This is a genomic window from Corynebacterium sp. HMSC066C02 (assembly GCF_001814945.1).
Classification (GTDB): domain Bacteria; phylum Actinomycetota; class Actinomycetes; order Mycobacteriales; family Mycobacteriaceae; genus Corynebacterium; species Corynebacterium aurimucosum.
In genome coordinates this window covers 1-52,404 of record NZ_KV818439.1, presented here as the reverse complement: position 1 = coordinate 52,404, position 52,404 = coordinate 1, and the positions used below count along the sequence as shown (strand labels likewise).

The 52,404-nt window shown below is 60.0% G+C and carries 69 protein-coding genes, 3 tRNA genes and 1 pseudogene (1 of these 73 only partly in view); 57 read left to right on the top strand and 16 right to left on the bottom strand.

The window, feature by feature from the left end; genetic code table 11:
• A protein-coding gene (locus HMPREF2996_RS02710) for an alpha/beta fold hydrolase (RefSeq protein ID WP_070729999.1) crosses the window boundary here: on the top strand, nt 1-898 show its 3' portion. The gene continues 353 nt to the left of window position 1, outside the view; 898 of the gene's 1,251 nt are visible here — the last part of the coding sequence; its start codon lies beyond the left edge, outside the window; it ends in the stop codon at nt 896-898.
• A gap of 106 nt (nt 899-1,004) precedes the next feature.
• Nucleotides 1,005-2,204, top strand: a complete 1,200-nt coding sequence (locus HMPREF2996_RS02705; protein WP_070719317.1) for an SPFH domain-containing protein — start codon at nt 1,005-1,007, stop codon at nt 2,202-2,204.
• Between the two features lie 60 nt (nt 2,205-2,264).
• On the opposite strand, the pseudogene HMPREF2996_RS12410 reads toward HMPREF2996_RS02705, so the two are convergent.
• Together HMPREF2996_RS12410 and HMPREF2996_RS02695 are read right to left on the bottom strand one after the other, a co-directional pair.
• A pseudogene (locus HMPREF2996_RS12410) lies at nt 2,265-2,420 on the bottom strand (ABC transporter permease subunit); the annotation flags it as partial.
• A 128-nt stretch (nt 2,421-2,548) separates the two neighbouring features.
• Nucleotides 2,549-3,316 carry an HNH endonuclease family protein gene (locus tag HMPREF2996_RS02695; RefSeq protein ID WP_070729995.1) on the bottom strand — a complete coding sequence of 256 codons (768 nt, stop codon included), beginning with the start codon at nt 3,314-3,316 and terminating at the stop codon, nt 2,549-2,551.
• A gap of 37 nt (nt 3,317-3,353) precedes the next feature.
• On the opposite strand from HMPREF2996_RS02695, the gene HMPREF2996_RS12805 reads away from it, so the two are divergent.
• The 6 genes from HMPREF2996_RS12805 (at nt 3,354) to HMPREF2996_RS02670 (ending at nt 15,819) form a co-directional block, all read left to right on the top strand.
• A complete protein-coding gene (locus tag HMPREF2996_RS12805; protein ID WP_168163690.1) occupies nt 3,354-3,524 on the top strand; it encodes a hypothetical protein in 171 nt (56 codons plus the stop codon).
• 5 nt (nt 3,525-3,529) lie between these two features.
• Nucleotides 3,530-12,454 carry a type I polyketide synthase gene (locus tag HMPREF2996_RS02690; RefSeq protein ID WP_083313772.1) on the top strand — a complete coding sequence of 2,975 codons (8,925 nt, stop codon included), beginning with the start codon at nt 3,530-3,532 and terminating at the stop codon, nt 12,452-12,454.
• Nucleotides 12,455-12,551: 97 nt separating this feature from the next.
• On the top strand, nt 12,552-13,547 hold the full coding sequence (locus HMPREF2996_RS02685; RefSeq protein ID WP_070729990.1) for a substrate-binding domain-containing protein: 996 nt from the start codon (nt 12,552-12,554) through the stop codon (nt 13,545-13,547).
• Nucleotides 13,544-14,602, top strand: coding sequence for an ABC transporter permease (locus HMPREF2996_RS02680; protein ID WP_070729988.1), 1,059 nt, complete (start codon nt 13,544-13,546; stop codon nt 14,600-14,602). Before HMPREF2996_RS02685 ends, HMPREF2996_RS02680 begins: the two co-directional genes overlap by 4 nt.
• A 2-nt stretch (nt 14,603-14,604) precedes the next feature.
• On the top strand, nt 14,605-15,357 hold the full coding sequence (locus tag HMPREF2996_RS02675) for an ATP-binding cassette domain-containing protein (RefSeq protein WP_070443408.1): 753 nt from the start codon (nt 14,605-14,607) through the stop codon (nt 15,355-15,357).
• Nucleotides 15,358-15,393: 36 nt separating this feature from the next.
• On the top strand, nt 15,394-15,819 hold the full coding sequence (locus HMPREF2996_RS02670; protein WP_070730030.1) for a holo-ACP synthase AcpS: 426 nt from the start codon (nt 15,394-15,396) through the stop codon (nt 15,817-15,819).
• Between the two features lie 13 nt (nt 15,820-15,832).
• Here HMPREF2996_RS02670 and HMPREF2996_RS02665 read toward each other — a convergent pair whose 3' ends face one another.
• Both HMPREF2996_RS02665 and bcp read right to left on the bottom strand, forming a co-directional pair.
• Nucleotides 15,833-16,471: a TetR family transcriptional regulator gene (locus HMPREF2996_RS02665; RefSeq protein WP_070729986.1), complete on the bottom strand. Its 639-nt coding sequence runs from the start codon at nt 16,469-16,471 to the stop codon at nt 15,833-15,835.
• Nucleotides 16,472-16,474: 3 nt separating this feature from the next.
• Nucleotides 16,475-16,945 carry a thioredoxin-dependent thiol peroxidase gene (gene bcp, locus HMPREF2996_RS02660; RefSeq protein ID WP_070530010.1) on the bottom strand — a complete coding sequence of 157 codons (471 nt, stop codon included), beginning with the start codon at nt 16,943-16,945 and terminating at the stop codon, nt 16,475-16,477.
• 198 nt (nt 16,946-17,143) lie between these two features.
• On the opposite strand from bcp, the gene HMPREF2996_RS02655 reads away from it, so the two are divergent.
• The 5 genes from HMPREF2996_RS02655 (at nt 17,144) to HMPREF2996_RS02635 (ending at nt 21,223) form a co-directional block, all read left to right on the top strand.
• Nucleotides 17,144-17,422 carry a DUF3618 domain-containing protein gene (locus HMPREF2996_RS02655; RefSeq protein ID WP_010191207.1) on the top strand — a complete coding sequence of 93 codons (279 nt, stop codon included), beginning with the start codon at nt 17,144-17,146 and terminating at the stop codon, nt 17,420-17,422.
• Between the two features lie 267 nt (nt 17,423-17,689).
• Entirely contained in the window at nt 17,690-18,826 is a 1,137-nt protein-coding gene (locus HMPREF2996_RS02650) for an ABC transporter substrate-binding protein (protein ID WP_070443414.1), read from the top strand.
• 2 nt (nt 18,827-18,828) lie between these two features.
• Nucleotides 18,829-19,944: a FecCD family ABC transporter permease gene (locus tag HMPREF2996_RS02645; RefSeq protein ID WP_246822975.1), complete on the top strand. Its 1,116-nt coding sequence runs from the start codon at nt 18,829-18,831 to the stop codon at nt 19,942-19,944.
• The gene (locus HMPREF2996_RS02640) at nt 19,935-20,696 is read left to right on the top strand and encodes an ABC transporter ATP-binding protein (protein WP_070443416.1); all 762 of its coding nucleotides are present in this window, start codon (nt 19,935-19,937) and stop codon (nt 20,694-20,696) included. The genes HMPREF2996_RS02645 and HMPREF2996_RS02640 overlap by 10 nt, the downstream gene beginning before the upstream one ends.
• A gap of 11 nt (nt 20,697-20,707) precedes the next feature.
• The gene (locus HMPREF2996_RS02635) at nt 20,708-21,223 is read left to right on the top strand and encodes a 2'-5' RNA ligase family protein (RefSeq protein ID WP_070645951.1); all 516 of its coding nucleotides are present in this window, start codon (nt 20,708-20,710) and stop codon (nt 21,221-21,223) included.
• A 39-nt stretch (nt 21,224-21,262) separates the two neighbouring features.
• Here the strand turns inward: HMPREF2996_RS02635 and HMPREF2996_RS02630 are convergent.
• Nucleotides 21,263-21,335: transfer RNA gene (locus tag HMPREF2996_RS02630), tRNA-Lys, on the bottom strand.
• A gap of 289 nt (nt 21,336-21,624) precedes the next feature.
• Here HMPREF2996_RS02630 and HMPREF2996_RS02625 point away from each other — a divergent pair.
• The 3 genes from HMPREF2996_RS02625 (at nt 21,625) to sucD (ending at nt 25,132) form a co-directional block, all read left to right on the top strand.
• Nucleotides 21,625-22,854 (top strand): L,D-transpeptidase, encoded by a 1,230-nt coding sequence (locus tag HMPREF2996_RS02625; protein WP_070729985.1) that lies wholly within the window; start codon nt 21,625-21,627, stop codon nt 22,852-22,854.
• Between the two features lie 218 nt (nt 22,855-23,072).
• Nucleotides 23,073-24,245: an ADP-forming succinate--CoA ligase subunit beta gene (sucC, locus tag HMPREF2996_RS02620; RefSeq protein WP_210398889.1), complete on the top strand. Its 1,173-nt coding sequence runs from the start codon at nt 23,073-23,075 to the stop codon at nt 24,243-24,245.
• A gap of 8 nt (nt 24,246-24,253) precedes the next feature.
• Complete coding sequence (gene sucD, locus HMPREF2996_RS02615; RefSeq protein WP_070729980.1) at nt 24,254-25,132, top strand: succinate--CoA ligase subunit alpha; 879 nt, start codon at nt 24,254-24,256, stop codon at nt 25,130-25,132.
• Between the two features lie 42 nt (nt 25,133-25,174).
• Here sucD and HMPREF2996_RS02610 read toward each other — a convergent pair whose 3' ends face one another.
• The 4 genes from HMPREF2996_RS02610 to orn all read right to left on the bottom strand — a co-directional run bounded on the left by HMPREF2996_RS02610 (nt 25,175) and on the right by orn (nt 27,537).
• Entirely contained in the window at nt 25,175-25,720 is a 546-nt protein-coding gene (locus HMPREF2996_RS02610; RefSeq protein ID WP_070719336.1) for a DNA-3-methyladenine glycosylase, read from the bottom strand.
• A gap of 27 nt (nt 25,721-25,747) precedes the next feature.
• Nucleotides 25,748-26,608 (bottom strand): siderophore-interacting protein, encoded by an 861-nt coding sequence (locus tag HMPREF2996_RS02605; RefSeq protein ID WP_070729978.1) that lies wholly within the window; start codon nt 26,606-26,608, stop codon nt 25,748-25,750.
• A 175-nt stretch (nt 26,609-26,783) separates the two neighbouring features.
• Nucleotides 26,784-26,856: transfer RNA gene (locus HMPREF2996_RS02600), tRNA-His, on the bottom strand.
• Between the two features lie 48 nt (nt 26,857-26,904).
• On the bottom strand, nt 26,905-27,537 hold the full coding sequence (gene orn / locus HMPREF2996_RS02595; protein ID WP_246821778.1) for an oligoribonuclease: 633 nt from the start codon (nt 27,535-27,537) through the stop codon (nt 26,905-26,907).
• Between the two features lie 269 nt (nt 27,538-27,806).
• Here orn and HMPREF2996_RS02590 point away from each other — a divergent pair, with 269 nt between their 5' ends.
• On the top strand, nt 27,807-29,351 hold the full coding sequence (locus HMPREF2996_RS02590; protein WP_070443432.1) for an alanine/glycine:cation symporter family protein: 1,545 nt from the start codon (nt 27,807-27,809) through the stop codon (nt 29,349-29,351).
• Nucleotides 29,352-29,398: 47 nt separating this feature from the next.
• Here the strand turns inward: HMPREF2996_RS02590 and cmrA are convergent, their stop codons facing one another.
• Nucleotides 29,399-30,211, bottom strand: coding sequence for a mycolate reductase (cmrA, locus tag HMPREF2996_RS02585; RefSeq protein WP_070644644.1), 813 nt, complete (start codon nt 30,209-30,211; stop codon nt 29,399-29,401).
• A 127-nt stretch (nt 30,212-30,338) separates the two neighbouring features.
• Here cmrA and HMPREF2996_RS02580 point away from each other — a divergent pair, with 127 nt between their 5' ends.
• Complete coding sequence (locus HMPREF2996_RS02580) at nt 30,339-30,524, top strand: PspC domain-containing protein (RefSeq protein ID WP_070443435.1); 186 nt, start codon at nt 30,339-30,341, stop codon at nt 30,522-30,524.
• On the opposite strand, the gene HMPREF2996_RS02575 is transcribed toward HMPREF2996_RS02580, so the two are convergent.
• The 5 genes from HMPREF2996_RS02575 to HMPREF2996_RS02555 form a co-directional block, all read right to left on the bottom strand.
• Nucleotides 30,525-31,157: an alkaline phosphatase family protein gene (locus HMPREF2996_RS02575; RefSeq protein WP_070443437.1), complete on the bottom strand. Its 633-nt coding sequence runs from the start codon at nt 31,155-31,157 to the stop codon at nt 30,525-30,527.
• Nucleotides 31,158-31,293: 136 nt separating this feature from the next.
• Nucleotides 31,294-32,394, bottom strand: coding sequence for a tyrosine-type recombinase/integrase (locus HMPREF2996_RS02570; RefSeq protein ID WP_070729976.1), 1,101 nt, complete (start codon nt 32,392-32,394; stop codon nt 31,294-31,296).
• Between the two features lie 145 nt (nt 32,395-32,539).
• Entirely contained in the window at nt 32,540-33,010 is a 471-nt protein-coding gene (locus tag HMPREF2996_RS02565; protein ID WP_070729974.1) for a hypothetical protein, read from the bottom strand.
• A 72-nt stretch (nt 33,011-33,082) separates the two neighbouring features.
• Nucleotides 33,083-33,430 (bottom strand): ImmA/IrrE family metallo-endopeptidase, encoded by a 348-nt coding sequence (locus HMPREF2996_RS12945; protein ID WP_256380901.1) that lies wholly within the window; start codon nt 33,428-33,430, stop codon nt 33,083-33,085.
• Between the two features lie 31 nt (nt 33,431-33,461).
• Nucleotides 33,462-33,920, bottom strand: a complete 459-nt coding sequence (locus tag HMPREF2996_RS02555) for a hypothetical protein (protein ID WP_070729971.1) — start codon at nt 33,918-33,920, stop codon at nt 33,462-33,464.
• A gap of 139 nt (nt 33,921-34,059) precedes the next feature.
• Here HMPREF2996_RS02555 and HMPREF2996_RS12800 point away from each other — a divergent pair, with 139 nt between their 5' ends.
• From HMPREF2996_RS12800 to HMPREF2996_RS02535, 6 genes are all read left to right on the top strand, one after another.
• On the top strand, nt 34,060-34,224 hold the full coding sequence (locus HMPREF2996_RS12800; RefSeq protein ID WP_168166673.1) for a hypothetical protein: 165 nt from the start codon (nt 34,060-34,062) through the stop codon (nt 34,222-34,224).
• A gap of 189 nt (nt 34,225-34,413) precedes the next feature.
• A complete protein-coding gene (locus HMPREF2996_RS02550; RefSeq protein ID WP_070729969.1) occupies nt 34,414-34,638 on the top strand; it encodes a hypothetical protein in 225 nt (74 codons plus the stop codon).
• Between the two features lie 54 nt (nt 34,639-34,692).
• A complete protein-coding gene (locus HMPREF2996_RS13055; RefSeq protein ID WP_256380900.1) occupies nt 34,693-34,818 on the top strand; it encodes a hypothetical protein in 126 nt (41 codons plus the stop codon).
• Complete coding sequence (locus HMPREF2996_RS02545; protein WP_070729967.1) at nt 34,811-35,107, top strand: hypothetical protein; 297 nt, start codon at nt 34,811-34,813, stop codon at nt 35,105-35,107. Before HMPREF2996_RS13055 ends, HMPREF2996_RS02545 begins: the two co-directional genes overlap by 8 nt.
• 235 nt (nt 35,108-35,342) lie before the next feature.
• Nucleotides 35,343-35,426 (top strand) — tRNA-Leu (locus HMPREF2996_RS02540).
• Nucleotides 35,427-35,462: 36 nt separating this feature from the next.
• The gene (locus HMPREF2996_RS02535; protein ID WP_070729965.1) at nt 35,463-35,648 is read left to right on the top strand and encodes a hypothetical protein; all 186 of its coding nucleotides are present in this window, start codon (nt 35,463-35,465) and stop codon (nt 35,646-35,648) included.
• On the opposite strand, the gene HMPREF2996_RS12645 is transcribed toward HMPREF2996_RS02535, so the two are convergent.
• Nucleotides 35,612-36,454, bottom strand: coding sequence for a hypothetical protein (locus tag HMPREF2996_RS12645; protein ID WP_141757473.1), 843 nt, complete (start codon nt 36,452-36,454; stop codon nt 35,612-35,614). The genes HMPREF2996_RS02535 and HMPREF2996_RS12645 overlap by 37 nt on opposite strands.
• A gap of 145 nt (nt 36,455-36,599) precedes the next feature.
• Here HMPREF2996_RS12645 and HMPREF2996_RS12405 point away from each other — a divergent pair, with 145 nt between their 5' ends.
• The 33 genes from HMPREF2996_RS12405 (at nt 36,600) to HMPREF2996_RS02385 (ending at nt 52,395) form a co-directional block, all read left to right on the top strand.
• A complete protein-coding gene (locus tag HMPREF2996_RS12405; RefSeq protein ID WP_083313769.1) occupies nt 36,600-36,776 on the top strand; it encodes a helix-turn-helix domain-containing protein in 177 nt (58 codons plus the stop codon).
• Nucleotides 36,777-36,852: 76 nt separating this feature from the next.
• Nucleotides 36,853-37,041, top strand: coding sequence for a hypothetical protein (locus HMPREF2996_RS02525; protein ID WP_070729960.1), 189 nt, complete (start codon nt 36,853-36,855; stop codon nt 37,039-37,041).
• Nucleotides 37,031-37,198: a hypothetical protein gene (locus HMPREF2996_RS12795; protein ID WP_168166672.1), complete on the top strand. Its 168-nt coding sequence runs from the start codon at nt 37,031-37,033 to the stop codon at nt 37,196-37,198. The genes HMPREF2996_RS02525 and HMPREF2996_RS12795 overlap by 11 nt, the downstream gene beginning before the upstream one ends.
• A gap of 56 nt (nt 37,199-37,254) precedes the next feature.
• Complete coding sequence (locus HMPREF2996_RS02520; protein ID WP_141757472.1) at nt 37,255-37,479, top strand: hypothetical protein; 225 nt, start codon at nt 37,255-37,257, stop codon at nt 37,477-37,479.
• Nucleotides 37,480-37,711: 232 nt separating this feature from the next.
• Complete coding sequence (locus HMPREF2996_RS02510) at nt 37,712-37,900, top strand: hypothetical protein (protein ID WP_070729955.1); 189 nt, start codon at nt 37,712-37,714, stop codon at nt 37,898-37,900.
• Nucleotides 37,897-38,790, top strand: coding sequence for a YqaJ viral recombinase family protein (locus tag HMPREF2996_RS02505; protein ID WP_083313768.1), 894 nt, complete (start codon nt 37,897-37,899; stop codon nt 38,788-38,790). The genes HMPREF2996_RS02510 and HMPREF2996_RS02505 overlap by 4 nt, the downstream gene beginning before the upstream one ends.
• The gene (locus HMPREF2996_RS12790; protein ID WP_168166671.1) at nt 38,791-38,958 is read left to right on the top strand and encodes a hypothetical protein; all 168 of its coding nucleotides are present in this window, start codon (nt 38,791-38,793) and stop codon (nt 38,956-38,958) included. It abuts the gene before it with no gap.
• 2 nt (nt 38,959-38,960) lie between these two features.
• The gene (locus tag HMPREF2996_RS12870; RefSeq protein WP_070729951.1) at nt 38,961-39,752 is read left to right on the top strand and encodes a hypothetical protein; all 792 of its coding nucleotides are present in this window, start codon (nt 38,961-38,963) and stop codon (nt 39,750-39,752) included.
• Entirely contained in the window at nt 39,753-40,223 is a 471-nt protein-coding gene (locus HMPREF2996_RS02495) for a single-stranded DNA-binding protein (protein WP_070729949.1), read from the top strand.
• 9 nt (nt 40,224-40,232) lie between these two features.
• Nucleotides 40,233-40,427 carry a hypothetical protein gene (locus tag HMPREF2996_RS02490; RefSeq protein ID WP_070729947.1) on the top strand — a complete coding sequence of 65 codons (195 nt, stop codon included), beginning with the start codon at nt 40,233-40,235 and terminating at the stop codon, nt 40,425-40,427.
• Between the two features lie 225 nt (nt 40,428-40,652).
• The gene (locus tag HMPREF2996_RS02485; protein ID WP_168166670.1) at nt 40,653-41,135 is read left to right on the top strand and encodes a hypothetical protein; all 483 of its coding nucleotides are present in this window, start codon (nt 40,653-40,655) and stop codon (nt 41,133-41,135) included.
• On the top strand, nt 41,087-41,701 hold the full coding sequence (locus HMPREF2996_RS02480; RefSeq protein ID WP_141757471.1) for a hypothetical protein: 615 nt from the start codon (nt 41,087-41,089) through the stop codon (nt 41,699-41,701). Before HMPREF2996_RS02485 ends, HMPREF2996_RS02480 begins: the two co-directional genes overlap by 49 nt.
• A 7-nt stretch (nt 41,702-41,708) precedes the next feature.
• Complete coding sequence (gene dut, locus HMPREF2996_RS02475; protein ID WP_070729942.1) at nt 41,709-42,143, top strand: dUTP diphosphatase; 435 nt, start codon at nt 41,709-41,711, stop codon at nt 42,141-42,143.
• Nucleotides 42,127-42,888 carry a DNA-methyltransferase gene (locus tag HMPREF2996_RS02470; protein ID WP_070729940.1) on the top strand — a complete coding sequence of 254 codons (762 nt, stop codon included), beginning with the start codon at nt 42,127-42,129 and terminating at the stop codon, nt 42,886-42,888. Before dut ends, HMPREF2996_RS02470 begins: the two co-directional genes overlap by 17 nt.
• Before the next feature lie 126 nt (nt 42,889-43,014).
• Nucleotides 43,015-43,842, top strand: coding sequence for a hypothetical protein (locus HMPREF2996_RS02465; protein WP_070729938.1), 828 nt, complete (start codon nt 43,015-43,017; stop codon nt 43,840-43,842).
• On the top strand, nt 43,839-44,240 hold the full coding sequence (locus HMPREF2996_RS02460) for a RusA family crossover junction endodeoxyribonuclease (RefSeq protein ID WP_210398887.1): 402 nt from the start codon (nt 43,839-43,841) through the stop codon (nt 44,238-44,240). Before HMPREF2996_RS02465 ends, HMPREF2996_RS02460 begins: the two co-directional genes overlap by 4 nt.
• Nucleotides 44,237-44,386 (top strand): hypothetical protein, encoded by a 150-nt coding sequence (locus HMPREF2996_RS12785; RefSeq protein ID WP_168166669.1) that lies wholly within the window; start codon nt 44,237-44,239, stop codon nt 44,384-44,386. The genes HMPREF2996_RS02460 and HMPREF2996_RS12785 overlap by 4 nt, the downstream gene beginning before the upstream one ends.
• Nucleotides 44,383-44,781 (top strand): hypothetical protein, encoded by a 399-nt coding sequence (locus tag HMPREF2996_RS02455; protein WP_070729934.1) that lies wholly within the window; start codon nt 44,383-44,385, stop codon nt 44,779-44,781. The genes HMPREF2996_RS12785 and HMPREF2996_RS02455 overlap by 4 nt, the downstream gene beginning before the upstream one ends.
• Nucleotides 44,778-45,497 (top strand): hypothetical protein, encoded by a 720-nt coding sequence (locus HMPREF2996_RS02450; RefSeq protein ID WP_070729932.1) that lies wholly within the window; start codon nt 44,778-44,780, stop codon nt 45,495-45,497. The genes HMPREF2996_RS02455 and HMPREF2996_RS02450 overlap by 4 nt, the downstream gene beginning before the upstream one ends.
• Nucleotides 45,494-45,721 (top strand): hypothetical protein, encoded by a 228-nt coding sequence (locus HMPREF2996_RS02445; protein WP_070729930.1) that lies wholly within the window; start codon nt 45,494-45,496, stop codon nt 45,719-45,721. Before HMPREF2996_RS02450 ends, HMPREF2996_RS02445 begins: the two co-directional genes overlap by 4 nt.
• Nucleotides 45,714-46,052 (top strand): hypothetical protein, encoded by a 339-nt coding sequence (locus tag HMPREF2996_RS02440; protein ID WP_070729928.1) that lies wholly within the window; start codon nt 45,714-45,716, stop codon nt 46,050-46,052. The genes HMPREF2996_RS02445 and HMPREF2996_RS02440 overlap by 8 nt, the downstream gene beginning before the upstream one ends.
• Nucleotides 46,045-46,422 (top strand): hypothetical protein, encoded by a 378-nt coding sequence (locus HMPREF2996_RS02435; RefSeq protein WP_070729927.1) that lies wholly within the window; start codon nt 46,045-46,047, stop codon nt 46,420-46,422. Before HMPREF2996_RS02440 ends, HMPREF2996_RS02435 begins: the two co-directional genes overlap by 8 nt.
• Nucleotides 46,415-46,765 carry a hypothetical protein gene (locus HMPREF2996_RS02430; RefSeq protein WP_070729926.1) on the top strand — a complete coding sequence of 117 codons (351 nt, stop codon included), beginning with the start codon at nt 46,415-46,417 and terminating at the stop codon, nt 46,763-46,765. Before HMPREF2996_RS02435 ends, HMPREF2996_RS02430 begins: the two co-directional genes overlap by 8 nt.
• Nucleotides 46,758-47,105, top strand: coding sequence for a hypothetical protein (locus tag HMPREF2996_RS02425; RefSeq protein WP_070729924.1), 348 nt, complete (start codon nt 46,758-46,760; stop codon nt 47,103-47,105). Before HMPREF2996_RS02430 ends, HMPREF2996_RS02425 begins: the two co-directional genes overlap by 8 nt.
• On the top strand, nt 47,102-47,263 hold the full coding sequence (locus tag HMPREF2996_RS12780) for a hypothetical protein (RefSeq protein WP_168166668.1): 162 nt from the start codon (nt 47,102-47,104) through the stop codon (nt 47,261-47,263). The genes HMPREF2996_RS02425 and HMPREF2996_RS12780 overlap by 4 nt, the downstream gene beginning before the upstream one ends.
• Nucleotides 47,260-47,706 carry a hypothetical protein gene (locus HMPREF2996_RS02420; RefSeq protein ID WP_083313766.1) on the top strand — a complete coding sequence of 149 codons (447 nt, stop codon included), beginning with the start codon at nt 47,260-47,262 and terminating at the stop codon, nt 47,704-47,706. Before HMPREF2996_RS12780 ends, HMPREF2996_RS02420 begins: the two co-directional genes overlap by 4 nt.
• Entirely contained in the window at nt 47,703-48,011 is a 309-nt protein-coding gene (locus HMPREF2996_RS02415) for a hypothetical protein (protein WP_070729921.1), read from the top strand. Before HMPREF2996_RS02420 ends, HMPREF2996_RS02415 begins: the two co-directional genes overlap by 4 nt.
• 100 nt (nt 48,012-48,111) lie before the next feature.
• Nucleotides 48,112-48,588 (top strand): hypothetical protein, encoded by a 477-nt coding sequence (locus HMPREF2996_RS12635; protein WP_141757470.1) that lies wholly within the window; start codon nt 48,112-48,114, stop codon nt 48,586-48,588.
• The gene (locus tag HMPREF2996_RS02405; RefSeq protein WP_070729916.1) at nt 48,585-48,902 is read left to right on the top strand and encodes a hypothetical protein; all 318 of its coding nucleotides are present in this window, start codon (nt 48,585-48,587) and stop codon (nt 48,900-48,902) included. The genes HMPREF2996_RS12635 and HMPREF2996_RS02405 overlap by 4 nt, the downstream gene beginning before the upstream one ends.
• A gap of 245 nt (nt 48,903-49,147) precedes the next feature.
• Nucleotides 49,148-49,876 (top strand): AAA family ATPase, encoded by a 729-nt coding sequence (locus HMPREF2996_RS02400; RefSeq protein ID WP_246822973.1) that lies wholly within the window; start codon nt 49,148-49,150, stop codon nt 49,874-49,876.
• Between the two features lie 123 nt (nt 49,877-49,999).
• The gene (locus HMPREF2996_RS12775; protein WP_083313764.1) at nt 50,000-50,371 is read left to right on the top strand and encodes a hypothetical protein; all 372 of its coding nucleotides are present in this window, start codon (nt 50,000-50,002) and stop codon (nt 50,369-50,371) included.
• Complete coding sequence (locus HMPREF2996_RS02390) at nt 50,325-51,875, top strand: terminase large subunit (RefSeq protein WP_070729914.1); 1,551 nt, start codon at nt 50,325-50,327, stop codon at nt 51,873-51,875. The genes HMPREF2996_RS12775 and HMPREF2996_RS02390 overlap by 47 nt, the downstream gene beginning before the upstream one ends.
• Before the next feature lie 10 nt (nt 51,876-51,885).
• Entirely contained in the window at nt 51,886-52,395 is a 510-nt protein-coding gene (locus HMPREF2996_RS02385; protein ID WP_070729912.1) for a phage portal protein family protein, read from the top strand.
• The last annotated feature ends 9 nt before the right edge of the window (nt 52,396-52,404 follow it).

The following is a 52,404-nucleotide window of genomic DNA, read 5'->3' as shown; positions in this document are numbered from 1 at the left end:
GCGTGCGCACCTGGGGGAGGAGTCCTGGGATCTCTTTGGTCAGTCCTTCGGCGGCTTCATCATCACGGCCTATGCTTCGATGTTCCCGGAGTCTATCGGCCGAGCCTTCCTCACAGGTGGCCTTCCTACCCTGGCCAAGGGTGCAGACGATCTCTACCGCACGACTTTTGCCAAGCTCAAGGTGCGTCACGAGCGTTTCTATGCCCAGTTCCCGTGGGCTAAAGCGCGCGTCGAGGAAATCCTCCACCACCTAGACAACTCGGAGGAGCTACTTCCGACAGGGGAGCGCCTGTCTGCGCGCCGCTTCCGCACTATCGGCATTGAGCTGGGGCGCGGCACCGGCTTCGATTCTTTGGGCTACTTGCTGGAGGAACCTTTCCGCACGGTAAACGGCGAAAGGCGCTTGCGTTCGGATTTTCTCAACGACGTCGGTAGCCGCGTGAGCTTCCAGGCTGGCCCGCTGTACGCGGCCATCCATGAATCTATCTACGGCGGCGTCGGCGGCCAGGCCGTCACCGGCTGGGCTGCGCACCGCATGCGTGAGGAGTTCCCCGAGTTCGCCGAGGATGGTACCTATCTCACCGGTGAGCACATCTTCCCCTGGCAGTTCGACGAGGATCCGGCGCTGCGCCCCTTCAAGCAGGCCGCCGAGGAGCTCGCCGCCCACGAGTGGGCAAGCTCTCCGTATGATGCGGCCGTACTTGCCGCCGCACCCGTTACCGCCTCTGCCGCCGTCTACCTTGACGATATCTTCGTGCCCTTCGAGGACTCCCTAGCAACAGGGGAGACCTACCGCGACTTGCGCCCAGTGGTGACCAACCGCTTCCAGCACAACGGTATTAGTGAGGACGGCGCGGGGATTTTGGGCGAGCTCTTCCGCGCGGCTGATGAGCGATAAGAGTGCTCCGAGAGCTCTCGGGGAATGTTCTTTCTCGAGATGTGGTGGTGGTCACCGTATGGCACACTGGTTAGGAAAACCTTAACCGAGCAGAAAGGATAAGCCTATGGCCGGTCTCATCGTCATTGGCGTGATTCTCCTCATTATTATTGCCACTGCCTTCGACGGTTTCTTCATCGTCCGGACGAAGGAGGCCGCCATCATTGAGCGGATGGGTAAGTTTGTGAGCGTTGCTCACGCGGGCTTGCACTTCAAGGTGCCTTATGTCGACCGCGTGCGCGCCAAGATTAGCCTGCAGATCCGTCAGCTCGATGTCATGGTGGAAACCAAGACCAAGGACAACGTCTTCGTCCAGATCCCCGTTGCCGTGCAGTACGAGGTAGTTCAGGGCAGCGAGCGTCAGGCTTTCTACACCTTGTCCAACCACGAGCAGCAGATCGTGGCCTATGTGCAGGACAACGTCCGTTCCTCCGTGGCGAACATGAACTTGGATGATTCTTTCTCTTCCAAGGACACCATCGCCCGCAACGTAGCGATGTCCCTGCGCGATAACATGGCCGCCTACGGCTGGAACTTCGTCAACACCCTCGTTACCGATATTCGCCCGGATGCCCGCGTGCGCGAGTCCATGAACTCCATTAACGCCGCACAGCGTGAGCGCGAGGCTGCCGTGGCGCAGGCAGAAGCTGAGAAGATCCGTGTGGTCAAGGAAGCCGAAGGTGCGGCCGAGGCCAAGAAGCTGCAGGGCCGCGGTGTGGCTGACCAGCGTAAGGAAATCGTCGAAGGTATTGCCCAGCAGTACGAGTTGCTGCGTGCCGCCGGTGTGCAGGAGAACCCCGAGACCCTCATGCTGGTCTCCCAGTATCTTGACGCCATGGTGGACGTGGCCGACCGCGCCCACACCAATGTGCTGTACATGCCGTCTAACCCGGGCGGCATGCAGGATCTCTTCGGCGGTATGCGCGATACGCTGCTGTCCACTAACGCTATTAACGAAGCCCCGAAGCCGAAGGTGCCGGCCGGCGAAGCAAAGCATAGCCGCGAGGATGCCGCCACGGAGCGTCGCCGTCGCGAGGAACAGGAGCGCCGTGAGCGCGATGAGCGTGCCCGCCGCGATGCTGAAGCGATGGAGCAGGCGCAGCGCGCACAGCAACAAGCACAGGAGCACGTACAGAACGCACAGCAGGGCCAGGGCTTTGGTCAGTTCTCAGGTTTCCCGGCCCCGCCGCAGGGCAATAACCAGCCGCAGAGCGCGCGCGACTACTTTGATCAGTTGCGCAACCAGCTCAACAAGGGCAATAACTAAGCACATTCAAAACCACATGAAGAGGGCCTTCCCGCTTTTTGGGAAGACCCTCTTTTCGTTGCCCTTCCACGCGAAGATGGTTTCCGTCATGATGGCGCCGGTGAAGATGCCAGGAACGGAGAAAGCGGCGGAGGTCGCAACCGGAATGATGGAAGTGCGCAGGGCGTGCTTGCGGATGGCTTGGGAACGGGTCAGGTCCTTTGCCCGTGCAGTGCGCCCCGGAATTCCGATCGCGGAAAACTAAGCTCCAGCGTTAGGTGCGGATGAATATTATGCGCATAATTTCGGGGGGTAGCCGGAACGCACCCGCAACGCTTAAAACACATTAAGGGGGATAGAAATACTCAGCAGGCGTGCAGCAGCCGACTGAGTGCATCCTTTTCTGCCTCCGTAACCCAGATTCCATAGGTCGCTTTTACCTCGACGATGCGGCGCGCATATTCACAGCGAAAACCTTTGTTAGGCGGTAGCCACGTGGCGGCATCACCAGCGCCTTTCTGCTGGTTGAGAGGACCGTCGACGGCAAGGAGGTTGCGTGGGTCATTGGCAAAGTTGCGGCGCTTCTCCGGTGACCATTGCTGGGCGCCTTTCTGCCAGGCGTCGGCCAGCGCCACAACGTGATCGATCTGCACCGCGCGTGAGGTCTGCGCCCCGCGCTGAAACTCAATGTCCTGGCCCGAATAGGGGTCGTGCAAAACCCCGGACAGTGCCACACAGTCGTGGGTTCCTTCCTTGAGCACGAGGCTTTCCGGATCCAGATCCCTGCGGAGGATGTCGTTGCGGGTATCGCAGCCGTTGTGGCCGAAGTCCACCGTCACATCATCGGACCACGCTTGGCCGAATTCCTCACGCTCATAACCGGTCATGGGAGCGCGGCCTTTGACCTTCAAGGAATTCAAGGCGGCGAGTGTTTCGGCGATCTCCGGCGCGGGAGCGGCCTCTTCGGACTGTTCTTCTGTAGGTCCCTCCTGGACCGGCGCCGCTGCCGTTGTGGCGCTGGGCTGCTCGAATGGGGGATCGGCTGGGGCGGGAAGGAAAAGGCCCACAGCCACCAGTGCGGCTATCGCGGCGTTAAGCAGTGCGGCGATGAAGAACGGGGTACGAGTGGACATGACGTAGTGATCCTAGTGGGTAGAATCGGCACACGGTATGAGTATCGATATGTTCTTTGACGAGTACCTTGCTGAACGCGGCTTGCAGCGCTCGGCCGAGGTTGTCCCAGACCACGCCTGCCAGGTCTTTTCTGATATTCCTGAGTCGAAGACCCAGTCTTCCCTCGATGAGGCCGCGCAGCTTGTCGCTCGCGCTTTGGGGGAGTAGTGACGGTGTCCGATTCCCACGTCTCTGTGCCTTTGGTTGCGCACTTGGGCTCCGAGCCTTTCGCGCTGTCTTTCTCCGGACAAGGCTATGCCTGGCTGCCGACGTTGCGCGACGCCCTTGCCACTGGTGTCGGGCCGCAACTGACTGAGTACCTCGCTGAGGCGGAAGAACTGCTTGCCCCACTGGACGAGGAACTCCTGCCCGCTGCGCCACACGGGTTTGCACCCCTGGCCTGGGCGGATGCGGAGCCGGCGTGGGCGCACGCGCTTGCCGACGTCCCACTTTCCACTCCCGGCATCCTCACCGCACAGCTGGCGGTGCTAGAAAACCTGCGCGCACACGGAGTAGAACTCGAGGACGCCGTGAGCAGCATCGGCCATTCCCAAGGCGTGCTCGCCGCAGCGGTGGTGAAGAAGCGCATGAGCCCAGCGGGGGCTCTGGCACTGGCGCGTCTCATCGGCGCAGCCATGGTGACTACCGCGCGCAGCGCTGGGCTCGTCCGCACCGCGCAGGGCGCACCAATGGCGGCGGTGACCGGTGCGACGAAGCAGCAACTGCATGAAGCCGGTGCCCGCATTGGCCTCGACAACGGACGGGGGCGCTTCGTCATCGTCGGAACACCGGTTGAGCTTGCCCGAGTGAAGGCCGCGCTGCAGGAGAACTCGACCCTTACGGAAGGGGAGGAAGTCAAGCCCGCCGCAGTCACCGTTTCCGACCTTGACGTTTCGGCCGCGTTCCACCATCCCACCATGCAGTATGCGGTGGAACAGGTAGAAAGCTGGGCCGGGCGAATCGGCTTGGACCCAGAAATCACCGCGCAGCTCGCGCGCGCCGTGCTCACGGACTACGTGGACTGGCCCGAGCGCGTTGATTCGGCGCTTGACGCTGGGGCTCGCTGGATCCTTGAAGTCGGGCCCACCCGCGGGGTGGAGCCGCTGACACGCGATCTCGTTGCCGGGCACGGCGTGGGCACGCTGGCCGTGGGGATAGCGCAAGGACTGGCTCAGCTCGTGGAACCGGGACGCGCACCTTCTCTGCCACGCGCGTGGTCCGAGTGGGCCCCGCGCGTGGTAAACGGGCGTCTGTCGACTGCTTTCACTCGGGCCACCGGCTACTCACCAGTCATGCTCCCCGGGATGACCCCCACCACGGTGGACCCGGACATCGTCGCCGCGGCAGCCAATGCCGGGCACTGGGCCGAATTGGCCGGCGGGGGACAGCACACCGATGCCATCCTTAAAGAGAACTTGCACACCCTGGGCCGGCTACTGCAGCCTGGGGTTAACGCCCAGTTCAATGCGCTGTACCTCGCGGCTTCCCAGTGGCGCCGCCAGATCGAGGGGCCGAATTCGATTCTGCAGGCACGCGCAGTGGGAGCGCCTATCAACGGCGTGGTGATTTCCGCTGGTATTCCGCCTGTGGAGGAGGCAATAGAGCTGGTGGGGAAGCTCCACGCAGCGAATATCCCGTGGGTCGCCTTCAAGCCGGGAACTTCGGCTCAGGTGGAGGAGGTTCTCCGCGTTGCGGACGCACTCCCTGAGACCACCGTCATCATGCAGCTGGAAGGTAGCGCGGCCGGTGGCCACCACTCTTTAGAAAGTCTCGATGAGGTCCTTGTTGCTACCTACGCGCGGATCCGTGAGCACGACAATGTCCTTCTCGCCGTTGGTGGGGGAATCGGTACCCCAGCGCGTGGAGCAGAGTACCTGCTGGGCACGTGGGCGCAGCGTTACGGTCTGCCCGCAGCACCAGTCGATGCCATCATGGTGGGCACCGCTGCCATGGCGGCGAAGGAATCCACCGCATCCGAGTCGGTAAAGCAAGCGCTCGTCGCTGCGAAGCGCGACGACGTTGTATCGGGACGCTCGGACCTGGGTGCAGACATTCACGAGCTGGACAATTCCTTTGCCCGCGCTGGGCGCCTCTTGGATGAGGTGGCCGGTGACGCTGCGGCCGTGGAGACTCACCGCGCGGAGATCATTGAGGCCATCGGGTGCACGTGCAAGCCCTATTTCGGGGACCTTAATGAGATGTCCTATTCCGAGTGGCTGCAGCGCTACGTTGAGCTGTCCTACCTGGACGGCTGGGTCGATGAATCCTGGTTGAGTCGATTCTTGCGCATGGTGGCTCGCGCCGAAGCCCGCCTTCATCCGACCGACCACGGCGAGATTGAGTTGCGCGTTGAGGTTGACCGCGAAAACCCGGCCGCGGCAAGTGCCCAACTGACCGAACTCTACGGTGACGCCGCGCTGCACCCGACCGACGCCGCATGGTTCATCCAGCTCGTGGATGGTCCGGGCAAACCCGCAAACTTTGTGCCGGTCATCGATTCTGACGTACGCCGCCGCTGGCGCCGCGACACCTTGTGGCAGGCGCACGATGAGCACTACGAGGCCGATGAGGTCTGCATCATCCCTGGCACGGCAGCCGTTGAGGGAATCGAGCAGGCCAACGGGCCGGTGGCGCAGATACTTGGCCGCTTCGAACAGGCGGCACTTGCGCTTCTTGACGAGACCGAGGATGGCTCTGGCGAGCCCGCTTTCAGCACTGAAGAGCTCATTCGCCGCGCCCCGGGGCTGAATTGGGCCGGGCGCGAGCAGCCCAACCCTCTGCGCTTGGGCCTTCATGGCGTGGAACTGGAGGCTGCCGGCGACGATGCCATGTGGTTGACCGTTCCGTTCCATTCCGGAGCTGAGCTGCGTGTGCGCATCACTTCGCCGCGCATTCCGGGCGCCTCACCACTGGTCATTGTCGACGATGCCGAATCCGCCATGCGGGAGCTGCTGCGCCAAGCTGTCGGCGGCGACCTACCTGAGGTTGATTCCGGGGCCGCAACAATCAGCGCTGACCTCAGTGCCACCGACATTGCCCAGTATGGTGCGGTGACGAGCGGGGAGATGAGCACTGCTGCCTCGCCCGATGTCCTCGTTGGCCGCGCCTGGCCGGCACTCTTCGCAGTCCTGGCCGGCGCCCACACCGAGTCCGGGGAGCCGATAGTGGAGGGCTTCCTCAACCTTGTCCACCTCGAGCACTCGCTGAGCCTCACACCGCACGCCTGGGATCGGCTTCGCAGCAGCGCCGCCCCCGACGCTGAGCCTTTGGACCTGCGCTACACCGCCGAGCTGGAGGAGGTACGCGATACACCGTCGGGGCGCGTTGTCGACATTACAGTCGGCGTGACTACGGCCGTGCGCGGCGAAGAACATGAATTCGCGCAGATGCACGAGCGCTTCCTGATTACCGGACGGCATGGTGATGCATCCGAAACCAACGCGCAAGCAAACAGCCAAGAAAACAGTGGAGAGTCATCTTTCCGTGAGACTCCGCGTTCCTTCCGCCACCGCACCACCGCGGTGGCACCGGAATCACTGCGGCCCTTCGCCGTTGTAACGGGGGATAGGAACCCCATTCACCTGTCATCGAACGCTGCGGCACTGGCGGGGCATCGTCAAGGCCCGATCGTCCACGGCATGTGGACCTCGGCGCTGGCGCAGGCGGCTGCGGCATTTGACAGCACCCGCGTTCTCGAGTGGTCCGTTACCTGGCTTGCACCCGTGCTTCCCGGCAGTGAGGTGGAGTTTGATGTGGAACGGGTGGGCGTCGACAAGCGGCGCGGCTACGGCGAGGTCCGCAGCGTGACCGCCACCAGCCAGGGCGTACCGGTGCTGCAGGCGCGAGCGACGATGAGCAGCCCCACCACCTTCTATGCTTTCCCGGGCCAAGGCATCCAGTCCCCAGGAATGGGAATGAAGGACTACGCAGAATCCGCGGCGGCGCGCGCGGTATGGGAGCGCGCGGATAAACACACGCGGCGGAGCTTGAGCTTTTCCATCTTGGAGATCGTCCGCCATAACCCCGACACCGTGGTGGTGGATGGTGAGGCATTCACCCACCCGGATGGCGTGCTATATCTGACGCAGTTCACGCAGGTGGCTATGGCGACGCTGGGTTGCGCACAGATTGCAGCGCTTAAAGAATCTGGGGTCCTCGAAAGCGGCGCCTTCTTCGCTGGCCACTCGGTGGGCGAGTACAACGCCCTGGCCGCCTATGCCGAGGTCCTGTCCTTGGAGGCGGTCCTGGACATTGTTTATGTCCGCGGTCTAACCATGCACCGTCTGGTTGAGCGCGATTCCGCTGGCCAGTCGCTCTACGGTTTGGCGGCGCTGCGTCCGCACAAGATGGGGATGAGCGCGAGCGAGGCCTTTGCCCACGTTGCGCGCGTGGCCGCGGATACGGGCGAGTTCCTCGAGGTGGTCAACCACAATATCGCCGGGCGCCAATATGCAGTGGCCGGCACGAAGGCGGGCCTGGATGCACTGGCGAGCGACGCCGAGCGCCGCGCCCCTGGGCAGCGTGCCGTCATCCCCATTCCGGGAATTGACGTGCCTTTCCACTCCTCCCACCTGGTGGGCGGCGTAGCGGATTTCCGCGCGCACCTCGATGTACTCGTTCCTGAAGAAATCAATCTCGACCCGCTGGTGGGGCGCTATATTCCAAACCTTGTGGCGCGGCCCTTCGCGCTGAGCCGCGAGTTCGTGGAATCCATCGCCGCGGTGGTGGATTCGGAACCCATCGCGGAGATTCTGGCGGACTTCGATGGTGCCGTGGCGAGCCCGGCGCGCCTGGGCCGTACCCTGCTCATCGAGCTTCTGGCCTGGCAGTTTACTTCCCCCGTGCGCTGGATAGAGACCCAGGATTTGCTCCTCGCGCAGCTTGGCGTGGAGCGTTTCATCGAGGTCGGTGTGGGCACCGCGCCGACGCTGACCAACATGCTGGGCCAAACCCTGCGCCTTCCCCAGCACGCGGGCAGCGCAGACCTCGAGGTGCTCAACTATGAGCGCGACCATGGGCGAGTCTTTGCCGAAGACGCCGAGCCGGCACCCGGGCCAGCAGCGAAGGCGGTCGCAGAGCAAGCCGCACAACCGGTTAGCGCCGAAGCGGAATCGGTCGAATCTGAGTCGAGGCAGTCACCGCAGACCACACACCAGGAAGAAACCGTGCAGGCACCACGTGAGGAGGCGCCGGCCGCCGTCGGGGACCTCCCGCTGAGCGTGCACCAGGCACTCGAGATGCTTATTGCGTTGTGGACGAAGGTCCGCCCCGACCAGATGGAGGCGACTGATTCCATCGAAAGCCTCGTGGAAGGCGTATCCTCTCGCCGCAACCAGTTGCTCGTTGACCTTGGCGTGGAATTCGGCATCAGCGCCATCGAGAATGCTGCGGATACACCCATCCCGCAGCTGGCGGAGAGTGTGGCGCAGCGCGCGCCGGGCTATGCACCATTCGGGGAGGTCCTCACAGAGCAGGTTGCGCAGGTGCTCAACCGGCTCACGGGACCGGCGGGCAAGAAGCCCAGCTACGTGGCCGAGCGCGTGAGCGGTACCTGGGGATTGGGGCCAGGCTGGGTCGACCGCGTGACTGTGCAGCTGGTCCTGGGCACGCGCGAGGGCTCCTCGTTGCGCGGCGGGGACTTGGCCAGCTTGCCCACGACCGGTGTGGCGTCGGTAGCTGAGCTTGATGCGCTGATTGATGCCGCCGTGCGCGCCGCCGGGGAATGTGAAGGAGTCTCACTGCAGAAGGCCGCAGCGGCAACGCCACACGAGGCCGTGGACCCGGAGGCGGTGCGCGCCTATACCGAGCGCCTTGAATCGGCGCTGGAGGACTCCGCCCGCGCCGCACTCGCCGCTCTCGGCTGTGAGGAGACCCTGATTGAGCAGGGGGACAGCGCAGCACGCACGGAGCTGGAGCAGCTCGTTGCCACGGAGCTGGGGCCGGACTGGCAGCAGCGCGTCGCCCCCGCTTTTGATGCGCGCAAGGCAGTGCTTCTCGACGACCGCTGGGCCAGCGCCCGCGAGGACATCGCCCGCGCAGCCGCCGCCGGAGAAACAGAGCCTGAACTCGACGTGCTGGGCGCCGGTGAGGAGGTAGCGCTCTTAGCCGAGCACTTCGGCTATGAGGATCTGGCCCGCGATGCCCGCACCCCGGCCGATGGGTTGCTCTTGGCTGACCAGGTGGCGGTGGTGACCGGTGGCTCGCCGGGTTCGATTGCCGCCGAGCTCATTGGCGAGTTGCTCGCGGAGGGCGCAACCGTGATTGCCACAACCTCCCAGCTAAGCCACGAGCGCCTGGAGTTTTATAAGGAGCTCTACCACAGGCGGGCTGTCGGCGCGGCCGCGCTGTGGGTAGTTCCAGCAAACCTCAGTTCCTTCGCGGACGTGGATGCGCTCGTGGAATGGATTGCGGCAGAGCACACCGCCACCGTGGGCGGTAAAACCGTGCAGATAAAACCGGCCTATGTGCCGGACCTGCTCTTTCCCTTCGCCGCGCCGCGTGTGACGGGCACCCTCAAGGAGGTGGGGGCAGGGGCGGAGTCGCAAATGCGCCTGCTGCTGTGGTCGGTGGAAAAACTTATTGCGGCGCTTTCCGCCGTGGGTGCGGATACACACGTGGGCCAACGCCTGCACGTGGTGCTGCCGGGCTCACCCAACCGCGGGCGCTTTGGCGGCGATGGCGCCTACGGCGAGGCCAAGGCCGCCCTCGATGCCTTGGTCAACCGCTGGTCTGCGGAGCAGACCACGTGGGGCGCGCGCACCTCGCTGGTACACGCCCACATCGGGTGGGTGCGCGGCACCGGCCTGATGGGCGGCAACGATCCGCTGGTTGCGCAGGTGGAGGCCCGCGGCGTGCGCACCTTCTCGGCGAAGGAGATGGCGGTGCAGCTTATCGACGTCACCGTCTCCCCGCAGATCCGCGCTCAGGCAGCGTCCTCACCGCTGACCGTCGATCTGACCGGCGGGCTAGCCGAGGTTGAGTTGGACCTAGCCGCACTTGCCCGGGCGTCACAGCCAGAGGAAGCAGATGCACCACTGGCAGCTGGTAGCTCGCGCGTAGAGAAGGCTTCGCGAACGGCGAAGGCCCTGCCGAACGTGCTGAAACCTGCGGAGTCGACCAGCCCCGACTTCAGTGGGGTAACGCAGACTCTCGAGGACATGGTGGTCATCGTCGGCGCGGGAGAGCTCGGTCCGCTGGGCTCCTCGCGTACCCGCTATGAGGCGGAGGTCGGCGGAGAGCTCTCCGCGGCTGGCGTGCTGGAACTGGCCTGGAGTCGCGGACTCGTCAGTTGGGATGAGCGCACAGCCGGATGGCTGACGGCCGAAGGTGAAAAGTTAGCAGAGGAAGACGTCTACGAGCGCTTCCACGACGAAGTTCTCGCTGGGATTGGTGTACGCCGCTTCCACGATGACTTCGGGCCACACCTACCTATGCTGGATAACCTCGCGCCCGAGCTGACCACCATTTATCTAGAGAAGCCGCTGAGTTTTAGCGTGCCGGACGAAGAGACGGCGCGCAGTTTCGTTGACAGCTGCGAGGGCGCCACACTCCGCCGCGTCGATGGCGCGACAGGTGAGGTCGAATGGCAAATCACCCGGCCCGCCGGCTCCGCAGTGCGGGTTCCGCGGCGCGTGGCCATGACCCGCTTCGTGGGCGGCCAGATTCCGGAGGGCTTTGACCCACAGGTCTACGGCATCCCCGCGGACATGGTGGATAACCTCGACCGGCTCGCCCTGTGGAACCTGGTGTGCACAGTGGATGCCTTCCTTTCTGCAGGCTTTAGCCCGGCCGAGCTCTTGTCCCATGTCCACCCGGCGCGGGTGAGCTCCACCCAGGGCACCGGCATGGCAGGCCAGGAGGCGCTGCGCTCGTTGTACGTCGATAAGCTGCTGGGACAGCCACGCCCCAATGACATCCTGCAGGAAGCGCTGCCCAACGTTATTGCCGCGCACGTGATGCAGTCCTATGTCGGCGGCTATGGCCAGATGGTGCACCCGGTGGCCGCCTGTGCCACGGCGGCGGTGTCGGTGGAGGAGGGCTTCGACAAGCTGCGCCTGCACAAGGCGGACTTCGTCGTGGCCGGCGGCATCGATGCCCTGTCCATCGAGGGTATTACCGGCTTTGGTGACATGGCAGCCACTGCCGATAGCGCGGAGTTGGAAGCGAAGGGGATTGAGCATCGCTTCTTCTCCCGCGCTAATGACCGCCGTCGTGCCGGCTTCGTGGAATCCGAAGGCGGCGGGACTATCTTGCTCGCCCGGGGAAGCTTTGCCGCACAGATGGGGCTGCCCGTCCTTGGCGTGGTGGGCTTTGCCGAGTCCTTCGCCGATGGTGCGCACACCTCCATCCCCGCGCCGGGCTTGGGCGCACTCTCCGCGGCGCGGGGCGGTAGGGAGTCTCGCCTGGCTAGCTCGCTGAAGGCGCTGGGGGTCGGCCCCGACGATATCTCCGTGGTGTCCAAGCACGATACCTCCACCAACGCCAACGACCCCAACGAATCTGACCTGCACGAGCGCATCGCCGCCGCCCTCGGCCGCAGCCCCGGCAACCCGCTGTATGTGATATCGCAGAAGAGCCTGACCGGGCATGCCAAGGGCGGTGCCGCCGCCTTCCAACTCATCGGTCTGACCCAGGTACTGCGCAGCGGAATTCTCCCGCCGAACCGTTCCCTGGACTGCGTCGACCCCGTGCTGCGCCGCCACGAGCACCTGCTGTGGCTGCGCCAGCCGCTGGACCTTCGCCGCACCCCGCCGAAGGCGGGCCTGGTGACATCTCTGGGCTTCGGGCATGTCTCCGCCCTCATCGCGCTGGTTCACCCGAGTGCTTTCTTTGCCGCATTGGCCCGGGAGCAGGGTGAGGGCGTGGCCGAAGCCTGGCGGGTGGCCGCCGCCGATCGCGAGCTGCGTGGACTGCGGCGCTTAGAAGAAGGCATGCGCGGTGGGCCATCGCTGTACGAGCGGCCGGTAAAGCGCAACTTGGGAGCAGGCACAGCTGACGAGGTAGCTGAACGTGAGGCAGCAACGCTGCTGAGCGAATCCGCGCGGCTTCGCAACGGCATTCTCGAACCGGAGGGAGGAGACACAACGAAACGGGGGTAGCAGGCGCTAGAGTATCCCCAGCGTGTCCCCTCTGGAACGATAAAGAAGCAGGTCAGGCGGGTTGGAGAAGTCCCCCAATCTGGGGCACCATGCAAGGGTGAATAAAGCTAAGAAGCCACTACTAGGCCTTATTTCGGTAGCCGCTGCCACCCTTCTTGCCGCCTGCTCCGCCACCGGTGGTGCGCCCCGTCCCGAAGCTGACGGTGAGCTAGCCGGTGGCGTCGACACCGAGCGTCTTGTCGTTGCCATGATTTCCCATGGCGCACCAGGTGATACGTACTGGGATCTCGTGCGCAAGGGCGCGGAGGACGCCGCTCGTAAGGACAACATCGAGCTGCGCTACTCTTCCGACCCGGAAGCGCCTAACCAAGCTAATTTGGTCCAGTCCGCCATCGACTCCGGGGTGGATGGCATCGCCGTGACCATGCCCAACGCTGGGGCGATTGGACCGGTGGCCAAGAAGGCCGTGGATGCTGGCATCCCCACCGTGGGGCTTAACGCCGGCATGGATGATTACCAGAAATACGGCATGAGCGCCTTCTTCGGCCAAGAGGAAAAGGTAGCCGGCACCAAGGCCGGCGAGCGCCTCAAAGACGATGGCGCCAAGCACGTACTGTGCGTCATCCACGAGCAGGGCAACTCCTCGCAGGAGTCGCGCTGTGCCGGCGTGAAGGACGGGCTGGACAACGGCGAGGTGGAGATCCTGTACGTCAACGGCAAGGATCTGACCGCCGCGCAGTCCACCATCAATGCGAAGCTGAGCCAGGACCCGTCCATTGACTGGGTGATGGCGCTGCAGGCCTCCGTGGCCATGCGCTCCGCCGACGCGGTTGCTGACGCCTCCTCTAAGGCTAAGGTCTCCACCTTCGACACCAACGCCGAGCTTGTCGACGCCATCGCGGATAAGCGAATCCAGTGGGCCGTCGACCAGCAGCCTTATATGCAGGGCTACCTCGCCGTCGATTCGCTGTGGTTGGCACACCGCAACGGCTCCACCATGGGCGGCGGACGCCCCGTGTACACCGGCCCCTCCTTCGTGGACTCCACCAACGTGGACATCATCTCCGAATCCGCTAAGGCAGGCCTGCGATGAGCGAAGCCACGACTGCATCAGACGAGGCGCAATCAACCCCCGCCGATACCCGCCTGACCCGCCGCAGCGGCTTCGCGCGCTTCATCCGCCGTCCGGAACTGGCCAGCTTGCTCGGCGCGGTGGTCATCTTCGTCCTTTTCATGATCGTGGCGCCCGCCTTCCGCTCGGTGGAGGCCTTCTCCACGGTGCTTTACGCCAGCTCCACGTTGGGCATCGTGGCTCTGGCGGTGGGCCTGCTCATGATTGGTAATGAGTTTGATTTGTCCTCCGGCGTGGCGGTGACCTCCGCGGCGCTCGTGGCCACCATGCTCAACTACAACTTCCACCTCAACTCGTGGGTGGGCGTGGGGTTGTCCCTCATCACCGCACTGGCCATCGGTGCGCTCAACGGCTTCCTGGTGGTGCGCACCAAGATTGACTCCTTCCTCATCACCCTGGCGGCCTTCCTGATGCTGCAGGGCCTCAACCTGGCGATTACCAAGCTGGTGACCGGCCAGGTGGCCACCCCCACCATTTCGGACATGGAAGGCTTCGATTCTGCCCGCATCATTTTTTCCGGCACCATCCACATCGGCAGTTTGAGCATCCGCGCCACCGTCATCTGGTGGATCCTCTTCGTCGCCATCGCCTCGTGGGTGCTGTACAAGACGCGCTGGGGAAACTGGATCTTCGCCGTTGGTGGCGACGATGAAGCCGCCCGCGCCGTCGGCGTTCCCGTGCGCCGCGTCAAGGTGGCGCTGTTTATGCTCGTCGGATTTGCAGCGTGGTTCGTGGGCATGCACACCCTTTTTGCCTTCGATTCCATCCAGGCCGGCCAGGGTATTGGCAACGAGTTCCTCTACATCATCGCTGCGGTCATTGGAGGCTGCTCCATGACCGGCGGGCGCGGTACCGCGGTGGGCACCGCCATCGGCGCGCTTATTTTCGGCATGACCAACCAGGGCATCGTGTACGCTGGCTGGAACCCGGACTGGTTCAAGTTCTTCCTCGGCGCCATGCTGCTCTTCGCCGTGCTCACGAACACTTCGGTGGCCAACTTTACGAGGAAGCGATAACCATGATTGAGTTGCACGATATTTCCCAAACATTTGGCAACTTCCACGCCCTGCGCGGTATCAACCTCCGCGTCAAGGAAGGCGCAGTGACCTGCGTGCTGGGTGATAACGGCGCGGGTAAATCCACGCTGATTAAAATCCTCGCCGGCCTCAACCAGCCCACCGGGGGCACTATCACCGTCGATGGGGAAGAGGTGAATTTCACGAGTCCGCGCGATTCCCTCGGCGCCGGTATTGCCACCGTGTACCAGGATTTGGCGCTAGTGCCCTCGCTGTCTGTGTGGCGTAACTTCTTCCTAGGCCAAGAGCTCACCGGGGCGCTGGGGAGCTTGCGTGAGGAGGAAATGAAGCGCATTACGCACGAGCAGTTGTCCGAAATGGGCATTGAGCTTGGCGATGTCTCCGTGGAACTCTCCGCCCTCTCCGGTGGCCAGCGCCAGGTGGTCGCCATTGCCCGCGCCATCTACTTCGGCGCGCGCTACATCATCCTGGATGAGCCCACCGCCGCGCTCGGCGTGAAGCAATCAGGCATGGTGCTGCGCTTTATCGACGCCGCCCGCGAACGCGGCATGGGCGTGGTGTTTATTACGCACAACCCGCAACACGCCTACCTCGTGGGCGATCACTTCATCGTGCTCACGGTGGGGCAGATGTCTCTCGACGCTTCCAAGGAGGAGGTCACGCTGCCGGAGCTGACCCAGTGGATGGCCGGCGGCGACGAATTGGAGGAGCTCAAGCAGGAGCTGGCGCGCTAAACCACGGTTCGCGCAACTAAGCTGGCCTGCATGACTATGAGTGGCGTGAGCGTGGGCACCGACTTGGTGCACATTCCGTCCTTTGCCCAGCAATTGGCGCTTCCCGGCACACGTTTTGCGCGGGTCTTCAGCGCCTCCGAGCTGCGCGTGGCGCAGGCTCGTGGGCTAATCGGTGCTGCCCGCGCGCAGCACTTCGCGGGGCGCTGGGCAGCGAAGGAGGCCTTCATCAAGGCGTGGTCGCAAGCGCTCTACGGGCGCCCGCCGGTCCTGGCGGAGGAGGCCGTGGACTGGGCCGAGATTGAGGTCCGCCCGGATGCGTGGGGGCGCGTGGCAGTTGAACTGCGCGGGGAGATTGCCCGGCTCGCGCGGGAATCCCTGGGGGATTTTTCTACGGCGTTGTCGATCAGCCACGATGGTGACTACGCCACCGCTACCGTGCACCTTTCGCGGCACACGCCATAACCCACGCCATGACCTAGGCGCTGGTCGCGATGGCGAAGAGGTAGGCGATGAGCATGCGCTTAATTTCTTCCACCACGCCATCGAAGCTCTCCTCCGAGCGCATGGTGCTGTAATTAAGCAGCGAGACCACGGTGTGGACGAGGAAGGCGGCGATTTCCACTCGGGCGTCGGCGTCCATGCCCTGGGCAAGAGGCTCGATGATTTCCGCGATGGGCTTGAGCAGGCTGAGCTCCGTGTCGGCGGCCGTGGCGCGGGTCGCGGGTGTGGACTGCACGGCGTGCCACACGGCGCGGCGAGAGGGGTCGTTGCGCCAGACGCGGGCCATACGGTCGATGAATTCTTCCAGGAAGTCCGGCCACTGCAGGGCCGGCACGCGTTGGGAAAAGCGCTCAACTTCAGCTAGCATTTCCGCGGTGTCTTGGCGGTCGAGCTCGCAGATCAGCACGTACTTGTTGGCAAAGTACTGGTAGAGCGTGCCAATCGGTACTTCCGCGCGGCGCGAGACCTCGTCGAAGGTAAAAGACTCAAAGCCATAGTCCACGAGCGCCTGACGCGCGCAGGACAAAATCCGGTCATACTTGGCCCGGCTGCGTGCCTGCGCTGGGCGGCGCCTAGGGACCAGAATCTCCGGTGACTTCGAGCTAGATTCCACGGCCTAGTTGAGCCCCTTGAGCACGCGTGCGACGTGGCCGGTGGCCTTGACGTTGTACATGGCCTGGCCGATCGTGCCGTCTTCCTCGACGAGGAAGGTAGAGCGGATAACACCCTGGACGATCTTGCCGTAGTTTTTCTTCTCGCCGAAAGCAGCATAAGCCGTCATGACCTCCTTGTCGGGGTCAGACAGCAACGGGAAATTCAGCTCGTGGTCCTCGCGGAACTTCGCCAGTGCCTCGGGCTTGTCAGGGGAGATTCCCACCACGGCGATGTTCATGCCATTGAGTTGTTCCAGGCTGTCGCGGAAGTCGCAGGCTTCCTTCGTGCAGCCAGGGGTGTTGGCGCGCGGGTAGAAATAAACCACGACGCGCTGGCCGGCGTAGTCGCTCAGGCTCACGGTGTTGCCGGCATCATCGCTCAAGGAAAAAGCGGGGGCTTTGTCCCCTACGGACAGTCGTTGTGCTTCAGTCATGGTGTCTACCTTACCGTGCTCTGTTCAAGGGCTCTTTCGCTCATCGATGTTCACTCGGTGCAGCGTGGGTGAGATAAACGTTGACCGACTCTGCAGACACGCTGGCGGTCAATGTAGAATGTCCACGTTAGAACCACAACGGTTAGATAGAAGCTAACCGCAACAACACCGAACGAAGTCAAAATTCAGGAGATTCACGTGGCACGCAACATTGATGATATCCAGCGCGACATCGAGCGCACCCGCCGTCAGCTGGCTAGTACCTTGGATGAGCTCGCTGATCGCAGCAAGCCGCAGAACTTCGTCGAGGATGCTAAGGGCGCGGCAACCCAGAAGCTGCAGGAGCGCAATGTGCAGATGGCGCTCGCCGGCGTTGGCGCGGCCGTCGTAGGCCTCATCGCTTTTTCCGTCTTCCGCTCCAAGCGCCGTAAGTCCGATATCAAGGAGCTGCAGCGCCTGCTCGCTGAGCGTCGCTAGCGCGGGCGCGCGCCAGTGGGCGCGACTGCGCGCAGAGAGGCCCTGCCTTGGGGAATGCCTGGGGTGGGGCCTTTTTACGCTCCGCATAAATTAGAAAGAGCATTGCCTACCCTATGACAGCTTTGGGTAGCCTTACCTGACTGTGTAGTATGAACCTCCGGACAGACCGCAAGACGAAAGTTTGAAGGAGAAATTGTGCTTCACGTATCGACGCCTGCAGGTCAGGCATCCCGTCCACGCACCGGGCGAGTGGTAGGGGCGTGCGCCATGGTGGCGGCGCTGGCCGGCGCGCTGGCGGGCTGTGCCGCCGACAATGCCGGTGCTGGCAGCGAGCAGGCCGGGACTGCTGCTGTGAGTTTCACAGACCTTGCCGGCCGCCAGGTGGAGCTGGACCACGCGCCGGAACGCGTCATCCTGGGAGAGGGCCGCAGTGTCTTTGCCACCGGCATCCTCAACAAGGAAGACCCGCTGGACAAGGTCGTGGCCATCGGATCGGACCTGAAGCAGAATGTGCCCGACTACTACCGCGAGCTGGAAAAGACCACGCCCAAAGTCAACGAGCTGCCGGAAATCGGCGGCTTCACCAAGGGTGACGTCACCGTGGAGGAGCTCATCAGCCTCGACCCGGACCTCATCGTGCTCTCCAAGGATCAATATGAGGCCTCCCAGACCGCCGGGCTCACCGACAAGCTGGACCAGGCCGGCCTGACCTATGCCGTCACAGACTTCCGTTCCAAGCCCTTGGAGAACACCGTGCCCACCATGGAAATCTTCGCCGATATCTTCGGCCACGAGGACCGCGCGGAGGAGTTCATCGCAGACTGGCAAAAGAACGTTGACCTGGTAACTGAGCGCGCAAAGAAGGCGCAGGATAAGCCGTCCACCTTCGTGTGGCGTGCAGCAGGTATCTCAGATTGCTGCGGCTCGTGGAACGACTCCAACATTTCTGAACTGGTCAATGTCGCCGGCGGAAAGAACGTGGCAGATGGCATCATCGAGGGCGAGTCCGGCGCGCTGACCCCGGAGAAGGTCATCGACGCCGATCCCGACATGATCATCGCCACTGGCGGTGACTGGTCCGCCAAGGTGGATAACGCAAAGGGCCACACCGGCTTCGCTGCCGCCGGCTATGGCATCAGCGATAAGGATGCCCACGACAGCGCCGCTTCACTGGCCGGCGTCCAACCTGGTTTTGAGGACCTCTCTGCCGTCAAGGAGCACAACCTCCACGGCCTGTGGCACCAGTTCTACAACTCGCCCTTCAACTACCTGGCACTCCTCCAGATCGCCGCGTGGCTCCACCCGGAGGACTACGCAGACGTCAACGTCCAGCAAGAATGGGCCGAAGCCCAAGAGAAATACTCGCCCGTCCCCGGCGACGGAACCTTCTTCAGCACCAACTAGTCATGAGCATTCTCACATCAACCACGCGCACGGCAAACCCTGAACGAACCACGCGTGCAGAAACCGCGGAACTTCCTGTGGAGGCCCTCGCGCACGAACATTCCCGAGTGACCCGCCGCCGCATCGCTATCGTCGCCGGGCTTATCGTCGTAGCACTCGCCGCCTTCGTCGTGAGCGTGATCGTTGGCGCCATCGACCTCACCCCGGGGCAGGTGTTGCGGGGGATGGTGGACCCGGGAGGCGTCGACAAGCAAACGCGTACAGTCCTGTGGAGCCTGCGCCTGCCTATGGCCGTCATGGCGCTGCTCATCGGGGCTAGCCTGTCACTGGCTGGCGCGCAGATGCAGACCATCCTGGATAATCCGCTGGCGGAGCCTTTTACCCTCGGCATCTCCGCGGCGGCTGCTTTCGGCGGGGCCAGCGCCATCGTTCTGCGGTGGCAGCTCCTGGCCCAGCCGCAGTTCAACCTCGCGCTCATCGCGTGGCTGTCGGCGGCGCTGGCCACGGCCATCATCGTCGTCGCCGCCGTCATCCGCGGTGCGAAGTCCGAGACGATGGTGCTGCTCGGTATCGGCCTCGTCTTCTTCTTCCAGGCCATGTTGGCGCTCATCCAATACCGCTCTTCTAGCGAGGCTCTCCAGCAGATCGTTTTCTGGTCCATGGGTTCCCTCACCCGCGCTAGTTGGCAGGCCAACGCCGTGCTGGCCGGCGTGCTTGCGGTGGCGTTGCCCATCCTGGGCGCGCTGTCGTGGCGGCTGACGGCGTTGCGGCTTGGCGACGCCCGCGCCACCGCCCTCGGCATCAACACTTCCCGCCTGCGCGTGATTGTTCTCGTCGTGGTCTCACTCGTCGCGGCAACCACCGTGGCTTTTGCCGGCATCATCGGATTTATCGGCCTGGTGGGCCCGCACATCGCGCGCATGTTGGTGGGCGAGGACCAGCGCTACTTCGTGCCGGCCTCCATGGCCGCGGGCGCGGCGGTGATGTGCGCCGCCCACGCGCTAAGCCTCCTGATTAAGCCCGGGCTCGCCATCCCCATTGGCATCGTCACCTCGCTTCTGGGCGTGCCGTTCTTCATCGCCATCGTCATGACCCGAAGGAGGGCATTGTGGACGTAGAACTCACCATCACCGATCTATCTGCCGGCTATGGCTCGCGCACGGTGGTGGACGGGCTGAGCCTTCCCACCCTGTGCGGCGGGCAGGTCGTGGGGCTGCTGGGGCCGAACGCGTCCGGCAAGACCACCACCATCAAGACGCTCGCCGGGGTGCACCGCGCGCGGGGTGGCACGGTGGGCTTTCGCGTCGACGGCCAGGTTCCGAGCGGACAGCGGCGCCGCCAGCTTATCGGCTATGTGCCGCAGGGGCTGCCGCACACCGCGGCGCTGCGGGCGTTTGAGGCGGTGCTGATTGCGGCGCGTCGGGAAGCATGTGAGGACCCCGTCACCCGCACCGCCGAGGTCCTGCACTCCATGGGGCTCGACGACATTGCGCAGCGCTACCTCAACGAGCTCTCCGGCGGCCAGCGCCAGCTCGTCGCCGTGGCGCAGATGCTGGTGGGGACCCCTGGGCTTATGCTTCTCGACGAACCCACCTCCGCCCTCGATCTCAACCGCCAGCTCTTCGTCTTGGGCCGCGTGCGGGCAAAAGCTCGGGAGGAAGGCAGCCTCGCGTTGGTAGCGATTCATGACATCAACCTGGCGGCCCGGATGTGTGACCAGCTCGTCGTGCTCCACGGTGGCAAGGCCCGCGCCCATGGCGCGCCGGGGGAGGTGCTCACGGAGGAACTCTTGCGCGAGGTCTACGGCGTAGAGACGGATGTGCTGGACCACCGCGGGCAACCCGTCGTGGCGCTGCGGGAGGTTAGTTAGACTCGGGCCGTGTGAGCCGAAATTCGCCCGAGAACCTCCTGTTGTACCTCACCCCGGAGGACGAAAACACCATCCGGGAAGTCTACGCAGCCCTGGCTCAGCGTGGCTTTCCGGTGCAGCACCAGCGCCCGCACATTACGGTGACGTTCGCGCCGGTGCTCGAGACTTCAGTCGTTGACGAGGCTCGCAGCCTGCTCCCACCGCTGATGCCGGCGCAATTTCATCGCGTAGGAACGGTGGTCTTCGGAAGGAAAAGCAAGCAGACCGTGGCCTGGCTTCTGGAGACCACCGATGAGCTAGAAATTGCGGCGCGGAAGATAAGCGCTAAGAACCCCGAGGGGCGCGGACCACGGTGGACGCCGCATCTGACGATGGGCCTGCGCCTGCCCCGGGCGCTGGTGCCTGACTATATGCGCGTCCTCGATGAGATTGCCGGGCCGGAGCATAAAGAATTCAGGGCAGAATCTGCCGCCTGGTGGCGGCCCAAGACGCAGCGCCTGGAGGTCTTTGGGGCGGCCACGGAATGAGGAAACCCCCTTCATCGAAGGATGAAGGGGGTTGAACTGTGCGCCATCAGGGAATCGAACCCCGAACCCACTGATTAAGAGTCAGTTGCTCTGCCAATTGAGCTAATGGCGCTTGTGTTTACTCGGTGACTGCTGATTTCCTCAGTGCCTGCCGTGCAACGAGATGTAACTTTAACACCCTCTTTGTAAAAAGGTAAAATCGCCAGGTAGTTGGTGGTTTATTGGGGTCTTCGGTGGTGGCGTTGTGGCCGCTTTGAAGGAGGGGCGAATTGGGTGCGCAACGGGTGGGTAACGAAACGGTTAAGGGTGGTGGCGTCAACTGGTTTGAGAGGTGCGCTGGCGGTTAGGCTATGAGAACTCTTGTCATTGTCTTTAATCATTTCTATGAGCTAGGGGTTTCTGTGCGTTCTCTATTCCCTTCTGCACGTCCCGCAGTACTTCTCTCGAGCCTCGTTGCAACGGCTTCCCTTCTGGCCGCCTGCACCATCGGCGGGGCCGCGGATTCTGGCCCAGCCGAAAACCAATCGGAAGCAGATGCTCAGACGAGTGCTTCGGCGGAGGCGTCGGCCTCGGCAGCCGCTAAAGCGAAGCAGCTGAAGTTTTCCGTCAAGGACGGTGCTAGCAATGTTGATCCATCCGAACCGGTAGAAGTGAACTCCCCGGCTGGCCTGAAGTCGGTGACGATGACCAACGAGGCTGGCATTGAAGTGGAAGATGAGCTGTCCTCGGACTCGACCACGTGGAAGAGTGCTGAGGTGCTGGGATATAACCGCACGTACACCATCGATGCCACGGACAAAGATGGCACCCACAAGACCATCACGTTCACCACCCCGCAGGCCGCAGGGGTATCCGAGGTAGCTTTGAGCCCACTGCCGGACTCCGAAGTAGGCGTGGGTCAGGTTATCGGCGTGCGCTTTGGCAACTACGTCACTGACCGCAAGGCGGCCGAAAAGGCCATTACGGTCAAAACAGAGCCCGCCGTCGACGGTGCTTTTTACTGGGTGAATAACCAGGAAGTGCGGTGGCGTCCGGAAAACTATTGGGAGCCGGGTACGAAGGTGACTGTTGACGTCGATCTCTACGGCCGTAACCTTGGCGGCGGCGTCTACGGCGGCGAGGATGCCTCCACCAACTTCACTATCGGCGACCGCGTCATCACGCTGATCGATAACAACACGAAGATGATGTCGGTGTTCAAGAATGGTGAGGTGCTGCGACGTATTCCTGTCTCGATGGGCAGGGATGGCCAGTGGGATACCCCGAACGGCGCCTACATCATCGGTGACCAGTACCCGTCCCTCACCATGGACTCGACTACCTTTGGCCTGGCTCTCGACGCTGGCGGTTACAAGACCGACGTTCAGTGGGCGACGCAGATGTCCTATTCCGGAATCTATGTCCATGCGGCGCCTTGGGCTGTGGGTGCGATGGGCAGTTACAACCAGTCCCACGGCTGTATCAATGTAACTACTGAGGCTGCTCAGTGGTTCCAAAACACGGTCAAACGCGGCGATATTGTGAGGGTTTCCAACACCGGCGGTGGTGTGCTGAGTGCGCTCGATGGTCTAGGGGACTGGAATATGGACTGGGAGACGTGGTCTGCGGGGAATGCTACCGCTAATCAGTAGCTCCCCGGGGATCGATCAGGGTGCACCCGAAAGTTAAAACAGCTAATTCGGCGTCAGTGGCCTAAATGGCTGTAACGGGCAGCATTGCGACGTGCGCGCATGTAATGCAAAGTGTGTGAAGTGTAATACTTTAATTTCTGCAAAGTGGTTTGCATCACGTCTTTGTTTTGGTGAATCTTGTGGAGAACTAGTTATTCACTGCAAAGATGGAGGCAGAAGTGGATCTCTACGAGTACCAAGCTCGAGACCTCTTTGAAGCTCATGGCGTTCCCACCCTCAAAGGCATCGTTGCGACCTCGGCCGTGCAGGCTGAAGAAGCAGCCGTGAAGTTGGGGACACCGGTGGTCGTGGTCAAAGCACAAATCAAAACCGGTGGGCGCGGAAAGGCTGGGGGAGTCAAGCTAGCGCACAGTCCTGCGGAAGCCGCGGAGAAGGCCAATGAGATTCTAGGCCTGAAGATCAAGGGGCACACCGTGCGCAAGGTCATGGTGGCAGAAGGTGCCGACATCGCTGCGGAATACTACTTCTCCATCCTCCTGGACCGCACCAAACGCCGTTACCTGGCCATGCTCTCCAAAGAAGGCGGCGTGGAGATTGAGAAGCTGGCCGAAGAGCGCCCAGATGCCCTGATTAAGCGCAGCTTCTCCCCACTCGATGGCATGACAGACACCCTCGCTCGAGACATGGCGTATGAGGCGGGGTTTGACGAGGGGGACGTCGCCAAGCTGGTGCCCGTATTCAAGAAGCTCTACACGGTGTACACGGAAGAAGACGCCACGCTTGTAGAGGTGAACCCACTGGTCAAGACATCGAGCGGTGAGATCATCGCGCTCGATGGCAAAATCACGCTGGACGATAACGCGCAGTTCCGCCACCCCGAGCACCGGGACCTCCAAGACCACGGGGCGACCGATCCGCTGGAGCTCAAGGCGCAGAAGATGGGGTTGAACTACGTGAAGCTTGACGGTTCCGTGGGGATTATCGGCAATGGCGCTGGCCTCGTGATGTCCACGCTCGACGTCGTGGCCTATGCCGGCGAGGTTTTTTCTTCGCAGCCGAAGCCCGCGAACTTCCTCGATATCGGTGGTGGCGCTAATGCGGAGGTGATGGCCAACGGGCTCGAAGTGATTCTCAGTGATCCGCAGGTGAAATCGGTCTTTGTCAATGTCTTCGGCGGTATTACCGCCTGCGATGAAGTGGCCAAGGGCATCGTGCAGGCCTACAAAATCCTGGACTCGGAGGGGATTGAACCCAAGCCGCTCGTGGTGCGCCTGGATGGCAACAACGCGGAATTGGGACGCACGATTCTGAATGACGCACACCTGCCCAAACTGGAGCAGGTTGAAACCATGGACGCTGCGGCCCGCCGGGCTGCGGAGCTGGCGAACTAGGAGTAGACATGTCGATTTTTCTCAACAAAGACTCGCGGATCATTGTCCAGGGCATGACGGGGTCCGAAGGTATGAAGCACACGCGTCGCATGCTGGAATCCGGCTCCACCATCGTAGGTGGGGTCAACCCGCGCAAGGCAGGTGAGCGCGTGGATATTGAGGGGCGTGAGATTCCCGTCTTCGGTAGCGTGCGTGAGGCCATGCAGGCTACCGATGCCAATGTCACCGTCATTTTTGTGCCGGCAAAGTTCACTAAGGACGCAGCGGAAGAAGCCATCCGCGCCGGTATTGAACTCGTGGTCATCATTACGGAAGGAATTCCGGTGAAGGACACCGCTGAGCTCTATGCGCTGGGACGAGAATCCAAAACCCGCATCATTGGGCCGAACTGTCCGGGGCTCTACACACCGGGTGAATCTAATGCGGGCATTATTCCGGCAGAGACTGCGCCAAACCCAGGAAAGATTGGCTTGGTGTCGAAGTCGGGCACCCTGACGTATCAGATGATGTACGAGCTATCCGATATTGGCTTTAGCACGTGCGTGGGAATCGGTGGAGATCCGATTATCGGGACCACGCACATTTCAGCGATTGAGGCCTTCCAGAATGATCCGGATACCGAGGCGATCATTATGATCGGTGAAATCGGCGGTGATGCAGAGGAGCATGCCGCTGCCTATATCAAGGACCACGTCACGAAGCCGGTGATTGCGTATATCGCGGGCTTTACCGCGCCGGAAGGCAAGACGATGGGCCATGCTGGCGCCATCGTGTCTGGCGGTTCTGGTACGGCAGAAGGCAAGAAGGCGGCGCTGGAAGCGGCCGGCGTGAAGGTGGGCAAGACCCCCTCGCAGGCCGCGGAGCTGGTGCGAGCAGCCTTGGCTTAAAGATAAGGCGCATGAGTCTCAGGACTCATGCGCCGGTAGGGGCTAGCGGGGGAGACCGCGACGTCGAGACACTGTCTTGTCGAAGGGAATCCAGAATCGCAGCGCGGCGTCTTGGTTCTTTGAGATGCCGATGCGCGGCCCGCGGACCCACTCGGGCTCCTCTTCGCGTGCGCCAAGTTTTACCGGGGTTCCGTTATCTTCAAGGCTGAATCCTAAGGCCTTGCCCAAATTGCCAGGGCCGCGGGCGAGATTATGAAAATCCGTGTCGCCCCGGCGCTGGTAGGCAATGTCTAGCCCGTCGATGACTTCTCCGCCGCGGAGCAAGCAACCCTGACCGGTGCCTTCGGGCGCGCAGACGAGATTGCCGTTCCGATGGATGCCATAAGACATGTAGACGTAGAGGCGCCCGGGTGGGCCAAACATGGCTGCGTTGCGCGGCGTGCGGCCCTTAAAAGTGTGTGAGGCCTCATCGTCTGCGCCGAGGTAAGCCTCGACCTCCGTGATGCGTACTGAAACGCCGTTGTGCGTGAGCACCGTGCCCAGAAGCTGGGGAGCAACGACGTCGGCGGTGTCGGTGAAATCGATCATTGCCGCAGTCTAACGTGAAAACAAGCGTTAGGCCTTAGCTCTTTCTTCCTCTGCTTCAATCTCTGCATTGAATTCGCGCTTGGAGGATTGCCATTGGTCCTCAGTCATTCCGATACGCCAGTAGCCAGAGATAGAAACGTCTTCCTTGGGAATTCCAGATTCCACGAAAAGGAAGCGACGCAGCTCTTTGATCATCTCGGCGACACCGTGGATGAACCAGCTGGTTTTCTTCCCCTTGGGGATACCAGCCTCGCGTACCACGCGGGATAGCTCAGTGCCGTGGGTAGCGCCATTGCGGATCACCCAGACGATCTCCACGCCTTCGCGGGTGGGCAGCTCGAACTTGCGGTCTTCGTCTTCGATCTCGATGAAGGCCGTAGTGGTCGCGCCCTCAGGGAGGTGGCGCAGACCAGCGCCGATGGCCGGTGCCGCAGATTCATCGCCGGCGAAGATGAAGTGCTCATATTCTTCGGCAGGTCCCCACGCGCCACCTGGGCCGAGGAAGCCGATCTTCTCTCCGGCCTTAGCGACTCGTGCCCACGGACCAGCCAGACCGGAATCACCGTGGGTGACAAAAACAACGTCGAAGTCCCCGGTCTCCGGGTCTAGGTTAATCAGGGTGTAGGTGCGGAGAATTGGTTGCTTATCACGCGGCTGCTCTTCGCGAATCTGCTGGACATCAAATGGCCAAGAATAATCGGCGCTTTCTGGCACGAATAATAACTTGATGTAGTGATCCGTAAACTCCAGCTCCTTGCCTACAAAAGCCGGAGAGTTCATGCTCAACCGAATCAAATCCGTAGAAACCTGGTGGCGACCAGTCACGGTTGCTTCATGCGCCTTGCGGGGCTTGTGCTTCGGCGCTGCCTCTTTAGCTTGGCCAGCCATCGTTATCACTGTCCTTTGAAAACTTGAGGTGCTGTGCTGGCGGAAGCCTACGCACCATGCAATTAGGTAAGGCTAACATACTCAAGGCCGGCAGGTTGGGGGCTTGGGGGTGCTGAGGCTCAATGCAAAAAGTTGACCCCGCATCCTACTCAAGCAGAATGCGGGGTCTATTCGGGGTGGCTGACGGGGCTCGAACCCGCGACACCCAGGATCACAACCTGGTGCTCTACCAGCTGAACTACAGCCACCATCGTTGCGGAAAGCAACGAGATACAGGTTAACCCACGTTGTCCGTTTTACAAAAACGCCTGGTAGTCGTTGGTAGTAGCCGCCTTGAGCTCCTCAGCTTCCGGGGTGGAGGGGCCGTTATCTGTGCGGAACACACTGCGGCGATAAAAATCGAGCTCGCGAATGGACTCGATGATGTCCTGCAAGGCTCGATGTGCCATCCCCTTGTCGGGCTGGTTGTAATAGGCCCGCGGGTGCCAGCGGCGTGCCAGCTCCTTAATTGTGGAGACATCAATCATTCGGTAGTGCAGCGCGGCGTCCAGGCGCGGCATGTATTCGCGAATAAAGGTGCGGTCCGTAGCGATGGAATTGCCGGCAAGGGGTGCCGGATGATTGGCGTCGCAGTGCTTCTCGACGAGCTTCAGCACCGCCTCCTCTGCCTCCTTAATCGTGATTACAGATTCCCGAATCTCCTTGTCCAGCCCAGACTTCGCGTGCATCTCGGTGACGAAGTCATCCATCTGCGCGAGTTCTTCCTCCGTGGCGTGGACGACGAGGTCAATGCCCTCGTCGAGAATGTTCAGTTCGGCGTCGGTAATCACGGCGGCAACTTCCACGATCACGTGGCGCTTCGGATTAAGCCCGGTCATCTCCAGGTCGATCCAGACGAGGCGGTCGTTCTTAGCGGGGATATCACTCATGTCTTCCACCATAGTTTCTCTTGGGGCGTGGTCGGGAACGCGCGCTCTTGGCTCGGTGGGGGTAAGTGGGGGTGGGGGAAGAGTGTGCTTATCGAAATCGGTCTCTTAATCGATATGTGCTGGGGATTTGTGCTGGATGTCAATGTTGAGGGTGGCGCCTTCTCAACTTTTTTATGAGTTCACGCACGAAAGTCGTCGTGGAAGGGGCATTATTAGGTCAGCCTTTAACGTGACGGCACTCACATATTGCGAAGGACGGTAACCTACCGATGTCAGCCTTTCTCGACACCCTCAACTCTTTGATTTGGTCACCAGCACTAGTCTTCCTGTGTCTTGGCGCGGGAATCTATTTCACCGTGGCCACCAAGTTCTTGCAGGTACGCTGCATTCCGGACATGATTAAGCAGCTGAAGGATGGTGAAAGCTCCGATTCGGGTGTCTCCTCCTTCCAGTCGCTGATGATTTCGCTAGCGGGCCGTGTCGGCGTGGGCAATATCGCTGGTGTAGCGACGGCTATTGCCTTCGGTGGACCAGGTGCGGTGTTCTGGATGTGGGCCGTGGCCCTGCTGGGATCTGCCACCTCGTTTGTGGAATGTACTCTGGCGCAGGTTTATAAGGAGAAGGACCAGGACACCGGTGAGTACCGTGGTGGCCCGGCTTATTACATCGAGAAGGCCTACAAGCACACTAAGGCCGGACCATTCATGGTGGTTTATGGCATCGTCTTCGCCATTGCGATGATCCTGGCCACCAGCTACTTCCTGCCTGGTATCCAGGCGAACGGCGTGGCCGCTGCAGTCCAGAACGCTTGGGGTATTGAAGTCGGCTGGTCTGCCCTGGTTCTGGGCGGGATTCTAGCCATCATCATTATCGGTGGTGTCAAGCGCATCGCGAACTTCGCGTCCCTCGTGGTTCCGTTCATGGCGGCTGCCTACATTCTCTTTGCCATCATCATTCTGATCATGAACTTTAACCAGATTCCCGAAGTCTTCGGCATGATCTTTAAGTCTGCTTTCGGCGCCGAGCAGGCCTTCTCCGGCCTGTTGGGCTCGGCCATCATGTGGGGAGTCAAGCGCGGTATTTACTCCAACGAGGCTGGTCAGGGTACCGGTCCGCAGTCTGCTGCGGCCGCGGAGGTGTCCCACCCAGCTAAGCAGGGGTTCGTTCAGGCTTTCGCGGTGTACATCGATACCCTCTTCGTATGCTCCGCAACCGCCTTCATCATCATCTCTACCGACATGTACAAGGTCTTCGAGGGCGAATCTGAGGACGGTCCCGTGCGTTATGCCGGCTCTATCCCGGATGGTGTTGAGGTGGGCCCGGGCTTTGTCCAGCACGGTCTAGACACCCTGTTGGCAGGTTTCGGACCGAGCTTCATTGCCATCGCCATCGCGTTCTTTGCCTTTACTACCGTCTTGGCCTACTACTACATGGCAGAGGTCAACCTGACCTACTTCAACCGCTGGATCAGCAACAAGACCACCCGTCGCGCGCTGGTGTGGCTCCTGCGCATTCTCCTCGTGGTCTCCGTGATTGTCGGAGCTACCACGACTCCGGGTGCAGCCTGGGCGCTGGGTGATATCGGCGTTGGCGCGACTGCATGGCTTAACATCATCGCCATCCTCTTCCTGCAGGTCCCGGCTCTCAAGTGCCTCAAGGACTACAGCGCACAGAAGGCTGCTGGCAAGGACCCGCAGTTTGACCCAGAGGCGTTGGGAATCAAGAACGCAGAGTTCTGGGTAGAGCGCAAGGCTGCCCGGCAGGAAGCCGCGCAGAAAGCTATCGCGGAGCAATCGCCGCTCCAAGGTAAGTAAAGCAATGCCCGCTCTCTTTAAAACAGGAGAGCGGGCATTGTGGTGTTCTAAGCCATCTTCGAATAGAAGCTACCGATGAGCGGTGCAGCAATTGGGGTGGGCACAATCTTACCCAGCGCGTTCATTGCTTTCGAAAGTGGCCCGGGGACCACGCGGCGCTGGTTGCGGGCCATGGCCTCCAGAGTTTCTTCAGAGCAAGACTCGTAGGTGGTCCACAAGAAATCCGGGACGACCTTGTCCACGATCGATTGCTCTTCTTCGGGGATGACGGCATCGCGCACCGGGCCAGGGGCAAGCAGCGTGCAGGTCACGCCGGAGCCCTTGAGCTCGTAGTGCAGGGCCTCAGTAAAGGCATTGACACCTGCCTTGGTGAAAACATAGGTGGCATTGTTTGGAATGGAAACGTTGCCCGCCGCCGAGCCCACATTGCAGATAGCGCCGCTGCGCCGCGGCAGCATCTGCTCCAGAGCAGCGCGCGTCAGACGGTGAACGGCCTTGCCGTTGAGGTCGAACTGCCGGGTTTCATAGTCCCAGTCCTGATCCATGAACTTGCCAAAGCTGGCGATACCCGCTGAGTTGACGATGATGGAAATTTCCTTGCCCGCCATGAACTCGATGACGCGGTCCACGTCCGCTGCCTCGGAGAGGTCCGCTGCCAGCGCAATGGCGTCCACCTCGTGGCGTGAGCGCAGATCCGCAGCGATGGACTCGAGGACGTCTTCGCGGCGTGCGACGAGGATGACGTTGTAGCCGCGGGCGGCCAGGTCCTTGGCCATCGCAGCGCCAATTCCCTGGCTAGCGCCGGTCAGCAGCGCATAGGAGGAGCGGGTAGGGGCGGGCAGCCCAGGGGAGTGAGCCATAAGCGGCATCCTTTCTCTCAGGGTGGGAAGTCTCCACCCAGCGTAGAGCAATCAGGGTTTAAATCAGGGTAAACACCGATGAATCCTCAGTCCCAACTCTGGATAATGGAAGGTGAAAGGAGAGATCATGAACAACCAACGTTTGACCCGTTCCACAACTGACACGATGCTCGGAGGTGTGTGCGGCGGCATCGCACACACCTACAACCTTGATCCGACCCTGGTGCGCATTCTCTTCGTTGTTGCGACCCTACTGGGCTTCTCAGGCATTCTGCTCTACCTCATCCTCTGGGTTGTCATCCCAGTGGAGTAGTTACTGCAGCGGGCCCAGAGCCATGAACCGCTTCCACGTTTCCCACTCTTCGCGCAAGCGCGGCAAGGCGCTGGGTGGGGTGGCGGAGTCGTCGACAAGCACGGCGTCCTGCATGCGCACGCCGTTGTCGAAGAAGAGAGCCGCGTGCCCGGATGCCCCGTAGCGGAGGACCGGCACCAAGTTGAGCCCATCGAAAGACAGCGGGGCGTTGGGGCGCACATCGAGCCCCGCGATCGCCGCGAGCGTGGGTGCCAAGTCGAGCGGGGAGACGAGCTCTGTGCACTCTCCGGATTCTGCAACCCCGGGCCACAGGAGGGACATGGCGGCCTTATCTCCCTGCAGGGAAGACACCGCCACCACACCATCGAGGGTGTCCAGTAGCTGGGGGTTCGGCTGTTCGAGAAGACGAAAGACCTGCGAAGAAGCTGGCTGGGTATCCTCCCGAACCTCGAAGCCAGCGGCCTTGAAAATCTCCGTGATGCGCGTTGTGGCTCCGCGCTGTGGATATTGTCCGGTGAGCACCGCGCGGCGTGATGCCGCATAGCTTGGTGCCGGTACCCACGCGTTAGCGAAGCGCATACCGCGCAGCGCTGATTCCGGGGCGTGGTCAAAAGTCGCGAGGGTGATGTCCATGGAAGAGAGTCCAATCTGTGCCCAAAGGCCACTTTCTGAGGCTTAGTGAAGCCCTAGAAAGTGGCCTTGACCTGCGTGCCCCCAGCAGGATTCGAACCCGCGACAAACACCCCATTGCCCAGCGTAAACACGGCTTCTAAGCCATTTTCCACGACAATTCCACGACCTCCGAAAAACTTTCATCCATCCTGCCCGCCACCGCATCCAAATCGTCCTCCCACAAATCAGCATACGTATCCAACGTCATCGCCGCACTCGCGTGCCCCAACTGCCGCTGCACTACCTTCGGATGCGCCCCCGACGAAATCATCAACCCCGCCGCCACATGCCTAAGCCCATGCGGAGTCACACGCGGAAACTCATCATCCCCATCCATACACCGTTTCAACGCACCATAGAACCACGTATGATTCGACGGAACCCGCAACGGCGACCCATCAGACCTACACCACACCCAAGAATCCTGAGCCTTTCCATCCATCAACGGCACCAACATATCCATCACAAACCTCGGCACAGCCACCACCCGCGCCTCATGAGTCTTCGGAGTGCCAACCTCCACCCCAGACCCCACAGTCACCGCATTACGCCGCACAGTGATACGACCACGCAGCACATCCACGTCCTGGACTTGCAGCCCAGCAAGCTCACCCCACCTAAGCCCCACAGTGCCCAGCAGCCACACGATAGGCGCATTATCCCCACACTCCTCGGCAAACGCGGCAAGCTGCTCCCAACTCAGATACACCTTCCTCGCCTTCGCCTTCCTTGGAAGCGACACACCCTTCGCCGCGTTCGTCTTCACAATCCCGTCACGCACAGCCATATCAAGGATTTGCGACAGCATTGCATGATTCTTCCTCACGATTGATGCGGAACGATCCGTGCTTGATAGCCAGTGCTGAATCTCCGACGACAGCACGGCCCTGACTGGTGTGTCTCCCCATCGAGGTTCGACGTGGATACGCCAAGTCTGCTCCGTTGTCCGCATCGTGGATGGTTTCAGGTGGGTTTGCATGGCGAGCCAGCGTTCACCGAGTTCCTTAATTTTGACGCGCCCGGCGTTGGGGTTGATCCATTCGCCTTCGCGGATGGTGGTGGCGTTCTTATCCGCCCATGCTTGTGCCGCGCTTTTTGTTCTGAATCCTTGCTTTGTGCGGTTCTTACCGTCGGGGCTGCGGTATTGTACGCGCCACGCCCTGCCCTTTGCGGTCTTGTACGGTTTGATGCTTGCCATTATGATTTCTCCTTGTTAGCCAGGGCTGAAAGAACGCCCCGGGCGACAACTCCGACCCCTTGTTTGGGGTTCGTGTTCCCGGCCCTTGGTGCTCGCGACTTCCACATGTTGAGCGCCACGGGCCGGTCTTGATTTATTGGGGTGATTAGTCGGCGTACACCACCTGGATTTCCGTAGTGACAGGCCCAAAGTTCACGCCTACACCAACCTTGCCGCCATGCTTTGGCTTCGTCTCTGTCGAACGGGAGAAGAGGTCAATGAGGTACTTCTCATTACTCGTAAAGGTTCCACCACTGCCCTCGGTCATGCCCGCCTCGCCGAGCTTGGTGTAAATGGCGTCACGCTCCGGGCCGTGTTCTGCCTTGACGTACTTCTGGGCCAGATTGTTGAGGGTGGGGTCGACGGTGTATCCGTCCCTTTCCACACTCTTGATGACAGCGTCCCGTACGCGCTGTTCGGGAGTGCTAGCGGTACTCGTGGAGCTGGACTCGCTGGAGCTGCCACCAGGGGCTGCTGAGATACCTGCGATGACGCCGATGATTGCGAGGATAGCGGCGAGAGCTGCGCCGATGGTTTGGAGGTCTATGCCTTTGAGCATGTTGTTGAAGTTTGGCATGAGGGAGCCTTTCGGAGAGTTGAGGGTGGTCAAGTTTAGGGACGTTGGCGTGGGTGCTGTGGTCCAGGCGGGTTAGGCGGCGCGCATTTGTGCCGCCAGGTAGTGGTTCAGGAGGTGCTGGGTGACCTCTAATTCGTCGGCTAGTGATGGGATGTGCCAGCCGTGCCAGGCGACTGCGGCGGCTAGGTCGGCGGGGTGGACGAGCAAGCCGGCGGCAAAATCCCATGCGCGCTTTTCTTGACGCTGGTCGTAGTACCCATTGCCGGTGCGCTCGTCGCCGTAGTGGGCGTGGCCGAGCTCGTGCGCCAGCGTGGAACGGTATTGCTGGATACTCATGCCGCGCCGCGTCGAGATGGTGCGCGTCGCGTGGTCGTACCATCCCTTCTTGCCGCCGTTGTGCCGCCGCAGAGTGACCCCCATCGACTCAGCGAGCCGGTGGAGGTCGACGGCATTAATCGTCAAATGGATCACCTCGCATTTCATCTTCATCCGGCGAATCATCCGCGACCGCCGACACGGGCATTACATCATCCGGGGGAGACACGGGCTTTTGCTGCTTCGAACGTCGTCGCGCCTCAACTTCATTGATGTCGGTGGTGAACTCGTCGGTCTTGAGGCCGCGTTTCATGCGGCGCAGGACCTCGTCGGCCAACTGGTCCTCGGTGACACTGCGTAGGGCGGTCATGGGGTCGACCGTGCGTGCGTACTTCTCATCCAAATAGCCGGTATCAACCAGGGCACGAACCGGGTGCGCGCCGTAGGCGATGGCAATGGCAATGACGTTTTCGGCGGAGATTTCTCCGCGCTCCACCTGGCGGGCGAATGTGCGGGGGACGATTTTTGCGCGCTGGGCGATGGCGTGAACCGCGCCATCCTTTGAAATCTGATTGAGCCATTCGGTGTGTTTCATAGCTACATCGTAACCCACCCTTGCCATATTGACAAATTGGCTACCTGCGGAAACGTGAAAGTTTTTTAAACAACTTGACAAAACGGCAACTGTCTTGCCATACTGTCAAACATCACGCCAAACAGGCAAGGAGGTGAATATGAACCGCGAAAACAAGGAAACCCCCGGCGGGGCAACGCCAGGGGAAACCGAAACTATTTCCATAGACGACTACGGAAAAGGTAGCTACACACTTCGTGAACTAGTCAGCAGGATTGCCGAGCTGGAACCCAAGCTCGATTCGGTCAATTTGCTTTTGGAGTAGCTGCATACCTAGCGCTAACGACCTCTGGGACTCTGCCATTAACTTTTCATACGGAGTGCTCGCAGCCCGTACGGCGTGGTCAGCAGCAATTCCAGCGTGGTCGAAATCGTTCAAATCCACAGTTCTCACCTCACTTTCTAGGGCTGGCTGCCCTGAAGAAAGTGAACCACAACCACCAGGGAGGTGAACATGATTCGACTTAATCCCGCCGTACTTGACAAAGCCATCGAGCTAACCGGCTCCCGCTCCGATGACCAGCTAGGTCAAGCATTCCTGAACCTCACCGGGGTAACCATCCGCAATTACCGCGCCGGCAAATCCGCGCCGAGCATCGCCACCCTCATGCGCCTGAAGCAACTCACCGGAATCCCCCTCGACCGCATGGTCATCGAAACCGCCGAAGCCGCCGCATAGAAAAAGCCCCGCTTGGGGCGGGGCCAAAGAAACAACCACCAAGGAGTTTACACCATGTCCGATAAGGGTAACCACCACTACGGGATGGGCCTTGAGCCGTTCTTCCTGATGTTCCTGCGCCTGACTGGGGAGTCCCTACCTGATAGGGGCTGGGCCTACAAGGGGGTGCACCATGCCTGACACGCATCCTGCTGAGGCCGCGTACATGGCAGCTGTTCGCGCCGGGGCTGACTGGTACACCGCCGCTGACAAAGCAGTCGCTGAACTAGCGAAATCCCACAAACCCTTCACTGCTGATGATGTGCGGGATGTGTGCGGCGTGGAACCAGAGCATCCGAACGCCTGGGGTGGCCTGTTCCGCTACTGGAAGGGCCGGGGGTTGATACGCCACATCGGCTTCGCCCGGTCACGCAAAGCAGTACGAAACGCCTCCGTCGTGGGCGTGTGGCAAGGAAACGACATCGCCTAACCAGCAGGCAGGCGGGTGCAAGCCCCGCCATAGGCACCAGGCCGCTGACTCTCCTGTCCCTGGGGATAGGGCAGGAACCAGTTGGTCGTGATGAATGAGAACTCAATAGTGAAGAGCGCCGGATGATACCGGCCCCGTGAGCATGGTTCTTAGATTGCGATGACCGGGGCGAACCGTGAGGTAGGCACCCCAACGTGGTTGGGAGGGAACGAACGGCGCCGACAGAAATACCAAAGCTTCGCTGGCGGAATCGGCAGACGCACCGCACTCAAAATGCGGCACCCACACGGGTATCCGGGTTCGACTCCCGGGCGAAGCACAGCGGCCACACAACGCCGCAAGACAAGGAGAAATCATGGCAAACAAGTACGTTCCCGAAGACCTCAGCCTCATGGAAGCAGCCTGCGTCAACTGGGTACTTTCGGCCATTAAGGCCGATATTCTCTCCGGCACGCCCAGCGGCAAAGCCATAGACCAAGCGCTTCAGGAAATAGAAAGAAAAACCTACCCCTCAGAGTCCGACTCTGATGTTTCATCGTGACCATCTTTGGCTTCTGTGGACTCTTCATTGCTTGAAGAAATGGCCGGCAATTCTTCTTTCACCAATTCATAAAGATCTTTCCCTGCTTGTTCAAGTGAAGATGAAGCCAAGATAGTGCCAGCAAGCACTACGGAACCAGTAGATTTCTTGAAGAACCCCCAAGCGCCTTCCCGCGCCCTTTGATAGAACCTTTTGTCTTCTGGGGTATCCGCTGCTTCTTCGAGTGCTTCCAAAATGTATTTCAATTCATGGAGGGCATCGATAATTCTGAACTCACCGTAAAGGTCGAGATCTTCGAGGCAACCCCGAAGATGCCGAATAATTCGAATCGAGTGCTCACGCAAAAATCGATGTGTTTCATCAAGGGTCGAGACCCGGTACAGAAGAACTTCCAAGAAATTAGAGAACTTCTCCGAAGAGCCTTCTTCAAACTTTGGAATTACAAAGTCGAGTAGAGCTGCCACACTTTCCAATTGGTCTAATGGGACCTTCAGAATTCCCGGTTCGCTTCTTTCTTTCCACCCGTGAGGATAGGCAAAAATCGCTTTAGTCCACTGAGGTATGAACTGTTCGTAAACCGTGACAGGAACGCCCTCACGTTTGGCGACTTCAATTGATTCAACGACTTGGTTTAGTCGGGTTACTGCCAACCGATGGTCTGACCAAATCTGAGCAGTTCGACTTTGAAATTGGGAGTCATTTTCACCGTTCTGCTTGTCAAATTTTCTAGCTTCCTTAGCTGTCTTGGTGTGGCCATCAGCCCACCCCAAAAGCTGCTTGTGAAGTAGTTCTGCTGGGTTTGCCATGAGTTCTATTTAACCAGGACACGCAAATGCTTCTTGGTGGGGTGCGCATACCACAAACCACGCACACTTCTCACATACAAAAGGCCCCCGCGACTGCTGTAACTACGCGGGGGTCTTGCTCTGTCCACCTGAAACGGAGACACCAATGAATACTACACCGGCCTGGCTGTCCGTAAAGGATGCCGCCGAATACACCGGCCTCCACGCCGAAACAATCCGCATCCTGATGCGCCGGGGCGATATTGAAGCCCGCAAACCAGGTAAGGCCTGGCGCACAACACACAAGTGGCTCGACCAGTACATCAACGAAGGAGCAGCATGAAACGACTATTGACCCATTTTTTCCATCGTCGGCACCGCGCTCATACGCCGCGCTTTTACATGATGCGGAGGTTCTGATGTCGAAGTTTGAGATTCCCCTCGACCAAGCGGCGAAAGAATTTTATGAGATTGAGGGCCGATACCACGCCCTCTACAACCTCACCCGCATGCCCACCAAAGCACGCCGACTCATCAAAGACAGCGCTGCACAAGCCCACCAACTCGCTCTCATCGCACAGAAAGAAGCAGAAAAACATGGATACTAAACGACCCCCGCGCACCACACCGGATGCCCGCCGTGTTGCCTACTGGAAAGACATCGCAGCGAAGCGAACCCGATTGGCCTGGGCTACTGGCATCCTCGGAATGCTCATCGGCTTCATCCTCCACGCCTTCCTGTCAATGCCGCCAGTGTGGATGTAATGACCAACATCCACAAAGACCTAATCACAGGGGTGTGGCATGTGGAGGAGGGGGACATGGTGTTTCCTGCTGCCAGCTGGGGCGAAGCCCTCCAATTCGTACACGACATGGGTAAGCACCACGCCCAGGTAAGGCCACTCACCAAACAAGAAATCGTCGTGGAAGAGTACGAGCACTTCGCCCGCATCCTCGGCCCGAAGCTTGCCAAACAACGCCTCGCCACCCTCTACAACGTCTCCCCACGAACCGTAACTGACTACCTGAGGAGGGCACGCCAATGACCATCGACCTACCCCGATTCCTCAAAGGGAAGTGGTGGGTGAGCATCCCTGACCCCACCGCCTTCAGCAGGCGGAGTGAAGCCTTACAGGCCCGCAGCGAGTTCAAAAAGACACATGTGTGCCTCCACGCCGAATGTAACCAGCTCGGTACTGACGACCTGGGCTTAGGGGTTGGATTCCGTTTCTGCCCTCGCCACGCCTACCACGCACGCCAAACACTCCAAAGGACAGCATGAACACCCCCAACAAAATGCCGCCGCATTTGACCACCATCAACCCGCACTTCCTCTACCTAGAACCGTTGATTGAGGAAGCAGACGACGTAATGAACGCCTTCATGGACAAAGGCTACGACCCTGATATTGCGTGCACCCTGACGGATATGACCCTGTCCCGCTATGACGAGAAGGGGACCAAGTGAGACGCTACGACCCGGCAGATAACGAAGACTGGGCAAGGTTCCGTCAGGGCCGGTTGACTTCCACTGAGTTAGCCCGCCTGCACACCAGTAGGAATGCAGCGACGTGGCACGCGGTACGCGACGAGAAGGAGAACGGCAGTAAATTTCACGGCAACCAGCACACAGAGTGGGGCAGCGCCCGCGAACCACTCCTAGCCCAGGTGCTCATCGACGAGGTGGACTCGCGCCTCGTCTACAACGCTGAGCCGCAAACCATCTTCCTCCCTGATGATGAACGTCTGTCCTGCACCCCAGACCTCTACAGCGATGATTTGGAGGTCATTGGGGAGATTAAGACCGACACCGCCCCATTTTACGGCGGCAGATTTCATGACTGGTGTCCAAATCAGTACTACTGCCAGATACAGGCAAACATGCACTACACCGGGGCAGAAGCCTGCGCGTTGTTGGTGGAGGTGCACGACGATTTTGTGCCGGTCGCCCTCGACCATCGCACCATCCTCTATGACCCCAAGTTTGCGGCTGAGCTGATGGAAACAGCCTCTGAGTGGTTCGCCTGGCTGGACGGCACCACACCGGACTGGATGGGTGAGGTCACCTCTCTGGATGAGGTGGATGAGGTGACTGACCTCGTCGCCCAGTACGCCATGCTCACCGCTGAGGTAGACGACCGCAAGAAGCGCATCGCGAATCTCAAGGCCGAAATCCTGGAGCTGACCGGCGACTCCCACACCGGCGATTACGGCGGCTACCACGTGACTGTGTCTACCACGCAGCCCAGCAAGGTGTTCGACTCCGCAGCGTTCCGCAAAGAACACAAAGACCTCTACCAGCAGTACAAAACCAAGACCCGCGAAGGCTACACACGCCTCGACATCAAGGAGAACTAAATGCCTATCTGGGGAAAGCAACTACCAGAAGCAGACAGCGACACCCGACAACTGGCCGGACACATGGCCTCCATGGTCTCCGCCTACATCGACGCCGGATTCACCCGCGAAGAAGCAATCCAAATCGTCACCACCATCTCCATCGCCTACATCAAAAAGGAGCAGTAACCATGAGCAACGAACTCGCCACCATCAACACCTCCGAGGACGGTCTCGACCTCCTCACTCGCCAAGCCGAAGCCATGGGCGCAGCCCACAAGCTCGCCACCGTCCTCTGCAATACGCAGATGGTGCCGCAAACCTTCCGGGGCAAGCCTGATGATGGTGCCGCCGCCATCCTCTACGGCGCAGAACTCGGGTTGAAGCCCCAGCAGGCGTTGCAGCAGGTGTTCGTGGTTCATGGCCAGCCTGCTATCTACGCCCGAACAATGGTCGCCCTGTTGAAGGCGAAGGGCTACAAGTTCCAGACCGTAGAGACCAGTGATGAGAAAGTCACGGTGCGCGGCACCTCACCGGCCGGCGAAACCGAGGAATCCACCTGGACAATTGAGCGCGCTAAGAAAGCGGGCTATACCAGCAACAAGAAGTATCAGACCGACCCACAGGCCATGCTGTACGCCAAAGCCGCATCCGAGGTGTCCCGCAAGCTCGCCCCGGACGTACTCCTCGGCATCAAGTACACCGCCGAAGACCTAGAACTGGAGCCCGTCAAGATGACCGCGACTCGTGAGGATGTGCGGGCGAAGGCTGAGACGGCACCGGTACCAGCGTTGACCAAGAAACCGGAGCCTGTGGATGCGGATGAGGATTTCATCACCGACATCAAAGAGACCCTGGAGGGCTTCACCACCAGTGAGCAGGTCAATGAGTTTGCCGCCAACCTGAAACAGTCCGGTGACGTACCAGATGAAGTAATGGACTTGTGCCGCGCCCGTTGGTCTGAGCTGGAAGGAGAAAAGTAAATGGCTATTAGCATCACTCTCAGCGGAAACCTCATCAAAGACCCAGAGCAGCGCTTCACCCCAAACGGTAAATCTGTGGTCTCATTCACCGTTGCTCACAACATCCGCCAGTATAACCAGCAGTCACAACAGTGGGAGGATGGTGAACCCATATTCATGGATGTGGACTTCTGGGGCAAGAAGGGCGAGAACTTCCTGCACGACTACACGCAGAACGGGAAGCGCCCCGTGGTGGTCATCGGGACCCTGAAGCAGGACCGCTGGGTGGATAAGAGCACTGGTGATAAGCGCTCCAAGTACAAGGTGAACGCCGATGAGGTCTCATTCATCCCACGCGGACAAGGCGGCGGGCAGCAGCCATCCCAGGCTCAGCAGCAGTGGAATCAGGCCGCGCAGCAGGGGCAGACAGCCACAACAGGGGCGTGGGGTGACCCCGCACCCGTAGGCCAACAAGGCGAACCGCCGTTCTAGGTGACTGGTATGGATGCCGCCTACTACGAGGAGAAACTGAAACGGCTCGAAGACAGGCTCCTCGCGTACGCCTACGACATCGACCACCTCAAGCATTACAGCAACGATGATCCAACCCCCGCAGAGTTGCAAGACCTCGGGGCGGCAGATATGGCCAAAGCGGCTGCACACGTCATCGCCCTCATTAGACGAGGCGAGTACTGATGCCTTACCAGCGCATGACAGCGGCAGACCTACCTAATCACAGGGTTTGCCGCATTGTCCTGGATCCCGACACGTATGACCCCACCCTGGTGCCCGACCGCTTGGTCTACGCCGCCCAGGAAGGTGCCTACGTGCACGGGGCAACCCGAGACGGACGCTTCACCATCGAAGCCACCGCACCAGTCCTCATCGACCCCGAAAGCAAAAATGGACCACTTAGCCGCTGTGCAGCAACGCATAGCCAAGGACTACCAGCAGGGAACCTGCACTAAGCGCGGCCAACGTGACGGAGTGGTTGTCACTCCAGTTGAAGTTGTGGACTTTCAAGTACGCGCAGTCATTGACCAGCTCGCCGCCCAGGGCTACACCCTCGCAGACCCCGAAGTACGTATAGCTGACCCTTTTGGCGGGACGGGGATCTACCTCGCCCGCCTCATGCAGCTCTCAGGACTCAACTCCGACCAGCTGGATGACTTGTACCACCATCGAATGCTCATGGTGGAAATCGCCCCCGAAGCCTGCGCCATAGCGGACAAAAATCTACGCACCGTCTACCGGCAGGAAACCGGCAGAACAGCACGCCACAGCATCGTCCACAACTTCGATACTTTCACCCTAGGAGATGAACTATGGGGCTTAACCCATACAGGCTCTGGGACGTGGCACGCGCCGCCGCAAGCACCCAATACCGGCGCAACCTCCCCATAGAGGATGCCCTCATGGAGGCATGGGAAGGTGCAGCACTCCACCTAGCAGAGCACCCCGAAAGCGTGGAGAAAGAATGCTACACCGCCGCCATTAGCTACCTGGGCAAGGCATACGACAAAGACGTACAAGCACACGGGCATGGGCCACGCTTCACCATGTACTGGGAACCAAAAACAAGGGCATACCAGCCCGACGTACTCACCCCCATCGCACTCACGCAGGTCATGGCGAAGCTCCCGGATGCTGATAGGGAAATCCTCCTCCACGTATCCGAGTACCCAACGCTGAGGGCTGCGGCAGCCGCGTTGGGCTGGCCGGAATCAACTACGCGGGTTGCTGCGCGCCGCGCTGCCGATAAAGCCCGCCGCTTGTGGTTCGACTTTGAGACCCCACCACCACGCAGCGGGGGCCGCAGGCGACGAAAGACGCACTGCGCGAAAGGCCACGAATACACCGACTCAAACACCCAATGGGTGCGCGACAGAAAAGGAAACCTCACCCGCAGGTGCGCCACCTGCAACAGAGAAGCCCAACGCACAATCCGCGACCGCAAAACTCACAGATAGGAACCCCATGAACGTTAACTATTCACTTGACCAGCATGCTTACCCGCCGCGTCGTGCTTATACGGATGATGCTGGCACTGACCTGGCGTTGAATCATCCGGCGATAATCCCAGCCGGGCAGCACCGCCTCTGCCACACAGGGGTGCACGTAGCAATCCCACGCGGGCATGTCGGCATGGTGTTTGTTCGCAGCTCAACGGGGATTAAGAAGAACCTCGTTCTGAGCAATGGCACCGGCATCATCGACAGCGGCTACACGGGGGAAGTCATGTTGTCGCTGCACAACACAGGCAGGCACATGCAAACCATCCCCGAAGGGTATTACATCGCCCAACTCGTCATCCTCCCCATCCCCGAAATCAGACTCAACCGCGTTGACGCCCTCGACACCACCCAACGCGGCACCAACGGAATTGGAAGCACCGATGCATCTACAGCATGATCATTTTCAGAATTTTAAGCGCTATTCCATCCCAAAAGCACAGCTAATCATCGCAGACATTCCCTACAACCTAGGCACCAACGCCTATGGATCTAACCCCGCCTGGTACATCGGCGGAGACAACAAGAACGGGGAATCCGAACTCGCTGGCAAGCAATTCTTCGACACAGACAAAGACTTTAACGTGCCGGAATTTATGCACTTCGCCAGCCGCATGCTACGCCCAGAACCCAAAGCAAAAGGCGAAGCCCCATGCATGATTGTGTTCTGCGCATTCGAGCAGCAGTGGCCACTTATTGAAGCAGCGCGGAAAGCCGGGTTTAAGAACTACATCAATTTGGTGTTAAGGAAACGCACTAGCCCTCAGGTGCTCAAAGCGAACATGAGGGTGGTGGGAAACGCGGAATACGCATTAATCCTGTACCGCAATAAATTGCCCATGTTCAATAATCACGGCTCCATGGTCATGAACGTCATGGATTGGCCTCAAGACTACCGCGATGTTCCCAAAGTGCATCCCACACAAAAGCCAGTGAAGCTCATGGAAAAGCTCATAAGCCTTTTCACTAACCCTGGTGATGTGGTCATTGACCCATGCGCAGGATCAGGCTCCACATTGGTAGCTGCAGAAAATTTGAATCGGCGCGGGTATGGCTTCGAGATCAAAAAAGAATTCGTCCACGCCTTCGAAACGCAGATGAAACCATCCGTAACCCAAGGATTGCCGCTATTCGAGACCGCATGACCACCCATCAGCAGCGTGAGGACATGCGGGCGTGGTTGGAATCCCAAGACGTGTACTGCGCTACGCCTGTGTTCCTCGATGCACTCATCAAGTTGTTCCAATCCATAGAGAAAGGAGGAGAAGACGATGCCGCACGACCCTCGTGTGTACGCGGTGATCACTCATGATTTTGCTGATTCACCGAAGCTTCAAGTGGTGTCTGTGGAGGCGCGTTGGGCGCTCCTGGAGATGATTCTTTATAGCTGTCGGATGCAGACGGATGGGGTGTTAAGCAAACGGCTAGCAGCTGCTAAGTGGCCGCTTGACGTGTGCTTGGAGCTTGCTTCTAACGATGACGAAAAACCGTCACTTGTGGAGACCGAAAACGAGTGGATTATTCACGATTTTTTGGAGCATCAGACCTCAAAAGCTCAGATTGAGGCGCGTCGTAAGCAGAAACAGGAGGCTGGCCGTAAGGGCGGATTGGCCCGTGGAGCTGGGAAAACGCGCACTGCAAGCAGAAGTCAAGCACGTGCTAAAGCAGGTGCTAAAGCAAGTGCTAAGCAGACACTCAAGCAGAACGGAAGCAAACCTAAAGCAGAAATAAGAAGTAAGAAGGGGGGAGGGGGGCACGCAAACAGCATCGCAAACGCGGCACAAAACAACGCCGAAACGACCCCCCTCCCTGAAAGCCTCGACGAGTTAGCGGCGGCTCACGCCGCCAGCCAACCCGACCCACGCCGCTGCCAAGAACACCAACACCTCGCACCCGGCACCGTCCCCAACTGTGGTCAATGCGCCGACGCTCGACGCGCATACGAAGCCCAAACCGAATCGGAAGCCGAGACCGCCGCACAAGCCCGCCGCCACGCTATCGACGAGTGCGACCTGTGTGACGACAACGGCATGCGATACCAGGACGGGGAGGCATGGCGCTGCGACCACAAACCACCAAGAAAGCAGGCACCATTTTGAACATCCTCTCATTCCGAGTTGAGGGCGAACCAGCCCCTAAAGGCTCGAAACGCCACGTCGGTAATGGACGCATGATTGAGTCCTCGAAGAAACTCCCCGCCTGGATGCAGGCAGTCACCCAAGAAGCCGCCAAAAACCGGCCCAGCGAGCCGATAGACGCCCCCGTAAGCGTCTACATGGACTTCTACCTACCCAAGCCGAAACGACCCCGCTACGACGTCCCAGCAGTCAAACCCGATGTGGACAAACTAGCGAGGTCGATTCTTGATGGCCTTGAAGCCGCCGGTGTCCTCACCAACGACAGCCGCGTCACCCGCCTCCGCGCCACCAAGCACTACGCCAGCGACGTCACCCCGCCTGGCGCTGACATCACAATCCAATGGAAGGAACAGCAATGACTTTGCGTGAAAAATTCTCACAGTGGCTGGAGGAGGAACCTTTTGACGTCATCCTCCTGACCCTCACCATTGTCGCGTTCATACTGATCGGCATATTGACCCTATCCGTCATCATGCTTGCCACGGTCATAGGAGGTGCGCAGTGACCGAAGACGACTACTGGGAGCGGGTGCGTGACATCCGCAAGGACGACCAGATTCTGTACGACGAGCGTTTCACCCCACCATCGGAGAACCCTGACAACTGGCGGCGCAGCAATTATGACCCGCGTATCCACGGCACCCGCATCGCCCCTCGTGACGAGTTCCTGGTCATCGGCGCGGTGCGCTACGCCAGGGGGCGTGCCACCTACGTAGTGCAGGAGACCGTGGACTGGGTAATCAAACACTGGGACGACCTGAGCGACAACACCCGCTATGTCATCACCCGCGACGTAGCTGAGGAATGCGACTACCGCGACAACACGCCCCGCAGCGTCCTCAGCGAAATCGACGACCCCGACTGGAACCGCCTACTCAACCACATCAAGGACAACCAATGACCAACCCATTCTCCTGCATCGCCAACGACACCGCCCGCTATTTCACCCACCAGGGCATCAGCTGTATGACGCAGCTGGGGCCATTCACCATCAACGGATACATCGAACTGCCAGAAAACCACCCGTGGCTTGATTTCCCTGACACGCTTGAGGTGCACCCCGACATCGAAGTACACGGCGGCATCACCTACCACGAAGGCCGCGTCATCGGCTTCGACACCAACCACCTTGGGGATGGACAGCACCCCGACGCCCCAAACGCGTACCCCTCCCACTTCACCGGCCATACCTGGACATGGGAGGAAGTCGAGGCGGAAACCCGCCGCCTAGCAGAACAAGCAAAGGACACACACACCATGACCAACCCAACCCGTCAAGAAATCATCGACGCGTACGAAACGCTTGACATGCTTCTCGGCTTCTCGGAAGACCGCAACCCCGACCTAGTGCCAGAGCGCCGCCGCATCATTGAGAAAGTCCTCCCACCACGCCCACAACCCACAATGGCCGAGGTGGAATGGGACGACGATAAGCACTACCTCGCAGAAGCAGAACACAAGGATTACGGACGTGTCATCATGCTGGGGGATGCGAGTTATAACCCCGATCTGATTGAGTGTCTCGTTCCTCATTTCGAGGACAGGGCTGGACGGCTTAATAAGAGAAGCATCACCCCGACTGGTAAGCGCTACACCCTCACAGAGGTGCAGGAATGATTACCGGCGCAATCATCGGGGCCTCGATTCTCGGCGGGATAGCGCTCTTCTTTGCCCTCATAGACCACGAACCACCATTGAGGGCGATCGGTATGACCGTAGCGCTAGGGGCAGTAGGGGCGGGCCTCGCGGCCATGCTCACCGCCATGGCCATCGACGACGCGAAACGGGCAGAGTGCCAAACCATAGACAGCCAACACGAAACGGAAACCACCAATGACTGACCTGAGCACCGCTAATCTGAAGCGCCTACTCGATGAGGCCGCACCAGGGCCGTGGGGGGCGCGAGGCAACTACAAAGAGGGCGGCCCCCGCCCCGACACGTCATGCCAGATATTCAGCGCTGACGGAAAGTACCTAGGCATCGTCCACAGCCCACACGTTGACCTCGCAGCCGCCGCCCCGGCACTCGCACAAGAAGTCATACGACTACGCGGGCGCATTGAGGGACTAATTCTGGAGATGGAAACCAAAGCGGCAAATAACGAGTGGCAAGACCCCGCAACCATCGCTAGCTACCTCAAAGAAATCATCCTAGGAGACACCAATGACTGACTTGAGAACTAAGTACATTCAGCACCTACTCGCGGAGGCCTCACCCGGGCCGTGGACGGTGGAGTTTGAGGAAGTCCCGGACTTCACCCTCATTAACGGGGAAGCAGTGGAGGTGGACGCGGTTCACGCTTTCCTTGTGGGTGCGACGCGTTACCCGCTCAACTTCAGATACAAACACGACGCAGCCAAGATAGCAGCCCTCGCCCCGGAGCTGTTGGCCGAAGTCATCCGCATGAGGGAAGCCCTGCACGACCTCAGTGAGGTCTGGGAGGCCATAAGCATCGACCCAGAGCGCACCCCATCGGAGCAGCAGCTCGCAGCGGCGGTAATAGACCACATCGACCAAATCCTAGGAGACCACGATGAGTAAGCAAGACCGTGCCGTGAAAGCAATCGAGCACGCAGCCAAACGGGGATACACCCCAGAGCAGACAGTGAGGCTGCTAGATGCGTTTGAACTTCTCGCCCCAGACCTCCCCGAGCCGTGCATCTACCCCGACACCGGGGAACATGAGTGGCACATGGACGACGGCTACGTGAGCGTGGAGGACGGCATCATCCACGTCATCCACGATGAGACGAATGATGATAATGAGCCGGATGCGCTGATGCCTGACTGGGCTGAGCTTCGCTTCTCCAACACCACCAAGGGGCGTGAGACTGCCTACGCGATTCTCGCCGCCTGCGACCTAAAGGACACACAAGATGACTAATTTTGACCGTGCCGCGCAGGTCATTTACGACGAGGCCATCCAAACGTGGCAGCGCGGGGAAATCCTCACAGCGGCGGGCGAAGCAGAGCGCCTCGCCAACGCCCTCGCCGACGCGGGACTCCTCGCACCAGACCTGCCGGAGGCGAACGCCCCAGACATTTTCGTACCAGACGGCAAAGGCTGGCTGCTCGACGACGAAAACGGCCCTGTTGTGTGGACGGCACCTGGCGGGCTGGTCATGGTGCAGCGCGTCGAACCCGGCGACCTCACACCAGACGAAGCCAACGCCTTCGCCCTCACCGTCCTCGCAGCAGCCCAATACGCAAAGGGGAAAGCATGAGCGTCGCCTACAGAGGCGGCACGATAGACGAAATCAAAGCCACCGACTCCGATATTCACATCGAAATGCTGCAAGACCAGCTGTATCACGTCCGCATCACCGGCTACCACGAAGCCGCATTCATCATCCACGGCACCATCCAGGAGACAGACCAATGACCACACTTGCAGACCTCACACCCGAAGAAAGAGCACAGTGCCGAGGAATGTGGTGTGACTTCCCAGACCCCGACGAGCGCACCAACCTCGCCATCTATGTAGGCGACAGTCCAAACCATCAAGGATTCTGTGAGCTAATCCACGAGGGTCAGCTAGGCACTCTCACCATTCCCGAGAACCTCACCCCACGCTATGACCTACCCCGCGCCTGGACACCAGACGGACAACCGGTTCCCGGCGAGTGGGAGGACGGCCATGTGTTTGTTTCCTACGATGATCCAGACCCCTGGATTCTCAAGGACGCGGTAAGCATCGAGGGACTGTCAGAGGGTGGCATGAGCTACTACGATGCTCCGCCTAACGGTATTGAGGTGAAGCTAGATAAGTTTGGTGAGGGTGAGGGCAAAGCCCGCCGCTGGGTAGGGGAATGGGAGGAAGCATGAGCCGGTGCCGAGTCTTCAAAGCGTACCGCGCATGGCACGTGTACGAACCCGGGCCGAAGCGCTATGAATCCTTCCCAACCTGGGCTAAGGCCATGGAGTACGCCGACCGTTATTCTCGACTAGCTCCGGACATCACCATTGAAGACCCAAGCGGCGCATTCTGTGACCTCACCGCCACCAACAAGCGAGAGTATATTCACCTCAAATCAGGCGGCGACACCTTTAACCTCGCGCCACACGAATGGAAGCCACTAGCGGGCTTCCTACTCGACATAGCTAACCGCCAGGAGCACCATGAGCGTTGACGAACAAGAATTCCGCGACACAGCACGCCACCTAGGGCGACTCTATCAGCAGCTACACGAGCTGAAACACGCCAGGCCCAAACCACCAGAAGTACGCGTGATGAAACCATCACCAGGCCCGCAATCCCCAGGTAACTGGCTGTACGTCGCAACCTACATCGACCAAGAACAACGCCTGCGCGAAGTAGCGTTCAACGCCCTCGCAGACATCGGCGTACGCATCCGCGACACCGACGCCACAGCCCCACGACTCTGCGCTTTGCTGGCCTTCCACGCACAAGCCGCCAGCGAACTCGAATGGGCCACAGACCTCCACGACGAACTCACCAACCAAGTTCGCATCATCGACAGGAGATGCAACCCACCACAACCCGCAACCATCGCCAACCAACCCGAACCACGACACGGCGCAGAACACACCGCCCGCCAACTCAGAGCACGCGGCATCCCCACAACCGCCGACACCATCCGCGGCTGGGCACGCCACGGACACATCACCCAAACCACCATGCCCAACGGGAGAGCAGGATACCTACTCACCGAAGCCCTCAACCACGCACGAAAAGGACAGTCATGACACAGAAGAAGACATTCTCAGACCTCTACAAAGACATCGATTTCATACCGCTCCCAGGCGCATTCTGGCTCGAATATCTCCAGAAAGACGGAACCACTTTCCGCAGCGAGATGCCGGGGATACTCAAAGTAGAATTCCTAGGCACTTCCATCACATATTGGGGGGATGACGGGAAGCTGCTCCGAACCGCGTATCAAGAAGGAACGAGGGATATTGAATTCCATGCGGCAGACATTGTCGATGGCCAAGTAGTAAGAGCAAGTGAATCCTCCAACTTCCTAGGATGCGCCCCGATGCGCCAAGACCGAATTTAGCTTCTACGCTGACAACTCCCCACATCCGGTGTATAATCGACGCGACGACAACTTATGCCCCGGCAACAGCTGGGGTTTTCGTCGTTTTACGCCCTGGGAAACACTTTTCCATATCCATCCAATTTTGGGGTTCACCACTCCCAGGGCACCAAGTCTTACCGCCACCCCACCACACGCACCCAAAAAGGGGCGCAGGCCACCGGCTCACGACCGGAGTAAGACACCAAGAAAAAGGGGAGGTGACCGTGGTGCTCATCGTTGTCACCGGCCCCCCGGCAGCTGGCAAGACCACCTACATCCGAGAGCATGCGAAGCCTGGCGACATCCGCATCGACCTCGACCACATCGCCAACACACTCGCAGGCGAAGACCAGGGAAACCACGAGCACGCGGCGCACATCCTCACCGTGGCTAAAGCAGCACGACAAGCCGCCATAGACGCCGCCATCAAGCAAGACTGCGATGTGTGGCTCATCCACACCAAGCCCACGCCTAAGCAGCTGGACAACTACCGCGCCCAGGGTGCGACCATCCACGAAATTGATCCAGGCAAAGACGTGGTGATGAAACGCTGCAAGAGTGAGCGGCCCAAAGGGGCACTGTTTGCAGCTGCTAAGTGGTACGACAAGCAGGCTAAAGGCAAGAAGAGCACGCATGAGCGCGGCTACGGCTGGCAACAGCAAAAGGACCGCGCCAGACTCATCCGCCTACACAAGGATGGAACACCCTGCTGGTGGTGCGGAAAACCCATGTACCGCGACAAACACCGAAACCATGACGGATTGCCACTTGCCGCCGACCATGAGGATGCTAACGGTGCGCGAGACGGCAAGCGGGCCACGCGGTTGCTGCATTTTTCGTGCAATAGCAGCCGCAAGGACGGGGCGAATGATGCAAAACGGCCCGCGTTGACCAAACATGTCCCGCAGGCCGTCAGCAGCGAAACTAGCACGCCTAGCGTATTTACCTGGTGACCCCACCACCAGTTTTATCTGAGGGATTACCTCCCTGACCCTGCCCCGTCCGCTCTCGGTCAGGCGATTTTTTACGCGGGGCCGAAAAGTTTCGCTGAGCTGCGCAGAAAGGAATGGTGCTTCGTGGACGATTTGCCTGACCTCGAGGCCATGTTTGAGCTTGAAACGTTTGAATCTGGTGGTCGTGAGCTGTGGGAGCAAATGCAGGATGACCGTGACCCTGGTGATGTTGTTGCTTTGGTGGTTGAGTCTTGTCGTGTGAAGGACAGGTTGGACCGGCTGCATCGTATGGTGTCTCGGGATGATTCTGAGTGGGGGCGTATTTTGCCTTCGGGGGATTCGGAGTCTGAGTTTGTGTTGCAGGTGGGGAATCTTTTGCGTGAGCAGCGTCAGACTGAGGTTGTGTTTAAGCAGTTGGTTGCTGAGGTGGCGAGGAGGCGTGCTGAGTATGACGACGATGACGCTGACGAAGAGGGAGGACTTTCCGACTTGTGAGGCGTTCCCGGCTTTGTCGGGTAAGCAGTCTCCGCTTCATCTTCGTGAGGCTCCGGGGGTGCATGAGCATGGGCGTAAGAATATTGAGTTGGCGCGTCGTGCTGGTGTGACTGCGTTTCCTTGGCAGTGCAATGAGATTAATGCGATTAATGCGATGAATGCGGATGGTTCTTGGGTTCATTCGGATGCGGTGTTGATTTGTCCGCGTCAGAATGGCAAGTCGCTTGTTGTTGCGTTGGTTGTGCTGTACAGGATTTTCGTCCTTGGACAAAACGTTTTGTTTACGGCGCAGCAGTGGGAGACTGCTAAGGAGTTGTGGGAGCAGACATGGAAGATTGTTAAAGGCCGTCGGTTCTTGTCGAAGCATGTTGTGTCTAAGACGTGTTCGCAGGGCCGGGGGACTATCTTCCTAGCTAATGGTGGCCGGGTTGTGTTTACTACTCGGTCGCAGGATGCGGGGCGTGGCCTGACGAAGGTTGACTTGTTGATTTATGACGAGGCGTACAACCTGACTGATGGTGAGATGGCAGCGTTGGCGTTTCTGGTCCAGGCCGCTGAGGACCCGCAGGTGTTCTTTATGACTTCTGCTGTACACCAGGATTTTCCGCAGCATGCGAATGGTCGTGTGTTGTCGTCGATGCGGGCGCAGGCGTTGGATGATTTTGATGAGTCTGACCCTATTTATTTTGCTGAGTATGCGGCTCCGGATGGGATGGACCCGATGGCTGAGGAGACTTGGCGTGAGGCTAATCCGTCTTATGGTGTGATTGCTACTGCGAAGAAGATGAAGAAGATTATGCGGCGCATGAACACTGAGGAAGGCCGCATTAACTTTGGTGTTGAGGCGTTGGGTTGGGGTTCGTATTTTGATGAATCTGATGCTGATGGTTTCACGCCGATGGTGGATCTCGAGGATTGGGCTTTGGCTGTGGGGGTTCCTGCTTCCCCTGGCGAGTCGTGTGTTGGCATTGAGGTGAGTGTTGACGGCCAGGAGGTTGCGTTCGTTGCTGCGGTGCAGGATGGCGAGCGGGTGTTTCTGTCACTGTCTCCGTTGAGGGTGTTTGACCGTGTGGAGACGGTGGAGGCGCTTGGTCGTGCGGTTGTGAATAATGATCCGTTGGGGGCGGTTGTTGACCCGATTGGTCCGGCGTCGACGTTGTTGGGACCGATTGAGGATTCGGGGGTTGAGCCGACGAAGTTGTCTGGTTCTAAGACTTCGGCTGCGTTTGAGTTGTTTATGCGGATGTGGGCTGAGGGGCGGATTATTCATGATGGTGATGAGCGCTGGTTGTCTGCGTGGGAGGTCGCGGAGGAGAAGCCGGGTAAGTATCGGTCGTGGGTTCGTCGTCGTGAGGTGACGGTGTTGTTTGCGGCGGCTTTTGCAGTGTGGGGGTTGTCTGAGTTGGCGTTGCCTGTGGATGTGCAGGTGCGTTCTAAGAAGAGGTTTACGGGTCATGCTGAGCCGGTTGTGGTCCGGCGTGATGTTGCTGAAATGGCGTTTTAGGAGGTGAGCTATGTCCGAGATTAGGCGTGAGGTTGGTTATGCACGTCCTGCGCGTAATCGTGCGCTTGAGGAAGATAACGCGGTGTTGCGGTTTCCGCAGTCTGCGCGTGTGTACGCGAAGATGTATCGGGAGGATGCGCAGGTTCGTTCTGTGTTTCGTGCGGTGACGTTGCCGATTCGTCGTGCTGGTTGGCGGTTGGAGTCGAATGGTGCGCCTGATGATGTGGTTGCTGCGGTTGCGGAGGATTTGCGTTTGCAGGTTGTGGGGGAGTCTCCGAATGCTCCGGTGGCGCCGCGTCGTGGCCGTGTGAGTTTTGAGCAGCATTTGGAGCAGGCGTTGAAGTCGCTTGCTTTTGGTGTGATGTTCTTTGAGCAGGTGTATGCGCCTGGTGCGGATGGGCGTGAGCATTTGGTGAAGTTGGCTCCGCGTTGGCCGGGCACGGTGGATAGGATTCATGTTGATGCTGATGGTGGGTTGCATTCCATTGAGCAGGCTTCGGGCCTGACCCCCGGAAAGTAGACACGTCGG

What these genes read in the sequence shown, in the direction of transcription:
- HMPREF2996_RS02705 (WP_070719317.1), top strand. Translation starts at nt 1,005, where the DNA reads ATGGCCGGTCTCATCGTCATTGGCGTGATTCTCCTCATTATTATTGCC.
- HMPREF2996_RS02695 (WP_070729995.1), bottom strand. Translation starts at nt 3,316, where the DNA reads ATGTCCACTCGTACCCCGTTCTTCATCGCCGCACTGCTTAACGCCGCG.
- HMPREF2996_RS12805 (WP_168163690.1), top strand. Translation starts at nt 3,354, where the DNA reads ATGAGTATCGATATGTTCTTTGACGAGTACCTTGCTGAACGCGGCTTG.
- HMPREF2996_RS02680 (WP_070729988.1), top strand. Translation starts at nt 13,544, where the DNA reads ATGAGCGAAGCCACGACTGCATCAGACGAGGCGCAATCAACCCCCGCC.
- HMPREF2996_RS02675 (WP_070443408.1), top strand. Translation starts at nt 14,605, where the DNA reads ATGATTGAGTTGCACGATATTTCCCAAACATTTGGCAACTTCCACGCC.
- HMPREF2996_RS02670 (WP_070730030.1), top strand. Translation starts at nt 15,394, where the DNA reads ATGAGTGGCGTGAGCGTGGGCACCGACTTGGTGCACATTCCGTCCTTT.
- bcp (WP_070530010.1), bottom strand. Translation starts at nt 16,945, where the DNA reads ATGACTGAAGCACAACGACTGTCCGTAGGGGACAAAGCCCCCGCTTTT.
- HMPREF2996_RS02650 (WP_070443414.1), top strand. Translation starts at nt 17,690, where the DNA reads ATGGTGGCGGCGCTGGCCGGCGCGCTGGCGGGCTGTGCCGCCGACAAT.
- HMPREF2996_RS02645 (WP_246822975.1), top strand. Translation starts at nt 18,829, where the DNA reads ATGAGCATTCTCACATCAACCACGCGCACGGCAAACCCTGAACGAACC.
- sucD (WP_070729980.1), top strand. Translation starts at nt 24,254, where the DNA reads ATGTCGATTTTTCTCAACAAAGACTCGCGGATCATTGTCCAGGGCATG.
- HMPREF2996_RS02610 (WP_070719336.1), bottom strand. Translation starts at nt 25,720, where the DNA reads ATGATCGATTTCACCGACACCGCCGACGTCGTTGCTCCCCAGCTTCTG.
- HMPREF2996_RS02605 (WP_070729978.1), bottom strand. Translation starts at nt 26,608, where the DNA reads ATGGCTGGCCAAGCTAAAGAGGCAGCGCCGAAGCACAAGCCCCGCAAG.
- orn (WP_246821778.1), bottom strand. Translation starts at nt 27,537, where the DNA reads ATGAGTGATATCCCCGCTAAGAACGACCGCCTCGTCTGGATCGACCTG.
- HMPREF2996_RS02590 (WP_070443432.1), top strand. Translation starts at nt 27,807, where the DNA reads ATGTCAGCCTTTCTCGACACCCTCAACTCTTTGATTTGGTCACCAGCA.
- cmrA (WP_070644644.1), bottom strand. Translation starts at nt 30,211, where the DNA reads ATGGCTCACTCCCCTGGGCTGCCCGCCCCTACCCGCTCCTCCTATGCG.
- HMPREF2996_RS02580 (WP_070443435.1), top strand. Translation starts at nt 30,339, where the DNA reads ATGAACAACCAACGTTTGACCCGTTCCACAACTGACACGATGCTCGGA.
- HMPREF2996_RS02575 (WP_070443437.1), bottom strand. Translation starts at nt 31,157, where the DNA reads ATGGACATCACCCTCGCGACTTTTGACCACGCCCCGGAATCAGCGCTG.
- HMPREF2996_RS02570 (WP_070729976.1), bottom strand. Translation starts at nt 32,394, where the DNA reads ATGGCAAGCATCAAACCGTACAAGACCGCAAAGGGCAGGGCGTGGCGC.
- HMPREF2996_RS02565 (WP_070729974.1), bottom strand. Translation starts at nt 33,010, where the DNA reads ATGCCAAACTTCAACAACATGCTCAAAGGCATAGACCTCCAAACCATC.
- HMPREF2996_RS12945 (WP_256380901.1), bottom strand. Translation starts at nt 33,430, where the DNA reads ATGGGGGTCACTCTGCGGCGGCACAACGGCGGCAAGAAGGGATGGTAC.
- HMPREF2996_RS02555 (WP_070729971.1), bottom strand. Translation starts at nt 33,920, where the DNA reads ATGAAACACACCGAATGGCTCAATCAGATTTCAAAGGATGGCGCGGTT.
- HMPREF2996_RS12800 (WP_168166673.1), top strand. Translation starts at nt 34,060, where the DNA reads ATGAACCGCGAAAACAAGGAAACCCCCGGCGGGGCAACGCCAGGGGAA.
- HMPREF2996_RS02550 (WP_070729969.1), top strand. Translation starts at nt 34,414, where the DNA reads ATGATTCGACTTAATCCCGCCGTACTTGACAAAGCCATCGAGCTAACC.
- HMPREF2996_RS13055 (WP_256380900.1), top strand. Translation starts at nt 34,693, where the DNA reads ATGTCCGATAAGGGTAACCACCACTACGGGATGGGCCTTGAGCCGTTC.
- HMPREF2996_RS02545 (WP_070729967.1), top strand. Translation starts at nt 34,811, where the DNA reads ATGCCTGACACGCATCCTGCTGAGGCCGCGTACATGGCAGCTGTTCGC.
- HMPREF2996_RS02535 (WP_070729965.1), top strand. Translation starts at nt 35,463, where the DNA reads ATGGCAAACAAGTACGTTCCCGAAGACCTCAGCCTCATGGAAGCAGCC.
- HMPREF2996_RS12645 (WP_141757473.1), bottom strand. Translation starts at nt 36,454, where the DNA reads ATGGCAAACCCAGCAGAACTACTTCACAAGCAGCTTTTGGGGTGGGCT.
- HMPREF2996_RS12405 (WP_083313769.1), top strand. Translation starts at nt 36,600, where the DNA reads ATGAATACTACACCGGCCTGGCTGTCCGTAAAGGATGCCGCCGAATAC.
- HMPREF2996_RS02525 (WP_070729960.1), top strand. Translation starts at nt 36,853, where the DNA reads ATGTCGAAGTTTGAGATTCCCCTCGACCAAGCGGCGAAAGAATTTTAT.
- HMPREF2996_RS12795 (WP_168166672.1), top strand. Translation starts at nt 37,031, where the DNA reads ATGGATACTAAACGACCCCCGCGCACCACACCGGATGCCCGCCGTGTT.
- HMPREF2996_RS02520 (WP_141757472.1), top strand. Translation starts at nt 37,255, where the DNA reads ATGGTGTTTCCTGCTGCCAGCTGGGGCGAAGCCCTCCAATTCGTACAC.
- HMPREF2996_RS02510 (WP_070729955.1), top strand. Translation starts at nt 37,712, where the DNA reads ATGAACACCCCCAACAAAATGCCGCCGCATTTGACCACCATCAACCCG.
- HMPREF2996_RS12790 (WP_168166671.1), top strand. Translation starts at nt 38,791, where the DNA reads ATGCCTATCTGGGGAAAGCAACTACCAGAAGCAGACAGCGACACCCGA.
- HMPREF2996_RS12870 (WP_070729951.1), top strand. Translation starts at nt 38,961, where the DNA reads ATGAGCAACGAACTCGCCACCATCAACACCTCCGAGGACGGTCTCGAC.
- HMPREF2996_RS02495 (WP_070729949.1), top strand. Translation starts at nt 39,753, where the DNA reads ATGGCTATTAGCATCACTCTCAGCGGAAACCTCATCAAAGACCCAGAG.
- HMPREF2996_RS02490 (WP_070729947.1), top strand. Translation starts at nt 40,233, where the DNA reads ATGGATGCCGCCTACTACGAGGAGAAACTGAAACGGCTCGAAGACAGG.
- dut (WP_070729942.1), top strand. Translation starts at nt 41,709, where the DNA reads ATGAACGTTAACTATTCACTTGACCAGCATGCTTACCCGCCGCGTCGT.
- HMPREF2996_RS02470 (WP_070729940.1), top strand. Translation starts at nt 42,127, where the DNA reads ATGCATCTACAGCATGATCATTTTCAGAATTTTAAGCGCTATTCCATC.
- HMPREF2996_RS02465 (WP_070729938.1), top strand. Translation starts at nt 43,015, where the DNA reads ATGCCGCACGACCCTCGTGTGTACGCGGTGATCACTCATGATTTTGCT.
- HMPREF2996_RS12785 (WP_168166669.1), top strand. Translation starts at nt 44,237, where the DNA reads ATGACTTTGCGTGAAAAATTCTCACAGTGGCTGGAGGAGGAACCTTTT.
- HMPREF2996_RS02450 (WP_070729932.1), top strand. Translation starts at nt 44,778, where the DNA reads ATGACCAACCCATTCTCCTGCATCGCCAACGACACCGCCCGCTATTTC.
- HMPREF2996_RS02445 (WP_070729930.1), top strand. Translation starts at nt 45,494, where the DNA reads ATGATTACCGGCGCAATCATCGGGGCCTCGATTCTCGGCGGGATAGCG.
- HMPREF2996_RS02440 (WP_070729928.1), top strand. Translation starts at nt 45,714, where the DNA reads ATGACTGACCTGAGCACCGCTAATCTGAAGCGCCTACTCGATGAGGCC.
- HMPREF2996_RS02435 (WP_070729927.1), top strand. Translation starts at nt 46,045, where the DNA reads ATGACTGACTTGAGAACTAAGTACATTCAGCACCTACTCGCGGAGGCC.
- HMPREF2996_RS02430 (WP_070729926.1), top strand. Translation starts at nt 46,415, where the DNA reads ATGAGTAAGCAAGACCGTGCCGTGAAAGCAATCGAGCACGCAGCCAAA.
- HMPREF2996_RS02425 (WP_070729924.1), top strand. Translation starts at nt 46,758, where the DNA reads ATGACTAATTTTGACCGTGCCGCGCAGGTCATTTACGACGAGGCCATC.
- HMPREF2996_RS12780 (WP_168166668.1), top strand. Translation starts at nt 47,102, where the DNA reads ATGAGCGTCGCCTACAGAGGCGGCACGATAGACGAAATCAAAGCCACC.
- HMPREF2996_RS02420 (WP_083313766.1), top strand. Translation starts at nt 47,260, where the DNA reads ATGACCACACTTGCAGACCTCACACCCGAAGAAAGAGCACAGTGCCGA.
- HMPREF2996_RS02415 (WP_070729921.1), top strand. Translation starts at nt 47,703, where the DNA reads ATGAGCCGGTGCCGAGTCTTCAAAGCGTACCGCGCATGGCACGTGTAC.
- HMPREF2996_RS12635 (WP_141757470.1), top strand. Translation starts at nt 48,112, where the DNA reads ATGAAACCATCACCAGGCCCGCAATCCCCAGGTAACTGGCTGTACGTC.
- HMPREF2996_RS02405 (WP_070729916.1), top strand. Translation starts at nt 48,585, where the DNA reads ATGACACAGAAGAAGACATTCTCAGACCTCTACAAAGACATCGATTTC.
- HMPREF2996_RS02390 (WP_070729914.1), top strand. Translation starts at nt 50,325, where the DNA reads ATGACGACGATGACGCTGACGAAGAGGGAGGACTTTCCGACTTGTGAG.
- HMPREF2996_RS02385 (WP_070729912.1), top strand. Translation starts at nt 51,886, where the DNA reads ATGTCCGAGATTAGGCGTGAGGTTGGTTATGCACGTCCTGCGCGTAAT.